This window comes from Streptomyces sp. NPDC047072, assembly GCF_040643855.1.
Classification (GTDB): Bacteria; Actinomycetota; Actinomycetes; order Streptomycetales; family Streptomycetaceae; genus Streptomyces.
In genome coordinates, this window is the sequence record NZ_JBEYVC010000092.1 from 1 (window position 1) to 40,696 (window position 40,696).

Below are 40,696 nucleotides of genomic sequence, written 5' to 3' on the forward strand. Positions count from 1 at the left end.
GTGAGCGCCGCGCCCGCGTTGGACAGCCGTAGCACCCGCATGCGGGGGAAGCGGTCGGCGACCGCCCCGCCGAGCAGCAGACGGGGGACGAGGGGGAGGGGTGAGGGGGTTGGGGGGGGCGGGGCGGTGCGGGGGTGTAGGGGGCGGGGTCTCGGCCGAGCGGGAAAAGGTCAGGGCTTCGACGGGGTGGGGAATTGGTAGGGGTGGCTGACGGGCAGGCGGGGGCTTCGGGCGGCAAGCTCCAGCTGGCGAGGACTTCGGGTAGGGCGACAGCCAGGTCGGGGGCTTCTGTCGGGAAGCTCCGAGAGGCGGGGCTTCGGGCGGGGTGACTGCCAGGTCAGAGGCTCTTGTCGGGAGTGGTCGGCGGCCAGGGGGCAGCAGGCCGAGGGAGTATGCCTAGGGGCTTCAGCAACCGCGGAAGCGATACTGGCGGCCGACTGCGGGGCCCGGTTGCGCCGAGCGGGGACGTGCACCGACACCAACTTCTGAACCCGCCACGGGGCGATACGGGCGGCGGGAGCTCCGGACCGGGCTCTGAGCAGTACGGGTGGCCGTAAGGCGGCGTACGGGCGAGCGCAGTAAGGGCAGTTGGCAAGTGGCGGGCGGCCGGGGCGCGATGTGCCGGTGCGGACAGGGACAGGGCAGGCGCCCTGAGTGTGCGGCCTGGGTTGCTCGGGGCCGACGGTCTAGGCCGGCCAGGGCGCTCCCTCCTGGTGGGCGGCTGGTGGGACGAGCCGTGCGTGGGCCGGTATCGGTGTCGGCTCGGGAGGCGACGGCAGGGGTGGGTTGCGGTGCTCCCCCGGTGCCGTCCCGGCGCCCCCCGTGCTCCCCCGGTGCCGTCCCAGTGCTCCCCGGTGTCGTCCCGGCGCCCCCACGGCGCCGCCCCCGTGCTCCCCCGGTGCCATCCCGGCGCTCCCCCAATGCCGTCCGGTGCCATCCCAGTGCTCCCCGGTGCCGTCCCGGCGGTTTCGGCAGTGTGGGGGGGGCTGCCCGGAGTTGGGGCGGGAGGGTTCGGTTTCGTCGGTGGGCTGTCCGGAAGCCGGTCGCGTGAGGGCGGCTTTCGTCGGGGGCGCCGCTCCCGTTCGTTCGCGAGTGTGTCGGTGGGTTTCGGCCATCGCGAGGGCACCGCACCGGCACCGTTCATCCGGGTCGGTCCCAATCCTCCCCGTCCAGCAGCCGAGGCGGCGCAGCCGAAGGTGGCCGCGGCCGCACGGATGTTGCATATTGCACAGGATCGAACTGCCGCGCAGCCACGGGGAGAACCGTGCGTACCAACAGGGAGATGCGTCGCCTCGCCGACGCCCTCATCGACCCGATCCGGGTACCGGTGCCCGCGGATCCCGAGACCCTGTTCGACGCGGTCGTGGAGTCCGCCACCCGGTGGCGGGGCCGAAGGATCGTCGTCCACCGGGCCGTCTTCCCTCCGCACACCGCCAGCGGCCTGTGGCTGGAGCGCGAGCACCACGACGACGTCATCGTCGACCGCCGAGCCGCCGTATGGCACCAGACCGTCATCTTCTGCCACGAGGTGTGGCACATGCGGCAACGCCAGGAGGACACGGCCGGCGCCCCCGGACAGGCCGCCGCGCGCACCGACTTCACCCTGGCCGACGAGCAGGAGGCCGACCGCTTCGGCATCCTGATGGGCCGCCGGCTGCGCACCTGGCTGGAGGCCTCGACCGACTCCGTGTACGCGGACCCGGGCGAGGGCGACCAGGACCTGGCCGGACGGATCGGGGCCGCCCTCAACTACCGCGGGACCCGCAGATGACCGGCCTGACCAACTACGTCAGTGCCGGTGTCCTCTGGCTCGGACTGCTGGTCAGGACCCCGGACCTGGTCCGCCACCGCCGGGACCCCTATCTGTGGGCCATCTGCGCGGTGCTGGGCCTGGCCGGCCTCTGCTTCGTGCTCGGCGCCGCGCCCACGGTCGGCGCGGTCAACCACCTCAGCGGGGTGCCGAACCTGGCGGCACCGATGACGTACGTGGCGATCACCGCGTACGGCGCGGCCTCGCAGGTCCTGGTCGTGCACTGGCGGGGCGGCCCCCGGGTGCGGCGGACGGCCCGCCGCTGGATCCTCGCGTACACCGGCGTGGGCGTCGGCATCGCGGTGCTGTTCGCCCTCGGCGACGCGCCCGTGGAGCGCCGCACCGACCTGGACACCTACTACGCGAACACCCCGTACCTCAGCGAGATGATCCTGCTCTACCTGCTCGCCCATCTCGTCGCCGTCGGCTCCACCGCGGTCTCCGCCCTGCGCTGGGCCCGTGAGGTGAGCGGCCCGCTGCGGGCGGGCATGACGGCGCTGGGACTGGGCGCGCTGTGCGGCTGCGGGTACAGCGGGGCCAAGCTGGTCGCCGTGACCGCCCGCTGGAGCGGCCGCGACTGGACGGGGCTCGGCTCGTCGGTCTCGCCGGCCCTTGCCGGACTCGGCGCGCTGCTGACGGTCGCCGGTGTCCTGACCCCGCTCGCCTGGCCCCGGCTCGCCCGGTGGCGCGCGGCCCGACGCACGTACGCGCGACTGGAGCCCTTGGAGCGCGAGTTGGACGACCTCCTCACCCGCCGCTCGCTGCGGCTGCCGTATCCGCGCTGGGCCTCCCCCGCCACCCGGCTGGTGTGGCGCCGGACCAGCATCCACAACGGGCTGAGCCACCTCGACGGCTATCTGGACCGCTCCTTGTACGACGAGACCCTGGACGCCGCGCTGCGGCTCACCGCCGACTCCGGGCGGGCGACGGCCACGGCCTGGGCGGCGGTCATCGTGGCGGCGGCCCGCGAGGAGGCGCTCGCCGGGCGCGGGCAGCGGGTCCTGGTCGGCGACTCGGGCGCACCGCCCGCGGAAGGAGCCGATACCGCCCGGACGGCCGCGTGGTTTCCGCAGTGGGGGTTCGAGCCGGACGAACTCGCCCGGATCGCCGACGCGTTGGACGGCGAACCGCTCGCGCGCGGTGCCGGGACCCCGGCCGGTGCGGTCAAGTCGGCGACGAAAGAAGGGAGTTCCCGCGAGTGAGTCTCGTCGTCTACCTGGCGGCCGCCGTCCTCGCGCTGTCCGCCCTGGTGCTCTTCCGCCGGCCCCGTACGGCCGTGCGCAACCCCCTGACCGTCTCCACGTACGTGACGATCCTGCTCGGAGCGGTCGTCTTCTGCTGTTCGGCGCCGATGACCCTGGCCGCCGTCAACTCCCTCACCGGCATCCCCAACTTCGGCGCCCCGCTGACGTACGGCATGCTCACCGCGTACAGCTGCTCGCTGATCGTCCTGCTGGTCCACTGGCGGGGCGGGCCGCCCGCGCGGATACGGCGGCTGGTGCGGCGCGCCGTCGCGGTGTACGCGCCGCTGGTCGTGGCCGTCGTGGTGCTGTTCGCGCTCGCGGACGCGCGCACCGAGCGGCTCACCGACCTCGACACGTACTACGCCGACACGCCGTACATGCGCGAGATGATCGTGCTCTATCTGCTGGGCCACACGGCCGCCATCACGACGCTGTCCTGGATGTGCCTGAAGTGGGGGCGCGAGGTCACCGGGCTGCTGAGGACCGGGCTCCGGCTGATCGTGGCCGGCGCGATGCTGGACCTGGTGGGCTTCCAGCTGACCAAGTACACGGCGGTGGTGGCCCGTTGGACCGGTCACGACCTCGACTTCCTGTCCACCGGCGTGGCCCCGCCGATGGCCTCGCTCGCCGCCCTGATCTGTTCCGCCGGGTTCGTGCTGCCCCGGCTGCTGCCGGCGGCCGTGGGGCACTGGCGCGGGCTCAGGGACTACCGCAGCCTCGCCCCGCTGTGGTCCCGGGTCGGGTTCGTGTCGACGGCCCCCAAACCCCCCGCGTCCTGGTGGCAGTTGCCGCAGGAGCGGCTGCACTGGCGCGAGGTGGCCATCCATGACGCGCTGCTCGCGCTCGCGCCGTACTTCGACGACCGGGTGCGGGAACGGGCGCTCGCTGCCGCCCGCGGCGAGGGCCGGTCCCCGCACGAGGCCCGGATCGTCTCCGAGGCCGCCATGCTGACCGCGGCCGCCCGGCGCGCCGCGGCCCGGGAGCAGCCGGTGGAGACACCGAGCACCCACCGGCTGCACGCCACGGAGATCTCCGGTGCCGCGGGGCTGGTGGAGTTGGCGCGGGTGCTGGGACGAACTCCCGCCGTGGACACGGTGCGTGAAGGTACGGTGAGAGCCTGAGTGCTCCGCTGGGAGTGCAGGCAGAGTACGAGGGGTCGCATGTCGCGTAGAGCTGTCGTCATCGGTGCCGGACTGGCCGGCATGCTGGCCGCGGCGGCGCTGTCCGGTGTCGCGGACGAAGTGGTCGTCCTGGAACGCGACGAACTGCCCGACGGCCCGGAGCACCGCAAGGGCCTCCCGCAGGGGCGGCACGCCCACCTCCTGATGGCCGGCGGGCTGGCCGCCATGGAGGACATGGTCCCGGGCGTGAGCATGCGCAAGCATCTCCTGGCCGCCGGGGCGCACGAGATCCCGCTCAACTCCGGGATGGTGGCCCTCACTCCGGAGGGCTGGCTGCGGCGCTGGCGCCCCGAGGGGCCGCGGATGCTGACCTCCAGCCGGGCGCTGCTGGACTGGGCGGTACGGACCGCGGTGCTCTCGAACACCGCGGTGGAGGTCCGGCGCGGTCAGGTGACCGGGCTGCTCGGGGACGCGGCGCGGGTCACCGGCGTACGGCTGTCGACCGCGGCCGGGGAAGAGGACCAGGACCTCACGGCCGACTTCGTGGTCGACGCGAGCGGGCGCGGGTCACGGGTCGTCAACTGGCTGGGAGCGCTGGGCATTTCGGGCATCCGCGAGAAGAAGGTCGACGCGGGTCTCGTCAACGCCACCCGCATCTACCGCACACCCGAGGGCGCGGAGCGCTTCCCGCTCACGATCATGCAGGCCAACCCCTATCTCTCGCTCCCCGGCCGGAGCGGGATGGTGCTGCCCATCGAGGGCGGGCGCTGGATGGTGAGCCTCGCCGGCACCCGCGGCGGCGGGGAGCCGCCGTCGGACCCGGAGGGCTTTCTCCAGTACACCCTGGACCTGCCGCACCCCCTGGTGGGGCAGCTGATCTCCGGCGCCGAACCGCTCACCGACGTGTACGTCAGCCGCAGCACCAGCAACGAGCGGCGCTACCTGGAGAAGGCCGACCGGTGGCCCGAGCGGTTCCTGGTGCTCGGCGACGCGCTGGCCACGTTCAACCCGGCCTACGGACAGGGCATGTCGGTGGCCGCCCTCGGTGCGCGGGTCCTCGCGGACGAGCTGCGGGGCACCGGTCTCGACGGGGCCGGACTCGCGCTGCGGGCGCAGCGGGGGGCGGCGCGGTCGGTGGAGGCCGCGTGGACGATGGCCGTCGGCCAGGACGTGTGGTTCCCCGAGACGCGGGGCGGCGCGCCGAGCTTCGCCGACCGGGTGCTCACGAGGTACACCCGCCGTCTGATGCGTACGGCGACCGGCTCCTACCCGGCGGCCGCGGCCCTGTGGGACCTCACGAGCCTCACCGCGGGGCCGACCCGGCTGCTGCGCCCGGGCGCGCTCCTCGCGGCGCTGGCCGGTCCGCCCCTCCCGGCGGCCGCGGGGCCGCCGTTGACGGAGGGCGAGCGGAAGATCCTGCGGGAGCTGGACCGCACGGTTTCGGCGTAGTCGGAGTGGGGGCGCCCGCCGGGGAGCCCCCTTCCCGTCTGTCAGCCGGCGAACGCCGGTTGCGGAAGGCCCTTGCCCGCGCCGGGCACCACCAGGAGGGAGCCCGCCATCGGGTGCGGGTTCTCCAGTCCCACCCGCGCCGTCGTGACGTACAGGTCGGAGAGGTCCGGGCCGCCGAACGCGCAGGCCGTGATCAGCGGGGTGGGCAGCGTGATCGTACGGTCGAGCCTGCCGTCGGGTGTGTAGCGGCGTACCGCCGACCCGTCCCACAACGCCACCCACACACAGCCGTCCGCGTCGACGGTGAGGCCGTCGGGGTAGCCCGCGCCGTCCTCGATCTCGGCGAACGTCCGCCTGCCGGTGGCCTGTCCGTCGGCGTGGTCGAAGACGTCGATACGGCGGGTCGGGGAGTCGATGTAGTACATCAGCCGCCCGTCCGGGCTCCACCCGGTGCCGTTGCTGACCGTCACGTCGTCGAGGACGGTGGTGTGCGTGCCGTCGGCGGTGAGCCGGGACAGGGTGCCGCCGCCGGGGGCCTCGTCGTAGCGCATGGTGCCGGCCCAGAGGGAGCCGTCGGGGGCGACGGCGGCGTCGTTGGCGCGGCGGCCGGGGACGGGCTCGTGGTGCAGCCAGCGGACGGAGGCGTCGTCGTCTTCGTCGATCACGGCGATGCCGTCCCGGAGGTTGAGGACGAGACCGCCGGCGGTGCGCGGCTTGACGGCGCCGATGTGCTGGTCGAGGGTGCGGACCGTGCGGTGCCCGGAGGTGGGGTCGTAGGTGTGCAGGCGGGCGCCGAGGATGTCGATCCACAGCAGCCTTTGGCGTACGGCGTCCCAGGTCGGCCCCTCACCGAGGGTCGCCTCGGCGCGTACGGCGACGTCGTACTGACTGAGGTTGCTCATGCCACGCTCCGGTGGCCGAGGCGCTCCGACAGTTCGGCGGCGCCCTTGGCGGCGAGCTGCTCCAGCTCGACGCGGCGGTCGTCGCTCCAGCGGATCATCGGTACGGAGATGGAGAGCGCGGCGACGACCTGCCCGGTGCGGTCGCGGACCGGCGCGGCCACGCAGGAGACGTCCGGGTTGGACTCGCGGCGCTCGACGGCGACCCCGCGCTGCCGGATCTCGACGAGGGCCTCGCGCAGGGCGGCGGGGTCGGTGATGCTGTTGGGGGTCATGGCGACCAGCCGGGTGTCGTCCGGGATCCGCGAGCTGAGTTCCGGCTCGGAGAGGGAGGCGAGGAGCATCTTGCCGACGGAGGTGCAGTGGGCCGGGAGCCGGCGCCCCGCGGCGGACACCATCCGCACCGCGTGGGTGGAGTCCACCTTGGCGATGTAGATGACGTCGGTGCCCTCCAGGATCGCCACGTGCACGGTCTCGTCGCAGGTCTCGGCGACGGACCGGGCGACCTGCTGGCCCTCGGCGGCGAGGTCGAGCTGCTCGGCGTAGCGGCTGCCGAGCTGGTACGGCCGTACTCCGAGCCGGTAGCGTCCGGGCTGCCCCGGGACCTGGACGATGTACGACCGGGCGGCGAGCGTGGTCACCAGTTCGTGCACCGTGGTGCGCGGCAGCTGGAGCCTGCGCACGATGTCGGGGGCGGAGAGCGTCCCGTCTCCGTCGAGGAAGAGCTCGAGAATGTCGAGAGCCCGGGTCACGGCAGGTACGAGGCGTCCCACAACCGGCCCCCTCCCTTTGCGTCTAAGGCGTCTGCGTTCGAAATTTCAACAGACGATCGGCATAACGAACACAGGCTAGCGACAGGGCGTTTACTCGGGCAATGGGTGTGCGGGGCGAGGGCCTGGTACTACTGTCTTCGTGTGTGACACGTCACGTTGTGTGCGTGTTCAGGGGGACGTGGTTCTTGGGGGGATCTCGTGCACGACATGACCAAGGGGTCGAATGCCACGCTGTCGGCGCTGAGCGAGGACATCGGATCGGTGATCGTCAGCCTGGGCTGGAGCAGTCCGGCCGGGGACGGTGACGCGGACGTGTCCGTCTTGCTGCTCGGGCCGGACGGCAAGGTGCGCAGTGACGCGGACTTCTACTTCTACAACAACCCCGTGGCCGCCGACGGCAGCGTGCAGTTGCTCGACAAGGCGCCCGTCGAGGACGGCGACGAGGACCGGATCGGGTTCGATCTCACCGCCGTTCCATCCGAGGTGGAGCGGATGGTCGTCGCCGCGAGCCGGTACGGTGACGCGCGCTTCGGGGATCTGGACGATCTCCGGGTGACCCTGGCGGACGCCTCCGGCGAGAACCTGCTGAGGTTCGCCGTGGGCGACGCCGGCGCCGTGAGCGCGATCATCTTCGGCGAGCTGTACCGGCGCGGGGACGAGTGGAAGTTCCGGGCGGTGGGGCAGGGGTACGAGTCCGGGCTCGCGGGGCTGGCGACGGACTTCGGGGTGGACATCGACGACGACGCGGGCGACTCCGTCGAGGGGGAGCCGGTTCCGGTAGCGGCGGAACCCGTCGCCGCCCCCGCGCTGAACGCCGTACCGACGCCTCGACCGGCGGAGCCGGAGGCTCGGAAACCGGTCGGGCGGCCTCGTACGGCGAAGAAGAAGGTCACCCTCCCGAAGGCTCCCCGCAAGTCCCTCGCCGACAACGAGACCTGGAAGGGCGCCCGGCTCTTCCCCGTCCCCGCGCTCAAGAGCGACCGGGACCGGGAGACCCGGGCCACCTCGGTACTGCTGTCCGTGATGGCCCAGGTGCCCGAGTTCGGCCGTAGGCTCACCGCCGCCTTCGGGGCACCGGCCGGCCGGATGGAGACGTTCACCGAGGTCTCCCTCCCGCACGGCGAGACCCCGCGCCGCCCCGACGGGGTGATCCGCGTCGAGCGGGCCGGCAAGCTCTGGACCGCGCTGGTGGAGACCAAGACCAACGGCAACGCGCTCAGGCCCGACCAGGTGCAGGCGTACATGGACATCGCGGCCCGGCGCGGCTACGAGGCCGTGATCACCCTGTCCAACGACGTGGCCCTGGAGGGCAGTCCGCTCGTCGACGTCAAGATCGACGGGCGGCGCAAGCACAAGGTCGCGCTACGGCACCTGTCCTGGGCCGAGGTCGCCCACCAGGCGCAGCTGCTGATCCGCCACGAAGGCGTCGGCAACGCGGCGCACGCCTGGCTGCTCCAGGAACTCCTCCACTACGTCCAGCACGAGCACTCCGGCTGCCACGGCTTCCAGAACATGGGCCCGGCCTGGGTCCCCGTGCGCAACGGCATCGACGACGAGACCCTGTGCCAGGGGGACCCGCGCGCCCTGGAGGTGGTCGAGAGCTGGGAGCGGCTGGTGCGCCAGGTGTGTCTGAGGCTGGGCGGCGAACTGGGGCAGCGCGTCCTGCCGGTCCAGCGCGCGAAGCGCGGCACCGACCCCGGCACCCGCCGGGCCCGGCTCGCCGACCAGCTCTGCCTCGACGGCAGGCTCCAGGCGGAACTGCGCATCGAGGACGCCCCCGGTCCGCTCGCCGTCGGCGCCGATCTGCGCACCGGTCGGCTGCGCACCTGCGTGGAGATCCCGGCGCCGGACCAGGGCTACCCGCTGACCTGGGCCAAGCGCCTGCTCCACCGCCTCGCCGAGGCACCGGCCGACCTGCACATCGAGACGCTGGTCGAAGGCGAGGTCGGCGGTCCGCGCGGCACCCTGGAACGGCTGCGCCCGGAACCGGCCGACCTGCTCCCGAAGAACAGCGCGACCGCCATCACCGGCTTCCGGCTGTCCCTCTTCAGGAACATGGGCAACTCCCGCGGCGGCGCCGAGACCGGTTTCATCCGCAGCGTCGACGAAGCAGTCCACCGCTTCTACACCTCGGTGATGATTCACCTGGACGCCCCTCCGGCCCGGCGGACCCCGGCGAAGGAGCCCGTCAGAACCTGACCGGATCAGGTCAGCTCACCCTTCAACCTCCGCGCCCGCAACACCAGTTCCAGCTCGAACCGTCGGTCCGGGTCGTCGATCTCGTCGCCCCAGAGCTCGCGGATCTGGCGGAGGCGGTAGCGGACCGTCTGGGGGTGGACGCCGAGGCGGGTCGCGACCTCCGGGGCTCCGCCGCGGGTCTCCAGCCAGGCCAGGAGGGTCTCCGCGAGGCGGCGGCCGTGGGTGGGGCCGCAGTGGGCGAGGGGGGCCAGGCAGCGGACGGCGAGGTCGTCGATGAGTTCCTCGGGCTGGAGCAGGACGAGGGCCTCGGTGTGCTCGGTGCAGTAGAGGACCTCGCCGGCCGGGAGCAGCGCGCGTTCCATCAGCCGTACCGCCGCCTCCGCCCAGCGCAGCGACTTCGCCGCGTCCGGCAGCGGGACCGGCGGGCCGATCGCGCCCGCCCAGCCGGTCAGGGCGCGGTGCAGGAGTTCGGGGCGGCCGGCCGCGTCGGGTTCGGGGACGACCATGCGGGGTTGTTCGTAGTCCATGTCCAGCAGCACGCCCTGGCCGACCGCGGGGGCGACCGCCTCGCGGGCGGGACGGAGGAGGACGCCGACCGCGACCTTCTCGGGGAGGGACCAGCCGACGCGGGCCGCGCGTTCGGTGAGTGCTTCGGCCGGGTCGCCGCGGTGGCGGTCGGCCAACAGGAGTTCCATCAGGCGGCGTTGGAGGCGTAAGCGCTCACCGGCCTGGCGTGCGGCCGCCTCCGCGTAGCCGCGCACCGACTGGTCGACGAGGCCGTCGAGGTACTCGTAGCCCGCGTCGACGAGTTCGTACATCGCGGGCGGGGGGATCTCGACGCGCTGGCCGATGTCGGCGAGGCGGCGCCAGGCCAGGCGGACGCCCATGCGGTAGATCGCCTGGAGGGAGTCGAGGCTGCGGCCGTTCAGGCCCTCGCCGCGGCCGAACTCCTGGAAGACGCCCGGCGGTACGGTCGGGCGGCCCTCGGCGGTCTCCAGGTGCTGGATGAAGACCTCCAGGGCGCGGCGGATGCCGACGAGGGCCATCGGTTCGCCCGACTCGTCGAGGACCTCGGGCAGACGGGGGTACTCGCGGCGGATCTCGCGCAGGATCTCCTCGGCGAGGGCGGGGGCCTCGGCCAGGGCGATGGCCGCGAAGCGGCGGACCTGGAGGCGGGGGACGTCGTGCCAGGCCGAGCGGGCGTTCACGGCTGCCGGGCGGGCGGCCATGCGTCAACTCCCTTGATCGGCTTGCTCGTACGTGATCAGGGGGGTGTTGGGCTGGTCGGGGGTCGCCTCCAGCAGCGCGACGATGCCGAGTGCGGCACCCAGGGCGAGCAGGGCGGCGGCCACCACGGTCAGCGCGGCGGCGAGCAGTCTGGACATCGCAGGGGCAGCCTCTCTCGAGCGGCTCGGTTCCGGCGTACATCCCCACCCGGTTGCCCGGCCCGTCCCGTGACCCACCCTGCCTGTCGCCCCAGTGTCGACAGGACCCTCACCGTCCGTCAAGACATTGACACTCCGTCAAGAGACGCCTACGGTCTCCGGCCCAAGGGCCCTGTCGTCACGCTCCCGCCTGCCCCGCGACGCCTGGCACGCGCATCTGCCGCGTTGTCGTCGGTCGCCGACGCGCCGCGTCGCCCGACGCGGTAGCGGCTGATGTCACAGCCTCCTCCGCCTTGCAGCTGCACGCACCAGACGCCGCGGGGCCCGCCCTTCGGGCGGACGACGGGAGCGTGACGACAGGGCCCTGAGCGGCCCGAACTCCGTCAACTCACGACACAGGAGTGTCCGGATGCGCCGTACAGCCTCTCCAATCTCCCTGATTCTGCTGGGACTCGGCACGTTTCTGCTGGTACTGGCGCCCCTGCTCGCGTGGTACGTGACGCCTCGGGCCGCCGTGAATCCGATCGACATCGACCAGACCGCCGTCTACAAGGGAACGGGCTCCGTCTTCGACACCGAGGAGCTGGAGACCGTCCCGGACCAGCGGATCACCGTCACCCAGCGGGTGCGCGGGGACGTCGAGGCCAGTGAGCGCAGCGGGCGGGCGGCGGTGTGGGACGTCACCACGACCGTCGACACCGACAAGACGCTGCCGGCCGCCGACCCGCACGACGCCCTGGAGTTCGTCCCGCACCGCTGGGTGATGGACCGCAAGACCACCAAGCCCGTGCACTGTTGCGGCGAGAAGCCGTACATCGAGGGCGAGGCCTATCTGAAGTTCCCCTTCGACGTGCAGCGACGCTCCTACCAGTGGTGGGACAACTCCCTTGGCTCGACGGTGACTCTGCGTTACCAGGGTACGAAGAAGGTTCAGGGGTACACGGGTTACCGGTTCACCGGCACGGTCGCCCCGGCGAAGGTCGGCACCCGGCTGGTCCCGGGCACGATCGTGGACCAGCCGAACCGGCCGCAGGTGCTGGCCGAGGAGTGGTACTCCAACCACGGCATCGAACTCGTCGTCGACCAGCGCACCGGCCGCGTGATCTACGCACAGGTCGGCCCGAAACGCACCCTGCGGGCCCCCGGCGCCAAGAAGGACGCCGTGGTGCTGCTGGACAGCCGGAACATCGCGTTCACCACGGCCACCCAGAAGGAGGCGGTACGGCTGGCGAAGCGTGACAGCGGCCAACTCCGCGCGGTGGGCGAGACGTTGCCGATCGGGGCGGCTGTGGCTGGATTCGTTCTGGCGGTCGTGGGTGGCGTTTTGGTGGTACGCGGGCGAAGGCGCCCGGAATCGGATGATTCCCACGAAATACCCCAGCCTGTCCTCACGATGTGACGTGACGTCAGGTCTTACAAGCCCCGAATTTGTCACCTCCGTGAGTAGCCACGGGCAACGGGTGGGCGAAAACTGTCGAACCCCACCCGGGCACAGCCCGTCCATGCCCCCCACACGGAAAGAGCTCAGTCCCCCCACAGACTGCCCGAAAGACACCACTGAGTTCCGCACCCCGAGACGAGTTGGAGCACCCATGCCCCAGCACGTGCCGTATCCGCCGCGTGCCGCGTTCCCCCCGGTGTCGCCACACCCCGCGCCGCACGCGCCGGCACTCCCCCCACCCCCGCGCCGAATCGTTTTTCTCGCCCATCGTGACCTCGACAACCCCGCCGCCGGCGGCTCCGAGCTGCTCGTGGACCGGCTCGCCGACGGACTGACCCGGCTGGGCCACCAGGTGACCCTGCTCTGCGGCGGCCCCGCGGCCTACCGGGACTACCGGGTCGTGTCGGCGGGCGGCGAGTTCGGCCACTACCTGCGTGCGCGTACGGCCTTCAGCCGCCAGGTCGGCGAGACCGATCTGCTGGTCGAGGTCTGCAACGGGATGCCGTATCTGGCGCCGTTGTGGCACCGCGGGCCTACGTTGTGCCTGGTGAACCATGTTCACACCGATCTGTGGAAGATGCGGTTCGGGGGGCCGTTGGCGCCGGCGGCGCGGATCGGGCGAAGACTCGAACACTGGGCGTTGGCCGGGGCGGCGTCCCGGCACCGGAGTCTGATGGTCGCGGTGTCTCCCTCGACCGCGCATGCCCTCCGGGCGATCGGGGTCGAGCGGGAGCGGATCCGGGTCGTGCACAACGGGGTCTCCGAGCCGGGTCCTTTGAGCGCGCGCTCGTCGGAACCGCTGTTCGTGGCGGTGGGTCGGCTGGTCGAGTACAAGCGGGTCGATCTGCTGTTGCGGTTGTGGGAGCGGGTGCGGCCGGTGACCGGGGGGCGGCTGGTGATCGTCGGGGACGGGCCGGAGCGGGCGGCTCTTGAGCAACTCGCCGGTCCTGGCGTGGAGTTCACAGGTCATGTCTCCGAAGCCGAGAAGCATCGGCTGTTGTGCGAGGCGTGGCTGCTGTTGCATCCGTCGGCTGTGGAGGGGTGGGGGCTGGTCGTCACGGAGGCGGCCAGCAGGAAGACACCGACCATCGCCTTCGACGTGCCTGGGCTTCGGGATTCCGTCGTGGACGGGGAGACGGGGGTTCTGGCGCGGGGGGAGTCCTCGTTCGCCGCGGCCTGGTGCACGTTGGCCCTGTCGGGACATCGCCGTGAGCTGATGGGCAAGGCGGCGCGGGATCGGGCGGCGCGTTATCGGTGGGACCGGACCGTCAGACAGTTCCGTGTGGTTGCTTCGGAGGCGGTGAGGGGCGGAGGGCCGTGACGCGGCTGCGGGTGCGTCGTGGCTGGTCGCGCAGTTCCCCGCGCCCCCAAGAATTCAGGGATCCCTCGTTTCGACGATCTCTGAGTCTCTTTCTGGCCTTCCTGCGTGAGCAAGATGATCCGGAGTCCTGCTACTCGCTCCTCGCTCGTGACGCCGTCAACCAAGTCGAGGCCTACGACGGTTCCCTCGCCGGGCGTACCGTCGTCGACGTCGGTGGAGGTGGCGGGTACTTCACCGAGGAGTTCCGGCATCGAGGTGCGCACGCGTATCTCTTCGAGCCCGATCCGGCCGAACTCGGTGCGAAGCCCGCCGACTCGGCCGTGATCGCCGACGGGTATCTGCTGCCCCTCCGGGACGGGGTCGCCGATGTCACCTTCTCCTCCAATGTGTTGGAGCATGTGGCCGATCCGCAGACCTTTCTCAGTGAGCTCATCCGGGTCACGCGGCCCGGTGGGCTGATCTATGTGTCGTTCACCAACTGGCTGTCGCCCTGGGGTGGTCACGAGTGGGCGCCCTGGCACTATCTGGGGGCCGAGCGGGCCCGGGCCCGTTATCGGCGTCGTACCGGACGGGCCGCCAAGCACACCCTCGGCGTGAACCTGTTCGCCGTGCACATCGGTCCGACCCTGCGGCAGGTGCGTGCCCGGGACGACGTGCGGGTCGTCTCGGCGCGCTCCCGCTACTGGCCCTTCCTCGCGGAGACCGTCGTACGGGCTCCCGGGATCCGTGAAGTGGCCACCTGGAACCTCCTCCTCATCCTCCGGCGGTGTCCACCATGACGACGTCCACGGTCCAGGCCCCTCCTCCGGCGGCCGTCCCCACCACCGAGACCATGGCGGGCCCGCCGGAGGGCCCGCGGTCCCGGAGCTGGCTGCTGGGGTTCTGGGCCGTGGTGTTCGTGCTGCTCCTGGCGGTGCACCCCGGCCGGCAGACCTTCGACACCAAACTGGGTGTCACCACGGATCCGGGCCGATTCCTCGCCGATCTGGGGCAGTTGTGGCACGACCAGGGCTCCTTCGGCGGGATCCAGGACCAGTACGTCGGCTATCTGTGGCCGATGCTGCCGTTCTACTGGCTGGGCCACGCCGTGCGGTTGCCGGTGTGGCTGGTGGAGCGGCTGTGGCTGTCGCTGATCGTGTCGGTCGCCTTCTGGGGCGCGCTGCGGCTGGCCGAGCGGCTGCGGGTGGGCAACGGCTCGTCCAGACTGCTCGCCGCCCTCGCCTATGCGCTCTGGCCCGTGTTCACGATCGTCGTCGGGTCCACCTCCGCCGCCGCGCTGCCCGGCGCCTTCCTGCCGTGGGTGCTGCTGCCGCTGACGAACGAGCGCTACAGCGCCCGGGTCGCGGCCCTGCGCTCGGCACTGATCATCCCGTTCATGGGCGGGGTCAACGCCGCCTCAACCCTGGCCTGCCTGCTGCCCGTTGGGCTGTACCTCGTCTCCCGGCCGCCCGGTCCCCGGCAGCGCAAGCTGATCGCCTGGTGGGTGCCTGGGCTGATCGTGGCGACCGCCTGGTGGTGGATCCCGCTGCTGCTGCTCGGGGTCTACGGCGAGAACTTCCTGCCGTACGTGGAGAACGCGACGACCACCACCGAGACCATGTCGGCCACCGAGGCGCTGCGCGGCGCCGGGAACTGGGTCGCCTATCTGCATCTGGTGGAGGCCTGGCTGCCGGCCGGGTGGACCGTGGCCACGTCGGTGATCGTGATCCTGTGCTCGGCGTTCGCGGCCGGGCTCGGACTCGCGGGACTCGCGCGGCGGGACATGCCGGAGCGGCGCTGGCTGGTGCTGACCGCGCTGACCGCCCTCCTGATCCTTCTCGCCGGGTACGGCGGCCCGTTCGGCGCCCCCTTCCACGGGCTGGTGCGGGACTGGCTGGACGGCGGGCTCTCCCCCTTCCGCAACATCTACAAGTTCCAGCCGGGGCTCGCCCTGGCGCTGGTGCTGGGCCTCGCCCATCTGGTGGGCGTGGCCGCCGAGCCGCGCGGGGCACGCCGGTTCAGAGGCCGCCGGTACGCGCCGCTGGTCGCGGCGGTCCTCGTGCTGCCCGGCCTGATGTGGCCGTACCTCAACGGGTCGATCCTCAGCCCGGGTTCGTTCCAGCAGCTGCCCAAGTACTGGCAGACCACGGCCGACTGGCTGGAGAAGTACTCCCCCGACTCGCGTGCCCTCGTCGTCCCGGCGACCGCGCACGGCATCTACACCTGGGGCTCGCCCATCGACCAGCCGCTCGACGTGCTCGCCGAGTCCCGCTGGGCGCAACGGGACTACGTCCCCTTCGGCACCCCCGGCAACCGGCGCGCGATGGACGCGGTCGAGCAGGCGCTGCTGACGGGCAGTGAGATCCCGGGCCTGGCCGACTACTTGAGCCGCTCCGGCGTCTACTACGTGGTCGTCCGCAACGACCTGGACCCGAACCAGATCGGCAACGTCTCCTCCTCGGTCGTCAAACGGGCTCTGGAGCAGTCCGGGTACGAGCGGGTGACGGGGCTCGGGCCGCTCATGACCGGCGGGATCATCGCCCACGACACCCCGCTCCAGATCGAGGGGCTCTACCCGCGCCAGCGGGCGGTGGAGATCTACCGCCCGGCGAGCGAGGACGTGACCCGGCCCGGACAGGCCGGGCTGCTGCCGGTCGCCGACACCGCCCAGGTCTCCGGCGGCCCCGAGTCCCTGCTGCCGCTCGCTTCCGAACTGCGGGGCCGGGCCACCGTGTTGACCGGCGACAACCATCCCGGGCTCGGCACCCCGCCGCTCCAGATCCTCGGCGACGGACTGCGGCGCGCGGACACCCGGTTCGGGCTGGTCAACGCCAACACCTCGTACACGTACACCAGTGACGAGCGCAACGCGTCGGGGGCCGCGCAGGATCCAGGTGACGCACCGCAGCAGATCCTGCCGACCGAGGGCCAGGACCACCAGACGGTGGCCCAACTGCGCGGCGCCCGCTCGGTGACGGCGTCGTCGTACGGCAACTGGCTGTTCCATCTCCCGCAGTTCGACCCCGCCAACGCCTTCGACGGCAACCCTGACACCGCGTGGGCGGAGGGTGTGGCGGGCTCGCCGGACGGGCAGTGGCTGCGGATCGGCTTCAGCGACCCGGCGTACGACATGCCCTCGTCCTTCAAGGTCACCCCGTTGCCGCAGGAGAGCGTGCGGTCGGCGGCGACCAAGGTGCGGGTGGAGACGGAGAACGGGTCGCGGACCAGTTTCCTGCGCGCCGACGGGTCCACGCAGAGCATCAAGTCGCCGCCGGGACCGTCCGGTTGGATGAAGCTGACGATCGTCGACTCGGTGGCCCGGCGGACCGGGCTCGCCGGTGCCGGGTTCTCGGAGATCGATCTGCCGGGCGTCCAGGTGACCCGGATGCTGCGGCTGCCGACCGACGCGGACTCCGCCGACGCGCCCGCCGAGATCGTCTCGCTGCACCGGGTGCCCGACCCGGCCGGCATCTCCCCGACCGGCACGGAGGCGGGCCTGCACCGCCGCTTCACCACGGCGACGGCGGGCACGTACGCGGTGAAGGCGAACGCGGTGCCGGTCACCGGGGAGCAACTCGACGAACTGCTCTACGAGGTGGCACCCGACCAGCGGAACAGAATCACCGCGACCGCCGACTCCACGGCGACCCTGGGCGCGGGGCTCTCGGCGCGCAACCTCACCGACGGCGACCTCACCACCGCCTGGATCGCGGGCGACCGCCCGACCATCCACCTGCGCTGGAACGGCAAACAGACCGTCAGCCAGCTGGTGTTGGCGCCCGCGGGCGGCCTCTCCACCCGCCCCACCGAGGTCGACATCAGCTCGCCCGACGGCGCGGCGATCGCCGGCGTCGACGAGAACGGCGCGGTGTCCTTCCCGGCGATCACCACGGACAGCCTGGACATCACGATCACCAAGACGGCCCCGCTGACCCTGCACAACCCGGTCGCCGACGAGGACCTCCAACTCCCGGTGGGCCTCACGGAGGCCTACATCCCGGCCCTCGACCAGTACCGCACCCCGCAGCCGAAGCCGACCCGCACCTTCGCGCTCCCCTGCGGGAAGGGGCCGGTGCTGGCGATCGACGGGAAGCTCTACCGGACGGCGGTCTCGGGCCGGATCCTCGACCTGACCGAACGCCGGACGATCGACGTGACGCTGTGTCAGGACAGCGCGAAGGACCCGGAGTTGTCCCTGTCATCGGGCGAGCACACCGTCGAGGGCGGCGACGCGGGCCCCCTGGCCCTCACCGACGTCACCCTCACCCGCGGCACCACCGCCGAACCGGCCTCCGTCACCCGGGAGTTGGGGATACGGGACTGGCTGGGCGACAAACGCGCGGTTACGGTCGGCTCCGGAGCCGCCTCGTACCTGACGACGTACGAGAACTACAACGACGGCTGGAGGGCCACGCTGAACGGCAAGGAGCTGTCCCCAGTACGGCTCGACGGCTGGCAGCAGGGCTGGCGGATCCCGGCGGGGGCGGGCGGCACGGTGAAGCTGTCGTACGAGCCCGCGACGACGTACGACGGCGCGCTGATCGGCAGCGGGGTGGGCATTGCCGTCCTGATCGGCCTGGTCCTGTGGCGCCGCCGCGCCCCGAACCCCGACGACCCCCAACACCTGCCTCCGCCCCCGGGCCTGTGGCTCGGCACGGTGGCGCTCACGCTGGTGGGCATCGTGATCGCCGGCTGGTTCGCCCTGCTGGTACCGGCGTTGGCCCTACTGGCCTACCGCCGCCACACCTGGCTGGTCCCGATCGCCTTCGTCGCCCTCGCGGGGGCGGGGATCGCGGCGGCGATCGGAGCGGGAGAGCCGGTGGGCGCGGAGGACGGCGCGTTCGGGCCGGCGGCCCAACTCCTGGCCCTGATTGGCCTGTTCGCGGCGCTGGTGAGCGCGAGGGAGGAAGAGGAACCGCAATGACCACACTCCCCCGCATCCCGTTCCCGGTGGTGGACGAGATCTCCCGCCACTGCCTCCAGGAGGAGGAACCGGAGACGGTGCATATAGAAGTGCATCTGCCAGGCCGACTGGACCAGCCGCGCCTCAGGAAGGCGTTCACGGAGGCACTGCGCCGGCATCCGCGGATCCTGATGCGGGAGGCGCCGGGGAACCGGTTCCGGAGGCGCTACGAGTGGGAGCTGACACCGGACCCAGACGTAGAGGTGGTGACCTTTCCGCCCCCGGGCAGGAACGCACTGCGAGATGCAAGGACAAGAGCACTGGAGGAGGCACCCCCGCTCTCATTGTCCCCACCGATACGCCTGGAAGTGGTGGAGGAGCCCGAACCGAACCCACCTAAGGGGCGCGGGGAACTGCGCGACCAGCCCCCACCGGCCGGCAGCCAGGCAACCGTCCTCTTCCTCACCATCAACCACACCGCCCTGGACGGCCCCGCCTGCCTCCGCATACTCGCCACAGCCGCCGAAATCTACGGAGGCAAGGACAACTCCCCGGCCCCAACCCCCACGCGCACCCAAGAACCCCCCGCGCCCCCCGAAAACACCCCCTCCAACTGGACCCGCCCAGCCCGCGTAGCGCAAGGCAGACCAGACCCCTCCCCCGGCAACGGCCTACTCGTCACCGAACTCCCCCTCCCCCACCGCCCAAAAGGCTCCCCCTACACGGTCAACGACCAACTCATGGTCACCACAGCCCGGACAATCGCCCACTGGAACAGAGAACACGGCGAATCCCCCCGCCCCCTCCGCATCACCATGCCCGTGGACGACCGCCCGAGGGACACGACGATGCCCATAGGCAACGGCACCCGTCTGCTGGAAGTCCCCTTCACCCCAGAGGAGTTGAAGGACCCAACCCCCACCCTCCTGCGCCGCACGGCACAACGCACACGCGCCCTCAAATCCCTCCCTCGCCCCCAACTCGGCCACGGCGCAAGCCTCCTGACCGCTCCGGTCACCCCAGTGACCTGGCGCGCGGCCCTCACGAGGGGTCTCCGAAAGACCGCCGCCCCCTGGACCTCGACCACCCTCCTCAGCAACATCGGCCGTGTCCCCTACCCCCTCGACTTCGGCGAAGAAGCCGGCCGCGCACACGCCGTATGGTTCTCCGCCCCCGCGAGGATGCCCCGCGGCCTCACCGTCACCACCGCCTCGACAGCCGGCCGCCTCCACCTCGCCCTGCGCTGGTCCCGCGCACTGCTCAGCCACGGCGACGGCGCCCACCTGCGCGACCTGTTCGAGCACTACCTGCACACCACGGAGGTCCCGGAATGACGACCACCGCGCCCCACCACCCCAGGGACCTCCGCGACTTCTACGAGAACCCGGACGTCCCGGTCGCCTCCGGCACCCCCCGCTCCGTCCGCCAGGCACACATGCTGGCCAGAGCCCTCGCCGGGACCAAGAACACCGCGACGGTCCTCGACATCGGCTGCGGCGACGGCACGGCCGCGGCCACCGCGGCCCCGCTCCTCACCGGCCACAGAATCGTCGGCGTCGACTGGTCCCAGGACGCCCTGAAGCGCGCCCGCACCCGGCTGCCGTACGCGATCCGCGGTGAACTCACCGGTGCGGGGCTGCCGTTCACCTCCGGCTCGGTCGAGGCCGTGCTGTTCAGCGAGGTGATCGAGCATCTCGTGGACCCCGACGCCGCCCTCGAAGAGATCCGCCGTGTCCTGCGCCCGGGAGGCCATCTCATGCTGTCCACGCCCAACTTGGCCGCCTGGTACAACCGCGCCCTGCTGCTCGCCGGGGTCCAGCCCGTGTTCTCCGAGGTGAGCCTGCGGGCGATCCACGGCCGGCCGGGGCGGGAGGTCGTGGGGCACCTGCGGCTGTACACGGCCCGCGCGCTGCGGGAGTTCGTCGCGGCGGCCGGCTTCGAGGTCGTACGACTGGAAGGGGCCCCCTTCCACGGCGTACCGCGCCCGCTGCGCCCCCTGGACCGACTGGCGTGTGCCAGACCCTCCCTCGCGTCGATCCTGCTGCTGCACGCCCGGAAGACCTAGGGGGCGTGGGCGATGTGGTGGGGAGTGGCGGCGGCGCTGTTGGCGAACACCCTGTACAGCGTCGGATTCGTGCTGGAGAAACGGGCGTTGACCGCGTTGCCGCAGGTGTCGATCCGTCAACCGGCGCGGCTGCTGCGGCTGGTGATCGGCAGCCCGCTGTGGATCGGCGGGTCGGTGTCACTGGCCGCCGGGTTCGCAGCCCAGCTCGCCGTCTACCGGACGCTGCCGATCGCGGCCGCGCAGGGCATCTTCGTCTCCGGTCTGGTCCTGCTCGTGCTGCTGTCGGCGCGGCTGCTGGGCGAGGAGACCACGGGCCGCGAGCGGTACGCGCTCGGGGCGATCCTGGCCGCGCTGCTCATGGTGGTGCTGTCCCTGAAGGAGGGATCCGACCAGGTCAGCCGGGCCGCGCCGTATCCGCTGATCCTGCTGGTGTGCGTGCCCTCGCTGGCCGCCGGCGTGTGGCTGTACGGCTCGGCCGAGCGGCGCACCCGGCACCGGCACCGGATGCCCACGACCGGCGTCGAGTACGGCGTCGCGGTGGGTCTGCTCTACGGCGTCAGCTCGCTCGCGATCAAGGGGGTGTCGAGCTATGTGACCTCAAGTGGACTCGGTGGGGCGGTACTTGAACTTTTTAGGTCTCCTTATCCGTATCTCCTGTTGTTCACCGGGGCGTTCGGCCTCGTGATGTCGCAGGCGGCGCTGCAACGCTGCCGGGCCTCGCTGATCGTGCCGGTGTGCACGACGGTGACGTGCCTGTTCACGGCGGTGCTCGGCACCCTCTCGTTCGGCGAGGCGCTGCCCCACGACCCGCTGCGACTCGCGCTGCGCCTCGCGGGGACGGTGCTCGCCGTCGCCGTACTGCTGACCATGCCCAAGCACGATCAGGCACCCCAAGCACCCGTCGGTGCCAAGGAGTTGACACCCCCATGAACCCCGACGACCCGCTGCTGCAGATCCTGGCCTGCCCGCTCGACAAGGGGCCCCTGCACCTCGTACCGCCGGACGAGGCGCTGTACAACCCACGGCTGCGCCGCCGTTACCCGATCGTCGACGGCATCCCGCAACTGCTGCCGTCCTCCGGCGAGCAGGTGTCGGACGACGAACACGAGGACCTGTCGAAACGGATGACCCCATGACCGGACCGGAGGAGTGCACGGCCGGGGCGGCGGGCACCCGGGCGGCTCGCGTGGCCTCCCGTCTGCCCACCCGGCTGGTCGCTGCGGCGGCCCGGGCCGTCTATCCGCGCTTCGAGCCGGAGTTGGCGCGGCTCGCCGATCTGTGTCCGGCGGACTGTGGGACGGCGGTGGACGTGGGCGGCTGGTACGGGCCGTGGACCCGGCGGCTGGCCGGGCGGGCCCGGAAGGTGGTGACCGTCGAGCCCGTCCCGCATCTGGCGCGGCTGCTCGACGCGGCGGCCCCGGCGAACGTCGAGGTCGTGGAGGCCGCCGCCGCGGACCGGCAGGGCGTGGCGCAGCTGTGGCTGCCGCCGGACGACGCTGGGGACCGGGGCGTGTCCTCCCTGGTCCGGCGGGACATCCACGGGCACTGGCTGAACGTCCGCTGCGTCACGCTCGACGAACTCGGCCTCAAGGACGTCGGGTTCATCAAGATCGACGTGGACGGCAGCGAGCTGGCGGTGTTGCGCGGGGCGACGGGCATCCTGGCCCGGGACCGGCCGGCGCTCTTCGTCGAACTGGAGTCCAGGATCCAGCCGATCGCCCCCGTGGTCACCTACCTCACCCTGCTCGGCTACGACGGCTGGGTGCTGCCCCGCGCCACCTGGGTCCCGCTGGCCGCGTTCCCGCTGGAGGCGCACCAGGAGACCGCCTCCTACGTCGTCGCCCACGGCCTCCTGCGCCGCGTCCTGCCCTGCGTGCGCCGCCGCCGCTACGTCAACTCGGTCCTGTTCCTGCCCGACGGCCGCCGTCCGGGTGTCAGTGCCGTAGGAGACGATGGGGAGCATGCCCTCCGGAAAGCAGGCGGCTAGCGCGCCCTTCACCCCGCTCGACTTCCAGCTGGTCCTGCTGCGCCGCATGGCCGACCACAACCCCGACCTGGTCGAGGACGCCCGGCACGCGCTGGGCGTCTCGATCGCGGACATGCGCGAGGCGAACAAGCGCTGGCAGGCGATGGTCCGCTCCCCGCACGCCCGCGCGGCGGCTTCCCGCTACCGGTCGATCCTCGGCACCCCGGAGACGGTCCTCACCCGCAAGGTCGGCGACCTGACCTGCGAGGCCTGGCTCTGGCCGCTCCCCCTCTGGCCGGACCTCCGCTTCGAGGCACTGCTGGCCCCCAACGGCTCGACGGTGTGGAACGAGTGGCTGGTCCGGGCGCCGGGGTCGCCCGCCCCTGCCCTGCGCACTCTGGACGACCTCACCCCCTGGTCCTGCACGGTTGACGAGGCGGCCCGGGCCTTCCCTCCGGCCCGCCCGCTGGAGGGCACGGCCCCGACCCGCTGGGGGCTGGCCTTCACCGCACCGGACGGGGAGGGCGTACGTCGGGAGGTGGTCGCCGAGTTCACCTGGGGCCTGCTGCAAAGACTGGCGACCAGATGATCACTATCTCCCGTCCCCGCGAACACACCTGACCGGAAAGCGCCCCGACCGCGCCCTATCCCGGTCATCCGGGAGATCGCGTTCCCCCTGCACCTACCGTCCGCAGAAACGACGCCGTAGGGAGACGCCCCGATGACCGACACGACGACCAGCCGCCCCGTACCCGTCGAGCGGCTCCGCAAGGGCGACCACGCCTGTATGGCCGTACCCGAGGGCCGTACGCCGTGGAAGGTGTTCACCGCGTACACCCGCACCAGCCTCGCCCGCCGGGAGAAGGTGCTGCTGGTCATGAACCCGGACGACATGAACGACGACGACGTCGTGGCCCTTCTGGACGGCGGCGGCGGACTCGCCACCGAGGCGCGGGCAACCGGTCAGCTCTCGCTGAAGCGGACCACCGAGATGTACGTCCCGGACGGCCGCTTCGAGCCGGAGCGCACGATCGGCCTCTACACGGCGGAGGTCGACCGCGCCTACGACGAGGGCTGGTCCGGGCTCTCCCTGACCGCGGACATGAGCTGGGGCCCCCGCGCGGGGCTCGACCACGACCGGCTCCTCGACTACGAGGCGTCCGTGGCCCCGCTGTTCGCGGACCCGCTGTTCACCGCGATCTGCTGGTACGACCAGGAGGAGTTCGGCGAGGAGGTGATCGACGGGATGCACAAGGTGCACCCGCTGCGGGTGATGGAACGCCTCGACGCGCTGGACGTCACCGAGACCGCGGAGGGCACCCGGATCGCCGGTTCGGCCGAACTCGGCACCCGCGCGGAGTTCGTGGAGAGCCTGCGCTCGGCACTGGAGCTGCGCCACACCCCCGGTCCCAGCCGCTTCGTCCTGGACCTGCGGGACCTGTGCTTCATGGAGGCCCACTGCGCCTGGCAACTGATCGGCCTCGCGGGCGCGTTGCCGACCGGCAGCGAGGTGACCGTACGCTGCGGGGAGCTACTGGGCATGCTGCTACGGCAGTTGGGCGCGCAGGAGGTACCGCAGCTGGTACTGGAGGTGACGGAGGAGAGCGCGCTCTGAGCGGAACGGTGGGCCGGTGGGCCGGCGCAGGGGGCGACTCGCCGCGGGCTTCCGACGCAGGGGCGGGCCCCCGCAGGCTTCCGGCGCAGGGGGCGAGTCGCCGCGGACCTTCGGGCGTGAGGTGGGTCGCCGCCGCGCCGCCCTCGGCCCGCACCCCCTCGGCCTGTGCAAACTCGGCCCGCGCCCCCCTCGGCCCGTGTCACCGGCGGCCTCCACGTCTCCGTCCCCCACTCTCCGTCCCCCAAGCCTCCGCGCCGCCCCGGCCCCCTACCCTCCCCCGCCCTCGCCCTCGCCCCGCGCGCTGAACCACACCGCCACCTGGCTTCGGTTGGTGAATCCCAGTTTCACCAGGATGCGTTCGACGTGGCCCTCGGCCGTGCGCTGGGCGATGACCAGGGTGTCGGCGATCTGGCGGTTGGTGCGGCCCTCGGCGAGGAGCGCGGCGACCTGGAGTTCGCGCCGGGTCAGGACGGCCTCGGTGGCGGCCGGCACGGGCGTCCGGGAACCCGCGGGGGCGGTGTGCGTCTCGCCCAGGGCGTAGGCGACGGCCTGTTCCCGGGTGAGGTCGCCGCCCCGGCGGTGTGCCTGGTCGTAGACGGGGTCGCCCAGCACGTTCCGGGCCCGGCGCTCCGCCGTCCGCAGCCGTCCCGGCCGCCCCAGCTCCATCGGGTTGCCGCCGATGTCCCGCCAGATCCGGTCCACCGCGCCCCGCAGCACGGCCGCCCGCTCGGCCCGCCCCGCCATCGCCTCGGCGACGGCGAGCAGGTCGAGGGTGCGGGCGAGACTCTGGTGCTGCATCCCGGTGTACGGCAGCCGCAGACACGCCCGGGCCTGTTCGGCGGCGCGCTCGTACTCCCCCACCGACCAGTGGGCGAGCGCGAGCGTGCGCAACGCCCAGGCGCGCGCCCACTGTTCGCCGTGGGTCTCGCACAGGGCCACGGCCTCCTCGCACAGCGGGACCGCCTCGCGGGCGAGGCCGCGGGAGACGAGGGTGCAGGCGAGTTCCACGCGGGTGAGGACGATGAAACTGGCCATGGTCGAGCGGGCCCGACCCGGACCGAGGGCTCCGGCGGGGACGGGCGGCGGTGCGGGCACCGGGAGTTCCTCGTCCGCGGCCCGCGCTCCGGCGGGGTCGGCGCCGGCCAGGACGGCGGCGGAGCGGGTGTGGACCAGGGACATCAGCGCGCCGCCCCACATCGCCCGGGTCAGCGCCACGTCGGGGTGGGCGCCGGCCCTGAGCGCGCCGTCCATCCAGTGCCGGCCCTCGCCCCACATACCGCCGGCGACCCAGTCGAACCACAGCGAGGAGGCGAGCCGGAGCCCGTCCTGGGCCTCGCCGGGTGTGGTGAGGCAGAACTCCAGCGCGGCCCGGAAGTTGTCGCGGTCGGTGCGCAGCCGGTCGGTGATCTCCGCCTGGTCCGGCCCGAACCAGGCACGCTCGTACTCCCCGGCGAGCCGCGCGAAGTGGTCCCGGTGCCGGCGCCGGGCGGCGGTCACCTCCACCGCACCGAGCGCCTCCAGCCTCTCCCGCCCGTACTCCCGCAGCGAGACCAGCAGCCGGTACCGCACCTCCCCGTCGAACTCCTCCCGCAACAGAACGGACTTGTCGACGAGCCCGGCGACGGCGTCGAGAACGTCGACGGGGTCAAGACCGCCGCCACCGGGATCGCCCACACCACCCGGATCGCCCGATCCGCGCGCGCCGCTCAAGTCGCCTGATCCACGCGCGCCACTCGACCCCGCCGATCCACTCGATCCGTTCAACCCCGCCGATCCGCTCGATCCACCCGCCCCGCCCGCGCCACTCGATCCCGCCGATCCACTCGGTCCACCCGATCCGCTCGCGCCGCCCCGGCTCCCCACGCCGCCGACCCCACGCCGTCCACCCCGGCCCCCTCCGCCACCCCGGCCCCCTCCGCCACCGCGGCCGCCGCCCTCACCGCGGCCCCCCTCACCACCCCCACCACACACCGCCTCCGCCGCCGCCAGGTCGAAGCTCCCGACGAACACCGACAACCACGCCCACACCGACTGCTCCTGGGGCGTGCACAGTTCGTGGCTCCAGTCGACCGCCGAGCGCAGGGTGCGGTGGCGGGGCGCGGAGACGGGGCTGCCGCAGGTGAGCAACCGGTAGCGGTCGTCGAGACGTTCGACGAGCTGGTCCACACCGAGCGCCCGCACCCGGACCGCCGCCAGCTCGATGGCGAGCGGCAGTCCGTCCAGGCGGCGGCACAGCCGGGCCACCGCCTGCTGGTTGGCCTCGCCGACGGTGAACCCGGGCACGACCGCGGCCGCCCGGTCGGCGAACAGCCGTAGCGCCGGGAAGCGTTCGGCCGCGTCGGCGCCCCGGACCACCTCGCCGGCGGCGGGCGCGGACAGCGGCGGCACCTCGAACAGCCGCTCCCCGACCAGCCCGAGCCGGTGCCGGCTGGTGGCGAGGATCCGTACGCCCTCGGTCCCGGCCAGCACGGTTCCCGCGAGGACGGCACAACCCCGCGGCAGATGCTCGCAGTTGTCGAGGACGATCAGCAGCTGACGCTCTCTCAGATAGTCGACGAGCACATCAAGGGGCGGCCGGACGCGCTCGGTTCGCACCCCCAGCGCGTCGATCACCGCGTGCGGCACGAACGCCTCGTCCTGCTGCGCGGCGAGCGCGACCTGCCACACCCCGTCGGGGAAGGCCCGCGCGACCTGCTGCGCCACATGCCCGGCGAGCCGGGTCTTGCCGACCCCGCCGGGCCCCGTCAACGTCAGCAGTCTGCCCGTCGACAGCAGCCTCCTGACCTCCGCCGACTCGTCCCGTCGCCCCACGAAGCTCGTCAGCTCCGCCGGGAAGCCGGAAGTCCGCCGCGACTCTGATCCGCCCACGACCGGTCACGCCCTCTGCTCGGTCCCGCACGCCCCGTTGTCTCCCGCAGGGTAGGCACCGGGTGCGGGCGGAACGCGCGGTTCGGGGAATTGCCGCCTCTACGGGTGACGGGAGCTTGCGGCAGCCCCCAGCACCGCCGCGACCACCTTCGGCAGGGAGCCGGGATGCAGGTCGAGGAAGAGGTTCGGCTCGACCAGCTCCAGTTCCATCACACACGGCCGCCCGTCGTCGCCGTCGACCAGGTCCACGCGCGCGTAGAGCAGTCCCGGCGCATCGGGTACGGCGGCCAGGGCGCGCTCGGCGACGGAGACCTCCTCCGGCGTCGGCGTCCACGGCACCAGGCCCGGGTGGGCGACCTTGTCCGCGTCGAAGGCGGTGTCCGGAGCCAGCACGGCCTGCTTCCGGCTCGCGTGCAGCAGCGCGCCCCCGAAGAACTGCAGCGCCCGCTCACCGGCGGTGTCGATGCCCCGCATATAGGGCTGCACCATCGCGGTGAACCCTTCCTCGTGCATCCGCGCGAGATGTCGTACGGCGATGTCGTGCTGTTCGGGCGTGTAGCGGGCGGCGTAGCGCGCACCGGCGCCGGAGGTGGGTTTGACGACGTACTCGTGGTCGCCCGGCAGGTCGGCGGGGTCGCCGGGCGCGAGATAGCGGGTCGGCACGACCGGTACGCCGGCCGCGGCCAGCTCCCCGAGGTAGCGCTTGTCGGTGTTCCACCGCACGACCTCGGCGGGGTTCGCCAGCCGGGTCGCCTTGGCGACCCCTTCCGCCCACGCCACGAACTCGGCCGTCCGCCAGCTGTAGTCCCAGGTCGACCGGATCAGGACGAGGTCGTAGCCGCCCCAGTCCACGCGTACGTCGTCCCAGTGCACGGCGTCCGCCCCGGCCCCGGCCGCGCGCAGCGCCTCGGTCAGCACCGGCAGGTCGCGGTCCTTGCTGGGCCCGGGGCGGGGGTCGTAGGTGGCGAGGGCGATGCGGGGCACGGCGGGTTCCCTTCTCATACGGTTCGTCCGGCAGGCTAACCGCCACCCGGGAACCGGCCGCAACCTCTTTACCTTCCCCCTGGGGGAGGCCCCACGATCTGGGGGAAGCCCCGTGCTCGGGGCGAGGAACGGAGGGGTACGGGTGGAGTGGCTGACGATCGGCGCCTTCGCGAAGGCGTCCCGGCTGTCGCCGAAGGCGCTGCGGCTGTACGACGAACTGGACCTGCTGCGTCCGGCCCGGGTCGACCCGGACACCGGTTACCGCCACTACACGCCGGACCAGCTGGAGCGGGCCCGGCTGGTGGCGTGGCTGCGCCGGCTGGGCATGCCGCTGGCCCGTATCCGCACGGTCTGCGCGCTCGACCCCGCGTCCGCCGCCCGGGAGATCCGCGCGTACTGGGCCCAGGTCGAGGCGGAGACGGCCGTACGACGTGATCTGGCGGCGTTCCTCGTCGACGAGCTGACGGCCCCGGCCAGGAAGGACACGCCCGTGCTGGAGCTGCGGTACTGCGCGCACTCGGACCGCGGCCGGGTCCGGCCCGCCAACCAGGACACGGCGTACGCGGGGGCCCGGCTGCTCGCGGTGGCCGACGGGTTCGGGCCGGCGGGCGGGCCCGCGAGCGGTGCGGCGGTCGAGGCGCTGCGGTTCCTGGACACGGCGGAGCCGCCGGCGGGCGAGGTGCTCAACCTGCTGGCGGAGGCGGTGCAGGGGGCGACCGAGGCGGTGCGGGACGTGGCAGCGGGCGCGGCCGGGAACGGCACGACCCTGACCGCGCTTCTGTGGACGGGGTCCCGGCTCGCCCTCGTGCACATCGGCGACTCCCGCGCGTATCTCCTGCGCGACGGGGCGCTGTTCCGGATCACACACGACCACACGCTGGTCCAGTCGATGATCGACGAGGGGCGGCTGACGGCGGAGGAGGCGCTGAGCCATCCTCAACGGACCCTGCTCGTCAAGGCGTTGACGACCGCCGCCCCGGACCTGAGGCTGCACGACGTGGAACCGGGCGACCGCTACCTCCTCTGCTCCGACGGCCTCCCGATCGCCGTCCCCGACACCGCGATCCGCGAGGTCCTCGCCTCCACCGCCTCCCCTGACGCGGCCGTCCACACCCTGGTGGACCGGGCGAACGCGGCGGGCGGTCCGGACAACGTCAGCTGTGTGGTGGCGGACGTGGTGACGGCCTGATGATCCCTGGCACCATCACGGACATGTCGATCTCCGGAACGGACGCGTACGCGAAGGAAGTTCAGCTGCCCCCGCTCGTCGAACGGGCCGTCGCGGCGGCCCGCGCCCACGACTTCCCCTACTCCTGCCGCCCCGAACAGGGCCGTCTGCTCCAGGCGTTGGCGGGCGGTGCGGCTTCCGTCATCGGGGAGACGGGGACGGGCTGCGGGGTGGGCCTGGCGTGGCTGGCGTCGGGCGCGCGCGAGGGCGTACGTCTGGTGAGCGTCGAACGGGATCCCGAACGGGCCCGCGTGGCCGCCGAGTTGTTCGCCGACCGCCCCGAGGTGGAGATCCTCACCGGCGACTGGACCCGCATCGCGGAACACGCCCCGTACGACCTCCTGGTCCTGGACGGCGGCGGCACGGCGAAGACCCCCGACGACACCGCGGTGGACCCGGCCCGCCTGCTCACCCCGGGCGGCCGCGTAGTGATCGACGACTTCACCCCGTCCACGGGCCACCCACCCCTGCACGAGGGCTCGTTGGACCGCCCTCGCCTGTTCTGGCTGCGGCACATCGCCCTGGACACGATAGAGATCCCCCTGGCCCCGGACCTCGCGACCCTCGTCGGGACCCGGTGCCGACTCTCCGGAACCGAGTCGACCTGGCGGGAGTTCGAGATCGGGCAGGTCGTCCGGGGCGTCGTCACCCGTATCGAGAACTTCGGCGTGTTCGTCGACCTCGACGGCAGCGAGGGCTTCATCACCGCCCCGGAACTCTCCCGCCGCCACTTCGACTCCTACGAGGAGATCGTCCAGGTCGGCCAGGAAGTCACGGCGCAGGTCCTCGCGTTCGAGCTGTTCCGGCCGCAGGTCCGCGTCTCGACGGCCGCCCTCGAAGCCGACCCCTTCGCCGAGTTCGCCCGGCACGCCTTCGGCGGGACCCTGCGCGGGCCGGTCACCCAGGTCGTCCCGTTCGGGGTGTTCGTGCGGGTGGCCGACGGCATCGAAGGGCTCGTGCACCGCGACGACCTCGACGGGACGCCTCCCCCGGACACCGGCGACGAACTGACCGTCGAGGTCACGGACATCAACCTCGTGCACCGCCGCGTACGACTGCGACCGGCACGGTGACCGCTAGCGGTCATCCTCCGGCTCCCAGTCCAGCAGCCGTACCTTCGCCACCGTTCGGACATGGCGGCGCATCGCCGTGGCCGCCTGGCGGGGCTGCTGCGCGGTGATCGCGTCGAGGATCGCGTGGTGTTGGGCGAGGGAGCGGGACGGGCGGTGGGGCTGGCGGAGCGATTCCGTGCGGCTCTCGGCGATCTGGTCGGCGATGGAGCGCATGAACTCCGCGAGCAGCGCGCTGTGCGCGGCCGCCGTCACCGCCGCGTGGAAGAGGCGGTCGCCCTCGACGCCGTGACCGCCGCCGTCGATCTCCGCGGCCATGGTGTCGAGGGCCCGCCGCATCGCGTCGAGGTCCTCCTCCGTGCGCCGCTCCGCGGCCAGTTCGGCGAGCTTCGTCTCCAGCGCCTCGCGCGCGTCCAGGACGTCCGGCAGCCGCCGGCGCCGTTCGACCATCTCCTCCACCGGCTCGGTGTCGAGGCTGTCCCGCACGAGGTACGTCCCCCCGCCGTGCCGCGCCTCCACCAGCCCCTGGACCTCCAGGACCACGATCGCCTGCTTCACGGAGGCCCGGCTGACCCCGAGCCGCTGTGCGAGGTCCCGCTCGGTCGGCAGCCGGTCACCCGCGCTGAGGCCGCCCTCGGCGACGTACTGGCGCAGCCGGTCCAGCACCTGCTCGTACAGGCGCTGCTTGGCCATGGGGCGCAGGGCGTCGGTCACGGGGTCCCCCTTCGTTCGTGGGGAGATTAACACCGTACGACTGGCCGAGTGGCTGAGCCAATTTGCGCGCGACCCCTTGACGCGGGCGGCCCACCCGGCCACGCTGACCAGCCATCGCCATGTGGCCCAGTGGCTCAGCCAATTCCCCCGTCCCACCACCTTCCCCCCACCCACCATCCCCCCACCATCCCCCACCGCTCCGGGACCCAGAGACGGGAGCCCGTATGTCCCCCGAACTCATCTCGATCCTCGTCCTCGTCGTCGTGTTCGTCATCGCCACGACCCGTTCCGTCAACATGGGCGCGCTCGCCTTCGCCGCCGCCTTCGCGGTGGGCGAGCTGGTCGCCGACCTCGACGCGGACGGCATCTTCGCCGGTTTCCCCGGTGACCTCTTCGTCGTGCTGGTCGGCGTGACCTACCTGTTCGCGATCGCGCGGGCGAACGGCACCACGGACTGGCTGGTCCACGCGGCGATCCGGCTGGTGCGCGGCCGGGTGGCGCTGATCCCGTGGGTGATGTTCGCGCTCACCGGCGCGCTCACGGCGATCGGCGCGGTCAGCCCGGCCGCGGTCGCGATCGTCGCGCCGATCGCGCTGAGCTTCGCCGCGCGCTACGGCATCAGTCCGCTGCTGATGGGCGCGATGGTGGTGCACGGCGCCCAGGGCGGCGGCTTCTCGCCGATCAGCATCTACGGCACGATCGTCAACGGCATCGTGGAGCGCGAGAAGCTCCCCGGCAACGAACTCTTCCTCTTCCTCGGCTCCCTCGCGGTGAACGTGGTGATCGCGGGGGTGCTTTTCGTACTGTTCGGGGGGCGGAAGCTGTGGGCGATGGGGGCGGTGGAGGAGGGGGCCGGGAGATCGCCGGGGGCGGTTGAATCGCCGGCGTCGCCTGGATCGCCAGGGTCGCTGGGATCGCCGGACTCTCACGGAGCGCCCGGATCGCCGGGTTCGCCCGGAGCACCGGCGGGAGCGGACGGCGTGCAGGCGTCCGGGGGAGTGCGGCCCGTGTCGAACGGATCGGATCCGGCCGGGAACACCGGCGGTACCGCCACCCCCGGCCCCGCCGTGCCCACCGCCGACCCGGCCCACGCTTCCGCCACCACAACCGCTACCAGCACCGGCACCGGCACCGGCGTGGCCCCTCGCCCCGAGCCGCCCACCCCCACCCCCCTCCTCACCCCACCCCGTATCGCCACCCTCACCGCCCTGGTCGCCCTCGTCGTCGCCGTGCTCGTCTTCGATCTGGACGCGGGGCTCACCTCGATCACCCTCGCCGTGCTGCTGAGCGCGGTCTGGCCGGAGGACAGCCGTAAGGCGGTCGGGCAGATCGCCTGGTCCACGGTGCTGCTGATCTGCGGGGTGCTGACGTACGTCGGCGTCCTGGACGAGATGGGCACGATCAAGTGGGCCGGCGAGGGCGTGAGCGGCATCGGAGTCCCGCTGCTGGCCGCCGTACTGCTCTGCTACATCGGCGCGATCGTCTCCGCGTTCGCCTCCTCCGTCGGCATCATGGGCGCGCTGATCCCGCTCGCCGTCCCCTTCCTCGCGCAGGGCGAGATCGGCGCGGTCGGCATGGTGACGGCGCTCGCGGTCTCGGCGACGGTCGTGGACGTGAGCCCGTTCTCGACCAACGGCGCGCTGGTCCTGGCCGCGGCACCGGACGTCGACCGCGAGCGTTTCTTCCGGCAGTTGATGATCTACGGAGGCATCGTGGTGGCGGTGGTGCCCGCGGTGGTGTGGCTGGTGATGGTCGTGCCGGGCTTCGGGTAGGAACGACAGGCGACAACAGGTTAGGAGCTACGCAGCGTGACCTCTCTCTTCCCGGCCCTCAGGGGCGCTACGGCGGACCGTCCCGCCCTGCGCTTCGGCGACCGTTCCCTCACCTACGCCCAACTCGCCGCCACGACCGGTGCCTTGGCGGCCCGACTCGCCGGGCACGGCCGCGTGGCGGTGTGGGCGACACCGGAACTGGAGACGGCGGTGGCCGTGGTGGCGGCCCTGGAGGCCGGTGTCGCCGCCGTACCGCTCAACCCGAAGTCCGGTGAGAAGGAACTCGGGCACATCCTGAACGACAGCGCGCCGACGCTGGTACTGACCGCACCCGGCGCCGAACTCCCTTCGGCGCTGGCCGACTTGGAGCGTGCGGAGGTAGACGCGCACGCCACAACGGGCCCCCTCCCGGCGAGCACAGCCACTGCCGAGGACCCCGCCCTCGTCGTCTACACCTCCGGCACCACCGGCCCGCCCAAGGGCGCCGTGATCCCCCGCCGGGCGATCACCTCGACGCTGGACGCGCTGGCCGACGCCTGGCAGTGGACCGGCGAGGACGTCCTGGTCCACGGCCTGCCCCTCTTCCATGTCCACGGCCTGGTGCTGGGCATCCTGGGCCCGCTGCGCCGCGGCGGCGCCGTCCGCCACCTCGGCCGCTTCTCGACGGAGGGCGTGGCGCGCGAGCTGAACGACGGCGCGACCATGCTCTTCGGCGTCCCGACGATGTACCACCGGATCGCCGAAACCCTCGTGGACGACCCGGAGTTGGCGAAGCCCCTGAGCCGGGCCCGGCTGCTGGTCTCCGGTTCCGCCGCGCTGCCCGTGCACGACCACGAGCGGATCACGGCGGCGACCGGGCGCCGGGTCCTTGAGCGGTACGGCATGACGGAGACGCTGATGAACACGGCCGTGCGCGCGGACGGCGAGCCGCGGGCCGGGACGGTGGGCGTGCCGCTGCCGGGCGTGGAGCTGCGGCTGGTGGAGGAGGACGGGTCGCCGATCACGTCGTACGACGGCGAGACGGTGGGCGAGATCCAGGTGCGCGGCCCGAACCTGTTCACCGAGTACCTGAACCGGCCCGATGCGACGGCCGCGGCCTTCACCTCCGACGGCTGGTTCCGCACGGGGGACATGGCGGTGCGGGAGTCCGACGGGTACGTCCGGATCGTCGGCCGGAAGGCCACCGACCTGATCAAGAGCGGGGGTTACAAGATCGGGGCGGGTGAGATCGAGAACGCGCTCCTTGAGCACCCGGGGGTGCGGGAGGCAGCGGTGACCGGGGAGCCGGACCCGGACCTGGGCGAGCGGATCGTGGCGTGGATCGTCCCGGCGGACCCCGAAGCCCCGCCCACCCTGCGGGAGTTGGCGGACCATGTGGCGAGCCGGCTGGCCCCGCACAAGCGCCCCCGGATCGTGCACCACCTGTCGGCGCTCCCCCGCAACGACATGGGCAAGATCATGAAGCGGGCGCTGCATGCCTGAGCGCCTCTCCGCACGCGAGATCGTCGCGCTGGTCGCCGACGACTTCTCGGAACTCCCCTACCCCGAACGGCAGTCGAAGCCGGACGGCCCACTGTCCTGGCAGGGTTACGACGCCGCGCGCGCCCGCGCCGCCGAACGCACCGGCGAGTCGGAGTCCGTCATCTGCGGCACCGCGCACGTCGAAGGCACCCAAGCCGTCCTGATCGCCTTCGAGTTCGGCTTCCTGGGCGGCTCCCTCGGCGAGCGCACCGGTGACCGGCTGGAGGCGGCGTACACACACGCCCGTGAACACCGCCTCCCGGTCGTCCCGTTGATCGCCACCGGCGGCAGCCGGATGCAGGAGGGCATGCTCGCGCTCACCCAACTCCAGCGCGTGGCCCGCCAGTCGGCCCTCACCCGGGAGGCGGGCCTCCCCCAGATCGCGGTACTCCGCGACCCGACCACGGGCGGCGGCTGGGCAACCCTGGGCGCGGGCGCCGACGTGATCCTCACCCTGCCCGGCGCCCAAGTGGGCTTCGCGGGCTCCCGGGTCCGCCCACCCGACGCGGACCCGACGGCGTACACGGCGGAGGCGCAGGTGGCGGCGGGGGCGGCGGACGCGGTCGTAGAACTGGAAGAACTGCGGGAGGTGCTGGGGCGGTGGCTGCGCCTGCTGACCGACGGGACGGGCGCGCGAGGAACAGTGGCGGCTCGGCCGGACGAAACAGCCCTGGGCTCATCGAGCGCGGCGGGCACGGCAGGGACGGCGGCAGGCGGGGCAGGGACAGTAGACGCGGCAGACGCGGGAGGCGCGGCAGGCGCGGCAGGCGCGGCAGGCGCGGCAGGCGCGGCAGGCGCGGCAGGCGCGGCAGGCGCGGCAGGCGCGGCAGGCACCGCAGCGACAGGACCGGCCAGGCAATCCGCAGCGCCCGTTCCCGCCCCACCCATCGAGCCCGCCCCGGTCCCCCACCCCCTCGGCCCCCGCACCCTCCCCGCCACCGGTCGCGACGCCGTCCACCGTGCCCGGTCCCCCCAACGCCCGCGCGCCACCGCCTACTTGGACGCCTACTTCACCCACCGCGTCCAGATCTCCGGTGACCGCTGCGGCGGCACGGACCCCGGGATGCTCTGCGGCTTCGGTGCCCGGGACGGTCGTACGGTCGCCTACGCGGCGCAGACCGGAACGGCCACCCGCCCGGCCGGCTACCGCACCGCCACCCGTCTGATCCGCCTGGCCGGCCGCCTCGGCATCCCGGTCCTCACCCTGGTCGACACCCCCGGCGCCGCGAACGACGCGGAGGCCGAACGCCAGGGCGCGGGCGCGGCCATCGCCGACCTCTTCACGACGGTCGCCACCGCCCGCACCCCCGTCACCACCCTCCTCATCGGCGAGGGCGGCTCCGGCGGCGCCCTCGCCCTGGCCGCCCCGGGCAACACCTACGCCACCCCCGACAGCTACTTCTCCGTCATCGCCCCGGAACTGGCGACGGCGATCCTGAAGCGACCCCCGGAGGAAGCGGGAGCCACCGCGGACGAACTCCGGATCCGGCCGCAGGATCTGGTGGAGTTGGGGGTGGTCCGGAGTGCCGTTCCCGACCCGTAGGCAGACATTTATCTAGAGCTTATATCGGGCATATCCGACAAAAACCCCCATTCAGCCGCACCCCGCCCGGCCCCCTAATAAAGGCGCCCCCTCCCCCACCCCCCGCACGATGCCAAGGAAGGCCCGCCGCCCGGCGCGCCCCCACGGTCTGTGCTCTCGGGAGGACCCTGCCATGACCGCCAGTCTGGAGCAGCTGCGCCGCTGCCACTTCGCCGTCGACCTCGGCGCGGCGCGGACGCGGGTGTATGTGAAGGGGGCGGGGCTCGTGGTCGATCAGCCTTCGGCCGCCGCCGTGAACACCCGTACCGGCGCGCTGATCGCGGTGGGCGAGTTCGCCGAGAAGATGACGGGGCGTACGCCTGACTACATCCGGGTCGTGCGGCCCGTCTCCGGCGGGACCGTCGTCGACATCGAGATGGCCCAGCGGATGCTCCGGCACCTGCTCGGCGACAAGATCCGCCGTACCCTGCGCCGCAAGCCCCGGCTGCGGGCCGCCGCCTGCACCCCGCACGACGCCGACCCGCTGGCCCAGCGCGCGGCCATCGAGACGCTCGTCGGGCTCGGGGCGCGGCGCGTGGAGCTCGTGGACACGCTCATCGCCGCCGCCGTCGGGTGCGGGCTGCCCGTCGAGCGGCCCGAGGCCACCATGATCATGGTGTGCGGGGCCGCGGCGACCCAGGTCGCGGTGCTGTCCCTCGGGTCGATCGTGACCGCCGAGCGGATTCCCGTCGGCGGTGAGGCCGTGGACCACGCGATCGTGCAACATCTGCGGCACGAGCACGAGTTGATGCTGCCCAGCCAGTCCGTACGGCCGCTGCAGCTCGCCCTGTCCGGCAACGGGCTCACCCCGCAGGGCCCCGCCTCCACCGAGATCCACGGCCGGGACGTGGCCACCGGGCTCGCCCGCAGCGTGCAGGTCGACACCGCCGCCGTGCGGGACGCCATCGAGACCCCGCTGACCGCCGTCCTCGACGGCATCGGCCGGGTGCTGCGCAACTGCCCGCCCGACCTGGTCGCCGACCTCGCCGACCGCGGGATCATGATGGTCGGCGGCTCCGCCCTGCTCCCCGGCCTCGACCAGATGCTGCGGCAGGCCACCGGGATGCCGGTGCACATCGCCGAACGGCCGGACGTCTGCGCCGTGCAGGGACTCGGGCACATGCTGGAGGGCAAGATCGAGCCGCTGTCGCTCGACCCGCTGGCCACCTAGGGCACCCGGTGACCGCGGCCCCGCTCCCGCGGCTCCTCGAAGCCGTCCTCGGCGTCGGTACCGATCTCGAACTGCGCGCCACCCTCCAGCACATCGTGGACAGCGCGGCCGAGCTGACCGGCGCCCGGTACGCGGCGCTGGACACCGAGGATCCGGCGCAGGACGGACTCACCGCGCTCCGTGCCCCGAGCGCGCCGAAGGCCCCGCGCAACCAGAGCACCCTCAGCGCGCCGGGCACCCCGAACGCCCCCGTCACGCCGAACGCGCCGAAGTCCCGGAGCGCCGTGCATCCCGCGGCGCTCACCATCCCCATCCGCGTCCACGACACCCCCTTCGGCACCCTCCACCTCTCCGGCAAACCCCGCTTCACCGCCGAGGACGAGCAGCTCCTGCACGTCCTCGCCGCCCAGGCCGGCATCGCGATCGGCAACGCCCGGCTCTACGAGGCGGCCCGGCAGCGCGAGCGCTGGATCGAGGGCGCGGCCGCCGTCACCACCGCGCTGCTGACCGGGCGGACCGCCGCCGACGCCCTGATGACGGTCGCCGAACGGGCCCGCATCCTCGCCGACGCGGCCGCGGGCGTGGTCCTCCAGCGCACCCCCGAGGGCGGCATGGAGATCGTGACGGCGTCGACGTACGACGATCCGGACGGCATCCTCGGGACCACGATCCGGCCCGGCAGCGCGGTCCTGGAGCAACTCCTCGGCGGCGAGCCGGTGTTCGTCGACGACTCGGCGACCGACCCCCGGATGACCACGCGGGTACGGCACCGGTTCGGGCCCAGCATGATGCTGCCGCTCCAGGCCGACGGGACGCTCATCGGCACCCTCGCGCTGCCCCGGCGGCGCGGCGAGCGGCCGTACACCCCCGTCGAGCGGTTGCTCGCCGTGCAGTTCGCCTCCCAGGCCGCGCTCGCCCTCGTCCTCGCCGACGCCCGGCAGCAGCGCGAGCGGCTCGCGGTCTACGAGGACCGCGACCGGATCGCCCGCGACCTGCACGACCTCGTCGTCCAACGGCTCTTCGCCACCGGGCTGATGCTGGAGTCGACCGAGCGCCGGTGCGCGGGCGCCGACGTGCACGAGATCCTCGGCCGGGCGGTGGACGAACTGCGGGCGACCGTCCAGGAGGTGCGTACGGCGATCTTCACCCTCCAGCAGCCGCCCGCCGACGCGCCCACGACCTTTCGCGGCAGGGTCCTCAGGGAGACGGCGGCCGTCCTCGGCCTCCGGCCCTCCACCCGCTTCACCGGCGCCGTCGAGAACCTGATCACCGACCGGGTCGCCGCACACCTGCTGACGGCCCTGCGCCACGCCCTCGCCGCCGCCTCGCGCCGGCCGGGCGTCTCCCGTATCGAGGTCGGGATCGACGCGACGGCGGTCCTGCCGGACGGCCGGAAGGGGGTGCGGCTGACGGTGCGGGACGACGGCGACACGGGCGGGGACAGCGGTACGGATGAGAGCGACGGTACGACCGTCACCTGGCAGTCGCCCCTGTGAGGCCCCGGGTCAGAGGCCGAACCAGCAGCGGACCGTCGTACCGTCCGGGCCGGTGTGCACGCGGACCAGGTCCGCGACGAGGTTGACCAGGAGGAGACCGCGGCCGCCGGGGCGCTCGCGCGGGGCGGGCCTGCGGCCGGCCAGCGGGTCGGCGAGATGGCCCTTGTCCCGGACCTCGCACACCACGTGCCCGTCCTCGGCCCACACCCGCAGGGTGCCCGAACCGCCGCCGTAGAGCACGCTGTTGGTGGTCAGCTCGGCGGTGACCAGCGCGAGGTCGTCCCGTCCGGCCCGCCCGAGCCCGAAGCGCGCGGCCTCGGCGACGGCCAGGTGCCGGGCCTCCCCGAGGAGTTCCTCGACGAACGTGAACGGCGGGACGTCCGGGGCGGGCGGGAAGGGCTCGTTGCAGCGGGCGACCACGTGCTCGGGGGCGTATCCGTCGCTGTGCCACTCCCGTCCGGAACCGGCGTCGACGACCACCGGGTGGGTGGCGTACGCGTCGGCGACCACCCGGGGATCGAGGCGCTGGACGTCGTACGGACAGAGGATGGTCACGTCGCGGCCCTGGAACGCCGCGTTGATCAGCGCCTCGTGCTGGAGGCAGGCGGGGTACTCGGTCGGCGAGCGGCCGGCCCAGATCGGTTCGCCGACGATCCGGACCCGGATGCCGGGTGCCTGCGCGTCGGCGAAGGCGCGCAGCACGCCGGGGATGATCCGGCCGGGGTTGCGTCCGGCCTCCCGCATGTCGAGGAGCCGTACGTCGGCGGCGCTGTCGCCGAGCGCCTCCCGCAGGAGCCGCAGGTTCTCGCCGGGCACGGCAACGGCCACCGGCTCCCCGGCCTTGAGCGCGGCCCGCACGAAGGGCACGACACCGGCGAGGTACTCCTCCTCGTCCCGGTAGAGGAGGGCGGGGTGCACGAAGGGTTCGAGGGGGCCGATGTACCCGGCTGCGGCTCTCACGACAGTGTCACCCCGTGGTGGAGGCGCGTCGCCGCGGCGATCCGAGGTCCGCTCCCGCTGCCGTTGTCCACGCCGACTCCCCACTGCTGCCGTACGGTCTGAGGTTTCCCTCTTCGATACGTCCGTCCCCTCCGAAACGTTTCCCCGTCATGATTCCCCGTTCAAAACCCGGACGAGACCGCGTTTACCCGCGGCTGCCGCCCGGCATTCCCCGGAACGCGGACGCACTGCGCTCAGTACGGCAGGATCCGGCCCGAGGGTGTCCTGCGGTCGATCTCCTGCTGCCGGGTGTCCCGTGAGGACGCGGGCCGGCGGGTGACGCGTACGCGGATCTGGCGGTTCATGACGCCCTCCTCGGGCCGGGGCAGGGGCCGGGGCCGGGCTCCCCGGCACGACCTCCAGCCTCGTCCTCGCGCCGCGCCCGCACATCGTGCCCACGGAGGCCCCCGCGCTGCCTCCCGGGGGTGACCCGGCGGCGCGCCGCTACTCCCCGGGGAGGACGCCGACCCTCAACCGACCCCGAGGCGCACACTGGAACGCACCAGCCGGACCAGAACCTCTCCGCCGGGAGAAGCCATGCGCCGACGCACCGGGAACGGCTCCACGCCGAACAGCGGCGCCTCGAACGACGGCTCCCTCCTGTGAAGCGCCGCCGCGCCGCGCACGGGCCCCGCACCTTCGCCGTACGACTCCTGCGCGCCCTCCGCGCCCTCACCGCCCCCGGCCACCCCGCCCGCCCCACTCCCCCCTCCCGCCCGGATCAGCTCCGTGCCCTCCTCGCCGTCCTGGACGACGCGGTTCTCGCGCAGACGCCGGCGGACGCGGCGGTGGCCGCGTGCGGGGAGCCGGGGCCCGTGGCGCGGTGGACGGCGCGGCGGTCCGGGCAGCAGAGCATCGCCCTGTACCGGCTGCGCGCCCGGCTGGAGGACCTCTGGCTCACCGACCCGGAGCTGCTGGCGGAGCGGGACCGCGCGGCCCGGCTGCTCGCCTACGACCTGTGGATGCTGCGGGAGTCGCTGAACCTGGCGTTCGCCGTCCGCCCCACGCCCCGCACGGAGGCGGCCCGGCAGCGCCTCAACGGCCTCGGCCGCCCCGCCAAGGTCCGACTGCTCCAACTCGGCGCCCTGGTCGCCGTGTTGCTGCTGTGGGCGCTGATCGCC

Annotated in this window: 32 protein-coding genes; 24 read left to right on the plus strand and 8 right to left on the minus strand. The window is 72.8% G+C overall.

What is annotated here, in order from left to right; all coding sequences use genetic code 11:
• Nucleotides 1-1,264: 1,264 nt before the first annotated feature.
• From ABZ896_RS31515 to ABZ896_RS31530, 4 genes are read left to right on the plus strand one after another with little or no spacing between them, the layout of a single operon-like run.
• The gene (locus tag ABZ896_RS31515; RefSeq protein WP_360936527.1) at nucleotides 1,265-1,771 is read left to right on the plus strand and encodes a toxin; all 507 of its coding nucleotides are present in this window, start codon (nucleotides 1,265-1,267) and stop codon (nucleotides 1,769-1,771) included.
• Complete coding sequence (locus ABZ896_RS31520; protein ID WP_360936529.1) at nucleotides 1,768-3,012, plus strand: MAB_1171c family putative transporter; 1,245 nt, start codon at nucleotides 1,768-1,770, stop codon at nucleotides 3,010-3,012. The genes ABZ896_RS31515 and ABZ896_RS31520 overlap by 4 nt, the downstream gene beginning before the upstream one ends.
• The gene (locus ABZ896_RS31525; RefSeq protein WP_360936531.1) at nucleotides 3,009-4,175 is read left to right on the plus strand and encodes an MAB_1171c family putative transporter; all 1,167 of its coding nucleotides are present in this window, start codon (nucleotides 3,009-3,011) and stop codon (nucleotides 4,173-4,175) included. Before ABZ896_RS31520 ends, ABZ896_RS31525 begins: the two co-directional genes overlap by 4 nt.
• 39 nt (nucleotides 4,176-4,214) lie before the next feature.
• On the plus strand, nucleotides 4,215-5,624 hold the full coding sequence (locus ABZ896_RS31530) for an FAD-dependent monooxygenase (RefSeq protein ID WP_360936533.1): 1,410 nt from the start codon (nucleotides 4,215-4,217) through the stop codon (nucleotides 5,622-5,624).
• Nucleotides 5,625-5,665: 41 nt separating this feature from the next.
• Here ABZ896_RS31530 and ABZ896_RS31535 read toward each other — a convergent pair whose 3' ends face one another.
• A complete protein-coding gene (locus ABZ896_RS31535; RefSeq protein WP_360936535.1) occupies nucleotides 5,666-6,526 on the minus strand; it encodes an SMP-30/gluconolactonase/LRE family protein in 861 nt (286 codons plus the stop codon).
• A complete protein-coding gene (locus ABZ896_RS31540) occupies nucleotides 6,523-7,296 on the minus strand; it encodes an IclR family transcriptional regulator (RefSeq protein WP_360936537.1) in 774 nt (257 codons plus the stop codon). The genes ABZ896_RS31535 and ABZ896_RS31540 overlap by 4 nt, the downstream gene beginning before the upstream one ends.
• Nucleotides 7,297-7,503: 207 nt before the next feature.
• Here ABZ896_RS31540 and ABZ896_RS31545 point away from each other — a divergent pair, with 207 nt between their 5' ends.
• Nucleotides 7,504-9,495 carry a TerD family protein gene (locus ABZ896_RS31545; protein WP_360936539.1) on the plus strand — a complete coding sequence of 664 codons (1,992 nt, stop codon included), beginning with the start codon at nucleotides 7,504-7,506 and terminating at the stop codon, nucleotides 9,493-9,495.
• Nucleotides 9,496-9,500: 5 nt separating this feature from the next.
• On the opposite strand, the gene ABZ896_RS31550 is transcribed toward ABZ896_RS31545, so the two are convergent.
• Nucleotides 9,501-10,724, minus strand: coding sequence for a helix-turn-helix domain-containing protein (locus tag ABZ896_RS31550; protein WP_360936541.1), 1,224 nt, complete (start codon nucleotides 10,722-10,724; stop codon nucleotides 9,501-9,503).
• A 3-nt stretch (nucleotides 10,725-10,727) separates the two neighbouring features.
• On the minus strand, nucleotides 10,728-10,880 hold the full coding sequence (locus tag ABZ896_RS31555; protein WP_360936543.1) for a hypothetical protein: 153 nt from the start codon (nucleotides 10,878-10,880) through the stop codon (nucleotides 10,728-10,730).
• Between the two features lie 409 nt (nucleotides 10,881-11,289).
• Between ABZ896_RS31555 and ABZ896_RS31560 the strand changes: the two genes are divergently transcribed.
• The 11 genes from ABZ896_RS31560 to ABZ896_RS31610 all read left to right on the plus strand — a co-directional run bounded on the left by ABZ896_RS31560 (nucleotide 11,290) and on the right by ABZ896_RS31610 (nucleotide 24,170).
• Nucleotides 11,290-12,279: a DUF3068 domain-containing protein gene (locus ABZ896_RS31560; RefSeq protein WP_360936545.1), complete on the plus strand. Its 990-nt coding sequence runs from the start codon at nucleotides 11,290-11,292 to the stop codon at nucleotides 12,277-12,279.
• Nucleotides 12,280-12,472: 193 nt separating this feature from the next.
• Nucleotides 12,473-13,642 carry a glycosyltransferase family 4 protein gene (locus ABZ896_RS31565; RefSeq protein WP_360936547.1) on the plus strand — a complete coding sequence of 390 codons (1,170 nt, stop codon included), beginning with the start codon at nucleotides 12,473-12,475 and terminating at the stop codon, nucleotides 13,640-13,642.
• 5 nt (nucleotides 13,643-13,647) lie between these two features.
• A complete protein-coding gene (locus ABZ896_RS31570; protein WP_360936582.1) occupies nucleotides 13,648-14,421 on the plus strand; it encodes a class I SAM-dependent methyltransferase in 774 nt (257 codons plus the stop codon).
• Nucleotides 14,418-18,545 (plus strand): alpha-(1->3)-arabinofuranosyltransferase family protein, encoded by a 4,128-nt coding sequence (locus ABZ896_RS31575; RefSeq protein ID WP_360936584.1) that lies wholly within the window; start codon nucleotides 14,418-14,420, stop codon nucleotides 18,543-18,545. Before ABZ896_RS31570 ends, ABZ896_RS31575 begins: the two co-directional genes overlap by 4 nt.
• A complete protein-coding gene (locus ABZ896_RS31580; RefSeq protein WP_360936549.1) occupies nucleotides 18,542-19,858 on the plus strand; it encodes a condensation protein in 1,317 nt (438 codons plus the stop codon). Before ABZ896_RS31575 ends, ABZ896_RS31580 begins: the two co-directional genes overlap by 4 nt.
• The gene (locus ABZ896_RS31585; protein WP_360936551.1) at nucleotides 19,855-20,589 is read left to right on the plus strand and encodes a class I SAM-dependent methyltransferase; all 735 of its coding nucleotides are present in this window, start codon (nucleotides 19,855-19,857) and stop codon (nucleotides 20,587-20,589) included. Before ABZ896_RS31580 ends, ABZ896_RS31585 begins: the two co-directional genes overlap by 4 nt.
• A 24-nt stretch (nucleotides 20,590-20,613) precedes the next feature.
• Nucleotides 20,614-21,519, plus strand: coding sequence for a hypothetical protein (locus ABZ896_RS31590; RefSeq protein WP_360936586.1), 906 nt, complete (start codon nucleotides 20,614-20,616; stop codon nucleotides 21,517-21,519).
• The gene (locus ABZ896_RS31595; protein ID WP_360936553.1) at nucleotides 21,516-21,725 is read left to right on the plus strand and encodes a Trm112 family protein; all 210 of its coding nucleotides are present in this window, start codon (nucleotides 21,516-21,518) and stop codon (nucleotides 21,723-21,725) included. The genes ABZ896_RS31590 and ABZ896_RS31595 overlap by 4 nt, the downstream gene beginning before the upstream one ends.
• Nucleotides 21,722-22,576 (plus strand): FkbM family methyltransferase, encoded by an 855-nt coding sequence (locus ABZ896_RS31600; RefSeq protein ID WP_360936555.1) that lies wholly within the window; start codon nucleotides 21,722-21,724, stop codon nucleotides 22,574-22,576. Before ABZ896_RS31595 ends, ABZ896_RS31600 begins: the two co-directional genes overlap by 4 nt.
• Nucleotides 22,542-23,144: a hypothetical protein gene (locus ABZ896_RS31605; protein ID WP_360936557.1), complete on the plus strand. Its 603-nt coding sequence runs from the start codon at nucleotides 22,542-22,544 to the stop codon at nucleotides 23,142-23,144. Before ABZ896_RS31600 ends, ABZ896_RS31605 begins: the two co-directional genes overlap by 35 nt.
• A 132-nt stretch (nucleotides 23,145-23,276) precedes the next feature.
• Nucleotides 23,277-24,170, plus strand: a complete 894-nt coding sequence (locus ABZ896_RS31610; protein WP_360936559.1) for an MEDS domain-containing protein — start codon at nucleotides 23,277-23,279, stop codon at nucleotides 24,168-24,170.
• Between the two features lie 267 nt (nucleotides 24,171-24,437).
• Here the strand turns inward: ABZ896_RS31610 and ABZ896_RS31615 are convergent, their stop codons facing one another.
• Together ABZ896_RS31615 and ABZ896_RS31620 are read right to left on the minus strand one after the other, a co-directional pair.
• Complete coding sequence (locus ABZ896_RS31615) at nucleotides 24,438-27,038, minus strand: LuxR C-terminal-related transcriptional regulator (RefSeq protein WP_360936561.1); 2,601 nt, start codon at nucleotides 27,036-27,038, stop codon at nucleotides 24,438-24,440.
• A gap of 99 nt (nucleotides 27,039-27,137) precedes the next feature.
• Nucleotides 27,138-28,022, minus strand: coding sequence for a hypothetical protein (locus tag ABZ896_RS31620; protein ID WP_360936563.1), 885 nt, complete (start codon nucleotides 28,020-28,022; stop codon nucleotides 27,138-27,140).
• 142 nt (nucleotides 28,023-28,164) lie between these two features.
• Here ABZ896_RS31620 and ABZ896_RS31625 point away from each other — a divergent pair, with 142 nt between their 5' ends.
• Entirely contained in the window at nucleotides 28,165-29,211 is a 1,047-nt protein-coding gene (locus ABZ896_RS31625) for a MerR family transcriptional regulator (protein WP_360936565.1), read from the plus strand.
• Nucleotides 29,212-29,234: 23 nt separating this feature from the next.
• Nucleotides 29,235-30,323, plus strand: coding sequence for a S1 RNA-binding domain-containing protein (locus ABZ896_RS31630; protein WP_360936567.1), 1,089 nt, complete (start codon nucleotides 29,235-29,237; stop codon nucleotides 30,321-30,323).
• A 3-nt stretch (nucleotides 30,324-30,326) separates the two neighbouring features.
• Here ABZ896_RS31630 and ABZ896_RS31635 read toward each other — a convergent pair whose 3' ends face one another.
• The gene (locus tag ABZ896_RS31635) at nucleotides 30,327-31,034 is read right to left on the minus strand and encodes a FadR/GntR family transcriptional regulator (protein ID WP_360936569.1); all 708 of its coding nucleotides are present in this window, start codon (nucleotides 31,032-31,034) and stop codon (nucleotides 30,327-30,329) included.
• Between the two features lie 224 nt (nucleotides 31,035-31,258).
• Here ABZ896_RS31635 and ABZ896_RS31640 point away from each other — a divergent pair, with 224 nt between their 5' ends.
• From ABZ896_RS31640 to ABZ896_RS31660, 5 genes are all read left to right on the plus strand, one after another.
• Nucleotides 31,259-32,806, plus strand: a complete 1,548-nt coding sequence (locus tag ABZ896_RS31640; protein ID WP_360936571.1) for an SLC13 family permease — start codon at nucleotides 31,259-31,261, stop codon at nucleotides 32,804-32,806.
• 36 nt (nucleotides 32,807-32,842) lie between these two features.
• On the plus strand, nucleotides 32,843-34,288 hold the full coding sequence (locus ABZ896_RS31645; RefSeq protein ID WP_360936573.1) for an acyl-CoA synthetase: 1,446 nt from the start codon (nucleotides 32,843-32,845) through the stop codon (nucleotides 34,286-34,288).
• Nucleotides 34,281-35,870 (plus strand): carboxyl transferase domain-containing protein, encoded by a 1,590-nt coding sequence (locus ABZ896_RS31650; protein ID WP_360936575.1) that lies wholly within the window; start codon nucleotides 34,281-34,283, stop codon nucleotides 35,868-35,870. The genes ABZ896_RS31645 and ABZ896_RS31650 overlap by 8 nt, the downstream gene beginning before the upstream one ends.
• A 172-nt stretch (nucleotides 35,871-36,042) precedes the next feature.
• Nucleotides 36,043-37,080 carry a rod shape-determining protein gene (locus ABZ896_RS31655; protein ID WP_360936576.1) on the plus strand — a complete coding sequence of 346 codons (1,038 nt, stop codon included), beginning with the start codon at nucleotides 36,043-36,045 and terminating at the stop codon, nucleotides 37,078-37,080.
• An 8-nt stretch (nucleotides 37,081-37,088) separates the two neighbouring features.
• Nucleotides 37,089-38,576 (plus strand): GAF domain-containing protein, encoded by a 1,488-nt coding sequence (locus tag ABZ896_RS31660; protein ID WP_360936577.1) that lies wholly within the window; start codon nucleotides 37,089-37,091, stop codon nucleotides 38,574-38,576.
• 9 nt (nucleotides 38,577-38,585) lie between these two features.
• Here ABZ896_RS31660 and ABZ896_RS31665 read toward each other — a convergent pair whose 3' ends face one another.
• The gene (locus ABZ896_RS31665) at nucleotides 38,586-39,536 is read right to left on the minus strand and encodes an anti-sigma factor RsbA family regulatory protein (protein ID WP_360936579.1); all 951 of its coding nucleotides are present in this window, start codon (nucleotides 39,534-39,536) and stop codon (nucleotides 38,586-38,588) included.
• Nucleotides 39,537-40,177: 641 nt separating this feature from the next.
• Here ABZ896_RS31665 and ABZ896_RS31670 point away from each other — a divergent pair.
• A partial coding sequence (locus ABZ896_RS31670) for a hypothetical protein (RefSeq protein ID WP_360936581.1) occupies nucleotides 40,178-40,696 on the plus strand: 519 nt, incomplete at its 3' end.

Bases quoted from the DNA above. Each gene is read 5' to 3' on its own strand.
- ABZ896_RS31610 (WP_360936559.1), top strand. From the start codon at position 23,277: ATGACCGACACGACGACCAGCCGCCCCGTACCCGTCGAGCGGCTCCGC.
- ABZ896_RS31605 (WP_360936557.1), top strand. From the start codon at position 22,542: ATGGGGAGCATGCCCTCCGGAAAGCAGGCGGCTAGCGCGCCCTTCACC.
- ABZ896_RS31585 (WP_360936551.1), top strand. From the start codon at position 19,855: ATGACGACCACCGCGCCCCACCACCCCAGGGACCTCCGCGACTTCTAC.
- ABZ896_RS31560 (WP_360936545.1), top strand. From the start codon at position 11,290: ATGCGCCGTACAGCCTCTCCAATCTCCCTGATTCTGCTGGGACTCGGC.
- ABZ896_RS31550 (WP_360936541.1), bottom strand. From the start codon at position 10,724: ATGGCCGCCCGCCCGGCAGCCGTGAACGCCCGCTCGGCCTGGCACGAC.
- ABZ896_RS31600 (WP_360936555.1), top strand. From the start codon at position 21,722: ATGACCGGACCGGAGGAGTGCACGGCCGGGGCGGCGGGCACCCGGGCG.
- ABZ896_RS31595 (WP_360936553.1), top strand. From the start codon at position 21,516: ATGAACCCCGACGACCCGCTGCTGCAGATCCTGGCCTGCCCGCTCGAC.
- ABZ896_RS31555 (WP_360936543.1), bottom strand. From the start codon at position 10,880: ATGTCCAGACTGCTCGCCGCCGCGCTGACCGTGGTGGCCGCCGCCCTG.
- ABZ896_RS31575 (WP_360936584.1), top strand. From the start codon at position 14,418: ATGACGACGTCCACGGTCCAGGCCCCTCCTCCGGCGGCCGTCCCCACC.
- ABZ896_RS31650 (WP_360936575.1), top strand. From the start codon at position 34,281: ATGCCTGAGCGCCTCTCCGCACGCGAGATCGTCGCGCTGGTCGCCGAC.
- ABZ896_RS31655 (WP_360936576.1), top strand. From the start codon at position 36,043: ATGACCGCCAGTCTGGAGCAGCTGCGCCGCTGCCACTTCGCCGTCGAC.
- ABZ896_RS31580 (WP_360936549.1), top strand. From the start codon at position 18,542: ATGACCACACTCCCCCGCATCCCGTTCCCGGTGGTGGACGAGATCTCC.
- ABZ896_RS31520 (WP_360936529.1), top strand. From the start codon at position 1,768: ATGACCGGCCTGACCAACTACGTCAGTGCCGGTGTCCTCTGGCTCGGA.
- ABZ896_RS31535 (WP_360936535.1), bottom strand. From the start codon at position 6,526: ATGAGCAACCTCAGTCAGTACGACGTCGCCGTACGCGCCGAGGCGACC.
- ABZ896_RS31630 (WP_360936567.1), top strand. From the start codon at position 29,235: ATGTCGATCTCCGGAACGGACGCGTACGCGAAGGAAGTTCAGCTGCCC.
- ABZ896_RS31640 (WP_360936571.1), top strand. From the start codon at position 31,259: ATGTCCCCCGAACTCATCTCGATCCTCGTCCTCGTCGTCGTGTTCGTC.
- ABZ896_RS31565 (WP_360936547.1), top strand. From the start codon at position 12,473: ATGCCCCAGCACGTGCCGTATCCGCCGCGTGCCGCGTTCCCCCCGGTG.
- ABZ896_RS31530 (WP_360936533.1), top strand. From the start codon at position 4,215: ATGTCGCGTAGAGCTGTCGTCATCGGTGCCGGACTGGCCGGCATGCTG.
- ABZ896_RS31545 (WP_360936539.1), top strand. From the start codon at position 7,504: ATGACCAAGGGGTCGAATGCCACGCTGTCGGCGCTGAGCGAGGACATC.